Here is a 40960-nt window from a genome sequence, read left to right as displayed (position 1 = left end):
CGGGGCTCGTCTGCGCCTCCGGGGAGGCACCTGCCGCGGCATTCTTCGCGGGCGTCGCTCTCGACCCGGACGCCGCTCTCGCTGCTGCCGGCGCCGGCCGGGACGTGGTCTCCTCCGCCTCCGCAGTGGCCGAGGTCTCTGCGTCATCTTGCGCCGGCGCATCAAGGCGCTCACCGCGCAGCACCACCGTCGCCAGGTCGGGGGTGAAGCGCGTGACACGGCACTCCTGCGCCCAGCGCGCGACGATGTCGTGGGCCGGCGCGTTGAGCCGCCCGGCCTTGAGGGCGAATGTCGCGACCTCCCACACCTCGTCCTCGGGCGTGATGACGTCGGCGTCCGCCTCGAAGGAGACGAGGCGAGCGCGGGACTCCTTCGAACGCGCCACCACCTCGACGCGGCCGAGGTGCTCGGGGGAGAACTGCTCGCCCGGGCCGCTCACCGTGTACGCGACCCCGGCGAGGTGGACGTGCCAGACCGGCGCCGAGCCGGCAGGCGAGGTGATCCACAGCAACCCCGACTTGGCGAGGGCCTCGGTGACAAGACGGTCGGTGGCAGGCTTCGCGGCAGTCATACCCTCATTGTTTCATCACGATTTCGTTGCGAACGACGGGCGCGAATCGCCGTGAGCCGAGGCCCGCAGCTCTTGTGAGACTGCGTCGCACCCCTGCAACGACGCGGAGAACGATCCCCACCCGCCCGTCGGCAGCTGCGCTGCGCGGCGCAGGACGCCGCCGTCGAGCCCGCCCCCATTACCACGACCTCTGGCATGATGAGGAATCGGTGAACCGGTACGGATTCTGCACGACTCACGACGAGCCGGGGGGGAAACCGAGATCGGCCGGCGCGCGTCCCAGACGTACACGGGCCGCGCCAGAGCCCAGATCGCTCACCACGATCTCGATCGAAGGGAAAGTGCCATGCAGCACCACGAAATCAGCCGTCGCGCCATCGTCACCGGCGCCGGCGCCACCGGCACGCTCGCCGTCGTCGGCCTCATCGGCTCGGGCACGGCGTCCGCCGCGAACCCCGTCCTGCAGACCGGCAGCAAGGGCAGCGCCGTCACCACCCTCCAGAAGCGCCTCAACGCCCTCGGCTATTGGTGCGGCAACCCCGACGGCGCCTTCGGCGCCCAGACCAAGCAGGCAGTCCTCGCCGTGCAGAAGGTCGCAGGCCTCGCCCGCGACGGCGTCGTCGGCGCCCGCTCATGGGATGCGCTGAACCGCGGCGTCCGTCCAAGCAGCCGTCGCGGCGGCAACCGCATCGAGGTAGACAAGAGCCGCCAGATCGTCATGGTCGTGCGCGGCGGCTCCGTCAAGTACATCTTCAACACCTCGACCGGCAACGGCCAGACCTTCACCTACTACGGCCGACGCATCAAGGCCGTCACGCCCTCCGGTGAATACAAGACGTACCGCTCCGTCACCTCCGGCTGGGACTACGGCGCCCTCGGTGGCCTCTACCGCCCGTTCTACTTCAACGGCGGCATCGCCCTGCACGGCTCCAACGACATCCCGGCCTACCCCGCCTCCCACGGTTGCTGCCGCATGTCCTGCGCCGCACAGGACTTCCTCATCGGCTCCAAGCTGCTCTACATCGGCGAAGCCGTCAGCGTGTACTGATTCCTCTCACGGGCCGGCTTCCGGCTCACCGTCGGCCGGGGCGCATGCGCCCCGGCCGTCGTGTTCGCTCGGTGCGCCGGCCGTTCGGGCCGAAACGCCCGCACCCGCTTCTCGTTCTCGACCTCGCAGGCTCGGTCGAGAACTCGGCGGATGCGGGCGTTTCGGCGTCCGCGTCGATGGTGTTCACCGGCGGGGCCGGTGCCTCGTGATGTCGCGCTCTGCGGCATCGCGGCCGCACACCGTCGGGCGCCCGGCAGCTCTAGCCGCGCCGCAGGTCGCCTGCCCAGATCAGTTCCTTTTTCGAGCTGGACGCCCGCGCGGTGTCGCACCGAGCGGGCAGATGACGAGGGCGAGCCCGCAAGCCCTCGTCATCTGCCCGCCGGATCAGCGTGAGGACGATTCACCGGCTCCAGACGTCGCGCATCCAGGCCTCGACGTCGTCGGGGTCGCGCGGCAGCGACGCCGACAGGTTCTCGTTGCCGTCCTCCGTGATGAGGATGTCGTCCTCGATACGCACACCGACGCCGCGGAAACGATCCGGCACCAACTCGTCGTCCGCCTTGAAGTACAGGCCCGGCTCGATCGTGATGATCATGCCCGGCTTCAACTCGGCGTCCATGTAGTCCTCCTTGCGCGCAAGGGCGCAGTCGTGGACGTCGAGGCCGAGGTGGTGGCTCGTACCGTGCACCATCCACCGACGGTGGAACTGGCCGTTCTCCGGGTCGAGCGTCGCCTCGACGTCGACGCCGTCAGGCAGCAGACCCCAGCCGTGCAAACGCTCCGCGATGACGCGGATCGTCGCGGCATGCACGTCCGAGAACTTCGCGCCCGGCTTCGCCGCCGCGAGCCCAGCCTCCTGCGCCGCGAGCACCGCCTCGTACACCTCACGCTGCGCAGGGGAGTACGTGCCGTTGACGGGCAGGGTGCGCGTCACGTCAGCGGTGAACAGCGAGTCGACCTCGACGCCCGCGTCGACGAGGATGAGGTCGCCGTCCTTGACGTCGCCCGTGTTCTTGATCCAGTGCAACGTATTCGCGTGATCACCGCTCGCACAGATCGAGTCGTAGCCGACGCCGTTGCCCGCATGGCGTGCATGCAGGCCGAAGACACCCTCGACCCAGCGCTCACCGCGCCCGCGACGCACCGCCTCCGGCAGATCGGCGACGACGGCCTCGAACCCGCGCGCGGTCGCGTCGCACGCCTCGCGCATCTGGCCGACCTCCCACGCATCCTTCGTCAACCGCGCCGTCGACAGCCACCGGCCGAGCTCCAGATCGCGCTCCTGCGCCTTCTCGGCGGTGGCCTCGTCGAGGTGGGCGCGGATCTGCTCGACCTGCGCCGTGACGTCGACGTCAGCGTCACGTACGACGAGCACCTCCGTCGCGCCCGCGTCCTTGGCCGCAGCGTCGGGGAACTCATCGATGTGACGAGCGGTGATGCCGAGCTCGTTCGCCATGTCCTCGAGCGTCGGTCGCGCACCGACCCAGAACTCGCCGTAGCGGCTGTCACCGAAGAACTCCTCGGTGTCGCGCCCGGCGAGCGGGCGGAAGAAGATCTGCGCCTCGTGCCCGCCCTCGGCCAGCGGCTCCAGGACGAAGACGGCGTCCGGCTCGCGGTCCGCGCCGAGACCCGTCAGCCACGCGAACGCGGTGTGCGGGCGGAACACGTAGTCACAATCGTTGCTGCGCACCTTCAACCCGCCGGCGGGCACGACGAGACGGGCCCCCTCGAAGGCCGCCGAGAGGGCCTCGCGTCGCGCGGGCGTCAGGTCGGCGACCTCGGCGCGGGGCGTCGGCTCGGTGCCGCGCGGCGCCCACCCGGAGGCGACGAACTCTCGGAAGGCCGCCCCACCCGGGCGGCTGCGGTGCTCTGCTGTCTGCTGCTTCTCACTCACCCGTCCATTCTGCACCCCGGCCCCCGACATGTGGCGGACGGTGTGCGCCCAGTTCGCCGCATCCCCCACAATGGCTGGGCCGACAGAAGTGACGAGACGAGGTGCAGGCGCGACATGGTGAATCCCGACGGCCCCCAGGCCACCCCGACACCGCCGTCGGCGACCCCGTTGCCGGCGCCGCGTCGTGCCGCGCCGAGCAGCCCCGAGAGCCGCCCTGTGCAGGCCCACCCCACGAAACCCGCCGCGGCCACGACGAGCGCCCCGCGGATGCCACGTACCGGCGCGACGCGGGTGCGCGGTCGGGCGATGTCCGTCATCCGTCCGAGCGGGCCGCCGACGAAGCCGATCTCGGTGCGCGGCACCAACGACCGCGTCTCCGAGTGGCACACGCGCGCCGTCATCGACTTCTGCCTCCGCCTCGGAGAGGCGATGCTCGTCACCGGCGCATCCGTGGCCGACACCACCGCGTCGCTGCTGCGCGTCGGGCGCGCCTACGGGCTCCAGGGCGCGCACGTCGACATCACCTACACGTCCGTCACGATCTCGATGCATCGCGGCGTGCACCGCGACCCGATCACCGTCATGCGCATCATCGCGCACTTCGGCACCGACTACTCGCGGCTCGAGGCGTTGCACGCCCTCGTGCGCGACATCGCCCGCGACCCCGACGACCCGGGCGAGATCGACGACAACCTCTACACCCTCGAACGCATCCTCGAGCAACCGCACGTGTACCGCCGCGGCGTCATCACCATCGCGTGGGCGCTCATGGGAGCAGGCGTCGCGATGCTGCTCGGCGGCAGCACGGCCATGGTCCTCGTCGCCGGGCTGTCCACGGCGGTCGTCGACCGCATCCAGTACGCCGTCGCGCGCGCCGGTGTCTCCGCGTTCTTCGGGCAGATGCTCGGTGCGATGTTCGCGACGGCTATCGCCGTCGGCCTGCTCGTCGTCCACCAACACGCGGAGACGATCATGTGGCTCGGACAGGTGAGACCCTCCCTGGTCGTCGCCTCCAGCGTCGTCGTGCTCCTCGCAGGCATGAGCGTCGTGACGGCTGCGCAGGACACACTCGACGGCTTCTACCTGACCGCCGGCGCGCGCACCTATGAGGTCGTCCTGCTCACCGGCGGCGTCGTCGCGGGCGTGCTGCTCGTCCTGAGCATCGCCCAGCGCTTCGGCGTCGACCTCGTCATCGTCGAACGCTCCAGCAGCTTCGCCGGCTCTGTTCTCACCCAGATCGTGGCAGCCGCACTCATCGCCGGTGCCTTCGCCGTCTCCGCGTACTGCGCTCCGCGCACCGTGCTCGCCGCCGTTCTCACCGGCGGATTCTCGTGGCTGCTGTTCGGGACGCTCATGTGGGGTGTCGGCACCAGCGAGCCCGTCGCCGCAGGAGGTGCGGCCCTCGTCGTCGGGGCGCTGGCACCATTCGTGGGGACACGGGTGCACGTGCCGAGCATCGCACTGATCACCGCGGGCATCGTGCCCTTGCTGCCGGGGCAGGCGGTCTACCGGGGCATCATGATGTTCATCACCGAGGGCGAGAACACCCTGTGGCAGACCACTCTGCTCAACGCCGTCCTCATGGGCCTCACGCTGTCAGTCGGGGTGTCGCTCGGCACGCTGCTCGGCCGTCAGGTCAGCGCGGGCGCCGACTCGCTCACCGCGCGCGTCGTGCGACGAACCGTCAGCGAGACGACGAACGACACCGCCGCCTGAGCGGCGCGGAGTGCGTCAGCGGGCCGTGCTCGAGGCGGTTGCGCTGGGCGGGCGGGCGGTGCCCCAGCTCTGGGCGCGCTTCGATGCTGCGGATGACGAGGCCGGCGCCGAGGACGCACCCGACGACGATGCGCCCGACGACGACGGCGCGACGCTCGTCGTCGGTACCGCCGCCGGAGTCGTGCCACTGGCCGTCGAGCCGGCGTCGCCCTTCTTGGTCCACGACCAGCTGGCGAGCAGCGCCGTCAACGCCGACTCGTCGCGGGCGGCGTCAGCCTTCGCGCCGGTCAGGGTGACGGAGTACAGCACCTTGTCGTGCGCGAGCATCACGTAGCTGCGCTTGAGGTCGACGTTCTTCTCCGTCGAGGTCGCCGTGAAGCCGACGGCCTTCTCACCGCCGACGGTGCGGTCGGGCAGGGCGGCCACCGATGCGCCGCTCTGCTTGGCCTGCAGCGACGCCCGGCGCAGCGTGCCCGCCAGCTCGGGCGCAGGCGTGACGCTAGAACGCGCGACGACGATCGTGGGCGCGACGTCGTGCGCGAGAGTCGACGACGACAGGTAGGCGACCGATTTCGGCTGGGACGTGAGATTCCACCCAGCCGGCACGACGAAGTTGAACGCGCCGTCCGAGCTGACGACGGACCCGGGGCTGGGGGAGGTGATGGCACTCGGGTTGGACGACGCCGTCGTCGCCGAGGAGCTCGCGCTGAACGGGGTCTGGGTCGCCGAGACGTCCTTGGGGTCGGCTCCCGAGCTGCACGCACTCAACGCGACGAAGCCGGTGGCCGTGACGAGCGCTGCGACGCCGCGAGCGGCCCGCCGGAGCGAGCGGCGGCGCGCTCGCGGGGTCATATCGAGGGGGCCCTGCTTCACCATGGTCGAAACCCTAGCGACGCGAGCGGTCTCAGCGTGTGCGGCGCGCGGCGCGGGCAGCGCCCTGTGATGACAACCACGGCGTCACCGGGCGACGCCACAGCAGGTAGACGGTCGCGAGGCCGAGCGTCATCGTCACCGCACCGATGAGGGCGCCGGGGCCGAACGAGCGCACGCCGGACAGCAGGAAGGTGAAGGTGTAGACGATGGCGAGGACGGTCGCGCACGTGCGCCCGGAGGCGCGACCGCGCAGACACAGGCGCGCCACGAGTAACCACAGCACGACGCAGAATGCGCCCGTGACGAGACCGAACCAGCGGGCCTGATCCGTCGCCCGCTCCAACTCACCGGCGGGCAGGGTGCGCCGCTGGAACTCGTGCGCGAGCCGCGCCGTCTGAGCGCGGGTGCCGTCACGATCGAGCCATGCGACGAGCGTCGAGACGGCCTGCACGAGCGCACCGGCCATCATGCAGGCAACGGCCCGCCGCACCGGACGCGGCGCGTGCTCACCCATGCCTGCCCTCACGGGCAGCAACACTAACCTGTCACCCATGCGTATCGACCTGCACACCCACTCGAACCGCAGCGACGGCACGACGAGTCCCGCCGACGTCGTCGCGGAGGCATCGGAGGCGGGGCTCGACGTCGTCGCGCTCACCGACCACGACACGACCCGCGGGTGGGACGACGCCGCCGACGCCGCGCGCCGCGTCGGCATCGACGTCGTACGGGGCATCGAGATCTCCTGCCGCCATCGCGGCATCAGCATCCACCTGCTCGCCTACCTTCCGGCCCCCGAGGGAGAGCTGTTCGACGAGATGGAACGTGCCCGCGAGTCGCGGGTGACGCGCGCCGAGCGCATGGTCGAGCGGCTCGGACGCGACGTGCCGATCACGTACGAGCAGGTGCTCGCGCAGGCGGGGCCGGACGCGACGATCGGGCGCCCCCACATCGCCGATGCGCTCGTCGCGAACGGCGTCGTGCCCGATCGCAGCACCGCCTTCGAGCACCTGTTGAGCAATTCGGGCCCCTACCACGTCGGTCACTACGCCATCGACCCGGTGCGCGCCGTCACCCTCGTGCGCGCGGCCGGCGGGGTGCCCGTCATGGCGCACCCCTTCGCGGACGTCCGTGGACGCGTCGTCGACGACGCCGTCATCGAGGAGATGATCGACGCCGGGTTGCTCGGCCTCGAGGCCCACCACCGCGACCACACGCCCGAGCAGGTGCGCCACGCCCGCGACCTCGCGCGGACGCACGATCTGCTCGTCACCGGCTCGAGCGATTACCACGGCGACGGCAAGCCGAATCACCTGGGGGAGAACATGACCGAGCCCGACCAGTACGAACGCCTCGTCGCGCTCGCGACGAGTGACGTGGGAGTCGTGCGCGGGCGCTGACGCGGTGCTGACGGCGGGTGCCGGGCGTCCGGCGGGCATGACGGCGGCGCCGGAGCGAGCCCTGCTCACCCCGGCGCCGGAGGCGTCGTCGACGGATGCCTGATCGAGGTCGCCCCGGCTCGAACCCGGGCACCCGATCATCTTCCCCTCAGCGTTTGAGGCGCGAACGCAACGCACTCACGACGGCTCCCAGGCCATGCGTGGGCTGCTTCGTGGTCGAGGCGGCGAGAGCGTCGCCGTCGCCGTCCGCGACGGCCTCGCGCGAAGCCTTCTCCTCATCGGTCTCGCGTGCGCCCCATTCGCCGAGGCGGCGGAGGCGCTCGGTGCGCAGCGCCGCGATGCGTCCTCGATCGGTGCGGTACTCGAGGTCGGCGACGGTGACGGTGCCGGAGCGCAGGTCCACCTGTTCACCGATGTAGCGGAACAGCACCGCCAGCGTCGCGACGACGGGGACGGCGAGGAAACCGCCGATGACGCCATGGTCCTCGGAGCCGGCCGCGATGCCGAGCAGCACGAGGACAGGGTGCAACGACATCGAGCGGCTCTGCAGCAGCGGCTGCAGGATGTGCCCCTCGAGCTGCTGCACGAGGATGATGATGACGAGGACGATGATCGCTGTCGTCACCCCCTTCGTCACCAGCGCGACGAGGACGGCGAGTGCGCCGGCGACCGTCGCACCGACGATCGGGATGAACCCGCCGAAGAACGTGATGACGCACAGCGGCAGGGCCAGCGGCACACCGCATGCGATGAGACCGATGCCGATGCAGACCGAGTCGATGGCCGAGACGATCGCCTGGGTGCGGATGAACCCGGACAGGGTCTGCCACGCGCGGGTGAACACCTCGGTGACGTGAGCGCCGGTGCGCTCACCCGTGACGAGCCGCACCCACGGTAGGAAGCGGTCCCCGTCCTTGATGAAGAAGAACGCGAGGATGAGGCTGAGGACGAGGGTGACGAGGATGCTGCCGACCGTCGTCACGCCGCTGAAGACGCCCGAGGCGATGGCATCGCCCGACGTCTTGAGCTTCTCGTTGATCACGTTGACTGCGTTGTCGATCTGGGTCGCCGGGATCTTCAACGGCGGGCCCTGCAACCAGCGTTGGATCTGGGAGACGCCCTCCATCGACTTGCGTGCCAGCTCGGGCGCCTCGGCTGCGACGGTCGGGACGATCGCGGCGATGATGCCACCGACGACGAGCAATCCGCCGAGCACGCTCGAGAGCGCCGCCAGGGCGGGGCGCACGCCGCGGCGACGCAACCAGGCGGCAGGCGGCCACAGGACGGTCGTGATGAAGAGACCGAGGATCAGCGGCAGGATGATGACCCAGAACGGTGTGAGCGCTCGCCACACGAGATAGAACGTGACGATGATGATGCTGATCCGCAACGACCAGCGCGCGAACGAGGCGAAACCGTCCGAGATGATGCGCGAGCGGTCCTCGGACGCCCGTGACTCGGGCTCGTGCGGGTCCTGCTTCTCGACGCGGGCATCGCGGTTGCGTGCGTCGAGCGTCAGCTCGTCGCGCTCTTCGGGCGGGGTGGACGGAGGCGAGGCGGAATCGGCCGGTAGCGGCGTCGAGTCATCGGCCGCGGGCGGCGTCAGGGCCGGGTCCGGAGGTGAGGCAGGCATGGGTGCCCTTTCCGATCAACGGTCATTTGTCGTGAAGCGTACTGAGAGTGATGACACAGGCGCGAATGCGGCGCGAGGCGCCCGGTGCTCGCCCGCGTCACGTCTGAACGAGTGCGGACGGCGCCGGGCGCCTCGCGCCGGGAGGGTGCGTCAGTCGGCGGCAGACGTCTCACCCGCGCCACCGCGGGTGCGACGGCGACGTCGGCGCGGCTGCGACGAACCGCCGGAGCCCTCGGTGCTCGCGGCGTCACGGCGCGGGCGACGCTCGCTCGAGCCACCCGAGGCCTGACGTTCGCCGCCGCGACCACCGGAGCGCCCGCCTCGTCCCCCCGATCGGCCGCGCTCGTCGTCACGGCGCGGACGACGCTCGCCGCGCTGATGCGAGTCGCCTCGCCCCGTCTCTCCAAGATCTTCGACGCGCTCGGCGTCGAGGCCTTGGCGGGTGCGCGCCGACTTGGGCAGGCTGCCGGTCGCGTTCGCGGGGATCTCGAGATCCTCGAACAGGTGCTCGGAGCTGGAGTACGTCTCCTCGGGTTCGGGGATGCCGAGGTCGAGGGCCTTGTTGATGAGCGCCCAGCGGTGCAGGTCGTCCCAGTCGACGAGGGTGACGGCGATGCCCGTCTTGCCCGCGCGGCCGGTGCGGCCGATGCGGTGGACGTACGTCTTCTCGTCCTCCGGGCACTGGTAGTTGATGACGTGCGTGACGTCCTCGACGTCGATGCCGCGCGCGGCGACGTCGGTCGCGACGAGGACGTCGACCTTGCCCGAACGGAACGCACGCAGCGCCTGCTCTCGGGCGCCCTGGCCGAGGTCGCCGTGCAGCGGAGCGGCCGCGAAGCCGCGCGAGATGAGCTCGTCGGAGACCTTGGCGGCCGTGCGCTTGGTGCGGCTGAAGATGATCGTCAGGCCGCGGTCCTTCGCCTGCAGGATGCGGGCGAGCATCTCGACCTTGTCCATCGCGTGCGCGCGGTAGACGAACTGCTCGATGTTGGAGGCCGTCTCGGCCTCGCTCGCGTCGTCCTGCATGGCGCGGATGTGCGTCGGCTGCGTCATGTAACGACGCGCGAGGGTGACGACGGCGCCCGGCATCGTCGCGGAGAACAGCATCGTCTGACGCCCACCCGGCGTCATTGCGAGGATCTTCTCGACGTCGGGCAGAAAGCCCAGGTCGAGCATCTCGTCGGCCTCGTCGAGCACGAGGCAGCCGACGTACGCCAGGTCGAGGTGACCACGCGTCGCGAGGTCGATGATGCGACCCGGCGTGCCGACGATGACCTCGACACCTTTCTCGAGGCGCTCGACCTGCGGCTCGAACGCGCGACCGCCGTAGATCTGCGCGATGCGGATGCCGCGCTTCTTCGCGGCGGCCTCGAGGTCGGAGGCGACCTGGACGGCGAGCTCGCGCGTCGGGACGACGACCATCGCCTGCGGCTTGCCCTCGGGCGCGGGGACGGCGGCCTTCGACGTCTCACCCGGCGCGGTGACGCGGCTGAGCAGCGGCACTCCGAAGCCCAGGGTCTTGCCGGTGCCGGTGCGCGCCTGGCCGATGATGTCGTGCCCCGAGAGCGCGACGGGCAGCGTCATCGCCTGGATGGGGAAGGGATGGACGATCCCCTTCTCTTCGAGGGCGGCGACGATGTCGGGGTGGATGCCGAAGTCGGCGAATGTCTGCTCGGCGATGGGCTCAGGGGCCGCTTCGGCCTCGATGGAGGTGATGCCGGCGGAGTCGAGCTCGGCAGCCGTGGGCTGGTTGTCGTTGATCACGATCGTGCTTCCTGTGTCGCCCCGGGGCCTCGGAGGCCGCGCCGGGGATGATGAGAGCCGATCGGAGGTCTGCGCGCCGCGCGGCCTCGCGTGCGGAGGTGGGCGGCGGGAGTGGGCGTCTGTCGTATGACGCCCGCACGTGCCGGGAGGGGCCGATCGGTCACCCGTGGTCATCTCGAGTCTACCCACGCGCGCCACACCTGTTCGACGCCACGCTACGATCGCTGCATGAGCGAGCCTGTGACGCCTGATCCGAGCCCTTCACGCACGATCGAGGACGAGACGTACCGGGCGGGGGTGATCGACCTGCTGAGCGTCATCGCCTACGGCGAGCTCTCCGGCGCCTTCGCGACGGTGGCGGACGCCGCTCGCGCCCCGCGCCTCGACCACAAGCTGGCGCTCGCGCGCATGGCGCGCGGCGACTTCGACCACTACGAGCAGCTCGCCGGCCGTCTGCGCGACCTCGGCGTCGAGCCCGAGGACTCGATGCAGCCGTTCACGGCCGCCATCGATGAATGGCACCGTCGTACGCCGCCCGCCGATTGGTACGAGGGCCTCATGAAGGCCTACGCCGGCGCCGCGATCGCAACGGATTTCTATTCGGAGATCGCGCGCTACGTCGACCCCGAGACGCGTTCGCTCGTCGAGCGTGCCGTCGACAGCGATGAGCAGGACGCGTTCATCATGAGCGTGCTCAGCGACGCCATCGCGGCCGACCCGCGAGTGGGTTCGCGTCTCGCACTGTGGGGGCGCCGCCTCGTCGGTGAGGCCCTCAGTCAGGCTCAGCGCGTCGCGGCGACCCACGACGGGCTGACGGCCCTGCTCGTCGACGACGGCTCCGGCGTCGGCGCGGACCTCGCCGAGCTGACGCGCATGTTCGAGCGACTGACGTCGAATCACACGCGCCGCATGGAGGCCTTGGGGCTCACGGCGTGAGCGCCTGACCTCTGACCTGATCGCGGAAACGCAGAAGCCCGGCCCCAGGAGGGGCCGGGCTTCTTCACCTGCGCAGCGGAGCTGCGCGAGCGACGGATCAGACGCGGTTCTTTCGACCCACCAGCGTGAGGTAGATGGTGATGAGAACCATCGCGCAGATGATGCCCACGATGAAGGGGATGATCTCGAAGCCGCCGTTGGAGTTCTTGTAGCCGAACTGGGTGGTCAGCCAGGAGCCGAGGGCGGAGCCGACGATGCCGAGGATGATCGTCATGATGATCCCCATGTTCTGGTCGCCCTTGAGGAACAGGCGGGCGAGGGCGCCGATGATGAGGCCGCCGATGATCGAGCTGATGATGCCCATGGTGAGTCTCCTATGAGTTCGGCTGGGCTCCGGTATGTCCCAACGTTTGTCTCCACCTAAGCCAATCGGCGGTCGCATTTCAACCATCGAGACCGGCGAGGTGCTAGATGCGTTATTCCTTCGTTACGCGACGGCGGGCGTTCACCCCTTTGGGGTGAACGCCCGTGACCGCTTCGGGTGAACGTCAGCCGCCGAAGCCGACGCGGCCCTTCTGCTCCGCCGCGATGTCGACGTAGCCGATGGCGGAAGCCGGCACGGTGACGCTGTGGCCGCGCTCGTCACTCAGCGTGAGCGGGGTGCCGCTGTCGAGAGCCGCGCGCACGTGCTCGCGCACCGCGTCGGCGTTCTCGTGCGAGTCGATGACGACCTCGCGGGCGACGTTCTGGACGCCGATTCGAACCTCCATGGTTCTCCTCCTTCTCGTCGCGTGCGGAACGCGATCAGTGGTGGACGTGTGGGTGAGATCAGCGTGCCCCATCGGCGACGCCGGAATCATCCCAGGGGGTGAGAAGCCACGCGACTCACCCGTCGTATGGGTGCAACGCCTCAGCGCTCGATTTCATCCCCGCCGGTCTTCGGGAACCCGCCGAGGCCGCGCCAGCCCAGCAGACCGACGATGCGCGCGGCCTCCTCGCGGGGGATCGGCGAACCCGTCGTGATCCAGTAGCGCGCGACGACCTGCGACATGCCGACGAGGGCGACGGCGACGAGCGTCGCCTGCTCCGTCGGAAGCTCCGTGTCCTCCTGCACGACCTTGGCGACCTCGGCCGCGGTCTCCGTCAGCATGCGTTCGACCTTCTCGCTGACGGCGGGCTCGTTCGTCAGATCCGATTCGAAGACGAGGCGGAAACCCGCGTCCTCGCGCTCGACGAAGGCGAAGAACGCGCCGATCGCCGCGGCGACGCGCTGGCTGTTGTCGGACGTCGACTCGATGGCCTCGCGCACGAGGAGCGGCACCTCACGCGTGTGCTGCTCGAGCAGCGCCAGGTACAGGTCGAGCTTGCCGGGAAAGTGCTGGTAGAGCACCGGCTTGCTGACGTGGGCGCGCTCCGCGATCTCGTCCATCGCCGCACTGTGGTAGCCGGATTCGACGAAGACGGACTGCGCCGCCTCCATGAGTTGGGCTCGCCGCGCCGATCGGGGGAGGCGTCCGCGTTTGGTCGAATCGTCCACGTGGGTCATGGATGAGGCTCCTTGCTCGTCGGTCATAAGCTGGGTGCGACTTTATCGCCCATGGGCCATCTCGGTGGCCCGGTCACGGAATGAGGTGCCTGTGCGAGACGCCCGGCCCGACGATCCCGGCGCCCGACGATACGCGCGCCACCACTCGCTGGCCGGCTTCGGGGTGACCGGGCAGCGACGGTTGGCAGCGGCGCGGGTGCTCGTCGTGGGCGCCGGCGGGCTCGGCTCACCCGTCATCTCCTCGCTCGCCGGCTGCGGCGTCGGGCACCTCGTCGTCATGGATCCGGACGTCGTGGAGATCTCCAACCTGCCGCGTCAGCTCATCCACACCGAAGCCGCGATCGGCACGGCGAAGGTGACGTCGGTGCAGCGCGCCGTCGCGGCGCAGAACAGTGGTGTCGAGGTGAGTGCGCTGCCCGAGCGCCTCAGCGTGACGCGGGCGCTCGAACTCGTCGCCGAGGTCGACGTCGTCGTCGACTGCACCGACAGCATCGAGGCTCGCTACGTGCTCAACGACGCCTGCGTGCTGCTCGGCGTACCGCTCGTGTGGGCGTCGATCGCGCAGTATGCAGGGCAGTTCGGCGTCGTCGAGCCCGCAGTCGGGCCGTGCTATCGGTGCGTCTTCCCCGATCCGCAGGCCGTCGCCGGGCTCGCGACGTGCGAGGAGGCGGGGGTGCTCGGCGTGCTGCCGGGCGTGCTCGGCGCGATGCAGGCCGTCGAGGTGATCAAGCTGTGCTCCGGCATCGGCGCTCCGGCGCGCGATGCGATCCGGTTGTACGACGCCCTCGGCGCGACGATGGCGACGCTGCCCGTCGCGCGCGACCCCGAGTGTGGCGTCTGTGGGCTCGAAGCGGGGTACTTCGAGGGGGTTGCCGGCCTCGAGGGGGTGGATGCGCCTCCAGGGTTCGCTGATTTCGGTGGATCTGGTGGTTTTGGTGGTCTCGGTGCGGCGGGTGGCCCTGGGGCCGACGGGCGCGCGGCGGCGTCAGGCGCGGTGGCCGAGATCGGGCCGCAGGAGTGGCCGGACGCGGGGTTCGTCCTCGTCGACGTGCGCAATCCCGATGAGGTCGAGGCGGCGCCGTTGCCCCCATGGATGACGGTGGGCGCCGACGAGACGTTCGTCGAACCCTGGGCCGGCGGCTGGAACGAGACGACGCGAGCGTCCGTGCACGCGCGGGTGGGGGAGCGCGACGTCGTGCTCGTCTGTGCGCGCGGTGCGCGTTCGCGTGCGGCCGCGGGGGTGCTGGGTGCGAGTGCGAGTGCGATAGAGCATGCTGCTGCGTCGGGCCGGGAGGCGGCCTCTGGTCAGGATGTGACGCCGGGCGATGATGCGGCGGCTGATGGATCGTCGAGGCGCTCGGGTCGCATCCTGAGTGTGCGTGGGGGCCTGGCGGCGGCGTCATGAGGCCGGCATGACGGGCGGGGCGCGCGACGAACTGAGCGAATCGGTCGCCGAGGTCGTCGCCGACGTGCCGCCGGGGCGCGTGACGACGTACGGTGCCGTCGCCGCGGTCGTCGGCACGGGCGCACGTCAGGTGGGGCGCATCCTCGCGGACGGTCGGCCGGGGTGGCCGTGGTGGCGGGTGACGAACGCGCGGGGGCTGTTGCCGGAGGCGCTGAGGGCGCAGGCGTTCGAGCAGTACGAGGCGGAGGGGACGCCGACGCGAGCTGAGGGAGTCGACCTGCGTCGGGCTGGTTGGGTGCCTCCGTTCTGACGGGTGGGTGACGAAAAATTCCGCGGAATCCCGGCGTTGTCGGCGCGCTGTGCTGGGATGACATCATGACGAATCACGAGGGTTTGACGGCGCAGACGCCGGCCGGCGCGCCCGTCCAGGGCGAGGCCGCCCTGCCGATCGCTGCGCTGCCGCCGAGCGTGGTCGAGGGCGTCGTGGCGAGCGTCGATCCGACGCGTCTCACCCCGGCGCTGCGTGGCGCGACGCAGACCGAAGCGGCGGCGCCGCTCGATCTCGATCCTGCGCAACAGGCCGTGCTCGAGGCCGACGATCGGGTGCTCCACGTCGTCGGCGCGCCCGGCACGGGCAAGACGACGCTCGCCGTCGAACTCGTCGCGCAGGCCGTGGAGGGTGGTGCGCGTCCCGATGAGTGCGTCCTGCTCTCACCGACGCGCGTGGCAGCCGGGGCGTTGCGCGCCCGCGTCACGACCCGCGTGGGCGGCACCTCGAGCGAGCCGATCGCGCGCACCCCGCAGGCGCTCGCGTTCGGCATCCTGCGCATGCGCGCCGCGATGGACGACCTGCCGGCGCCGCGCCTGCTCGCCGGTCCGGAGCAGGACGTCGTGCTCAAGGAACTGCTCGAAGGCCACCGCCTCGGCCTCGGCGCGGCGCCTGCCTGGCCCGAGGATCTGGCGGAGGCGCTGACGACGCGCGGGTTCCGCAACGAACTGCGCGACCTCATCATGCGCGCGGTGGAGTGGGACGTCAGCAGCGACCACCTGCGCCGGCTCGGCGCCGAGCACGGGCGCGACGAGTGGATCGCGGCCGCGGACGTCCTCGACGAATACGACGACGTCACCGCCCTGTCACGTCCGGGAGCGTTCGACCCGGCCTGGATCCTCGGTGCGGCGGCGCAGGCGTTGCGCGAGAACGAGACGCTGCGCGAGCGGGTGCGGGCGCAGCTGAGACTCGTCGTCATCGACGACGCGCAGGAACTCACGCGCGCGTCCGTCGGTTTCCTCACCGAACTCGTCGGCCCGGGTCAGCGGCTCGTCCTGCTCGGCAACCCCGACGTCACGGTGCAGGCCTTCCGCGGCGCCGACCCGCGCTACCTCGAGCAGGTCGCGGCACAGCACGGCGCGAGTCGACGGTTCGTGCTCGGCTACGGCCACCGTCAGCCCCGAAGGCTCGCGGAGGTGGTCGAACGCGTCACCGCGCGCATCGGCAGCGTCGACGGCATCGCGCACCGCAGCGTCGTCACGCGCCCCGGTGGGGGCGTCGACGTCGCGCTGCTGCGCAGCGGCGCGCAGGAAGCCGCCCACATCGCGGGGGTGCTGCGTCGAGCACACCTCAAGGACGGGGTGGCGTGGAAGGACATGGCCGTCATCGTGCGAGCCGCTGCCGGAACGTCGGCGCTGCGGCGCGCCCTCAACGCGGCCAAGGTGCCCGTGGCTGTCCCTCCGGCGTCCTTGGCCCTGCGCGACGAACCCGCCGTGCGGCCGTTCCTGCACGCCCTCGAGATCGTGACGAGCCGGACGCGTGGCTCTGAACAGGCCCCGGTGGACGGCGACGCCGATGCCTCGCGGGCGGGCGTCAGTGCCGACCTCGCCCTCGACCTGCTCACCTCGCCGCTCGGCGGAGCCGACCCGGTCGTGCTGCGACGACTGCGACGTTTGCTGCGCCGTGAGGAACTGGCCGCCGGCGGCAACCGCGTCTCCGACGAGCTGCTCGGCGCCTGCCTGCTCGAACCGGCGCTGCTCGTCTCCCTCGGCCCCGAAGCGGCGCCTGCGCGCCGGGTGTCGCGCGTTCTCGCGGCAGGGGCGGCCGCGCTGAGGGCCGCTCCGCCCCACGACGACGCCGAGCACGTGCTGTGGCAGATGTGGCAGGCCAGCGGCCTCGCCGAGGCGTGGGAGGCGAACGCGTTGGCCGGGGGAATCTCCGGAACCCGCGCCGACCGTGACCTCGATGCGCTGCTCGCGCTCTTCGCAGCGGCTGCAGCGTTCGTCGAGCGGCTGCCCGGCGCGGGCGTGGCCGACTTCCTCGACCACGTCCGCAGCCAGGACGTGCCGGGCGACCGCCTCGTCGCCGCAGCCCCCGACGAAGACGCCGTCGCGCTCGTCACCGCAGCCGGCTCGGCGGGCGGCGAGTGGCACACGGTCGTCGTCGCGGGCGTCCAGGAGGGCGTCTGGCCCGACCTGCGATTGCGCGGTTCGGTGCTCGGCTCGGAGGATCTCGTCGACATCCTCAGCGGTCGCGGGCGCTCGCTCCCCGCGCGGCAGGCGGCCGTCCGGCACGACGAGACGCGGCAGTTCGCGATGGCGATGAGCCGGGCGCGCGAGCACGTCGTCGTGACGGCCGTGCGTGACGAGGACGAGCAACCGAGCGTCTACCTCGACATCGTCGACCCGCTCGCGCCGGGCGCTGCGGCCGACGCGATGCGAGAGTTCACCCCTGTCGCCCGGCCGATGACCCTCGCCGGGCTCGTCGCCGAGGCCCGACGCATGCTCGCCGACCAGGACGAGGCCGTCCGTGACGAGGGCGCCCGCCGTCTGGCGCGCCTCGCCGAGCACGACGTGCCGGGCGCCGACCCCGAGCAGTGGTGGGCCCTCGTCAGCCGCAGCGACGACAGGCCGGTCCGCCCGCCGCAGGAGTGGGTGCGGGTCAGCCCGTCGAAGATCGAGGGATTCCACCGCTGCGGTCTCAACTGGCTCCTCACGACCAACGGTGGTTTCGGCCCGTCGGTCGGGGCGAGCACGATCGGCACGCTCGTGCACGAACTCGCCGAGGAGTTCGCCGACGAACCCGCTCTCATGGACGAAGCGCTCGAGAAGCGGTGGCCGCGTCTCGGCCTCGGCGACTCGTGGGTGTCGCGCGGCGAGAAGGCGCGCGCTCAGAGCATGGTGAAGAAGCTGCAGGGCTACCTCGGCGACGCGGCGGCCACGGGATGGGCCGGCGAGGCCGCCGAACGACGGTTCTCCGCGATCGTCGGGCGAGCCAAGATCTCCGGCTCGATCGACCGTCTCGAGCACCACCCCGAGCGCGGGCTGCGCGTCATCGACTACAAGACGGGCAGCTCGAAACCGAAGGACGAGGAAGTCGCAGCGCACCCGCAGCTCGCCGCCTACCAGGCCGCGCTCGAGGCAGACGCGTTCGGCCCGGGGCGTCCCAGCGCCGGGGCTGCTCTCGTGCAGCTCGGCCAGGCCGCCGGCACCGGCGCGAACAGCACCGCTCGCGTCCAGGCCCAGCCGCCCCTCGTCGCCGACGAGGACGCCGCGAGTGACGGCGAGCCCGGGGCGGTCGACGAACCGATCGTCGGCACCCGCGGGTGGGCGTTCGACCTCATGCAACGCACGGCTGACGGCATGGGCGCCGCCACCTTCGTCGCCGCCGCCAACCCGAACTGCACGATGTGCCCCGTCAAGAGCTCCTGCCCCATCCAGCCGGAAGGCCGAACGCTGTGACCGACGACCTCACCCCAGCAACCAGCGACCCGTCGGGGCCACAGGGCTCCGAGGCGAAGGATCGCCCCGCTCGTCTGAGCGCGGACGCCATCGCCGACGCGCTGGAGCGCTATCACCACACACCCGAGCAGGTCGCCGTCATCGAGGCGCCGCTGGAGCCGCTGCTCGTGGTGGCGGGAGCCGGCTCGGGCAAGACGGACACGATGGCTTCGCGCGTCGTGTGGCTCGTGGCGAACGGCTTGGTGCGCCCGCAGGAGATCCTCGGCCTCACCTTCACCCGCAAGGCCGCCGGTGAGCTCGCCGAACGCGTCAACCAGCGCCTGCGCATGCTCGAGGCGAGTGGCCTGTGGAGCCCGCCCGATGATCCGGACGGCACGCCGAGCCTCGGCGAGAGCCCCACGATCTCGACGTACAACGCGTACGCGGGGCGCATTGTCGGTGAGCACGGTCTGCGCCTCGGCATCGAGCCGGATGCGCGGATGCTGTCGGAGGCCGCCGCGTGGCAGTTCGCGCACGAGGTCGCGAGTGGGTGGGACGGCGACATGTCGCAGGTCACCGTCAAGCTGCCGAGCGTGACGGCGGCCGTCCTCGCGACCGCGGGTGAACTGAGCGAGCATCGGCGCAGCGTCGACGAGCTGCGCGCCTACTACGACTCCCTCCTCGGCTCGCTCGACGCGATCCCGTTCGCGCCGCGAAAGCGTTCCCTCGGGGACGCGGGCAAGGCGCTCACGGCGAAGGCGAAGGGCCACCAGCAGATCCTCCCGCTCATCGAGCGGTATCAATCGCTGAAGAAGGACAGGTCGGCGCTCGACTTCTCCGACCAGATCGCGTTCGCCGCCGAACTCGCCGACCGCTTCCCGGCCATCGGCGCGATCGAGCGCGCGCGCTACCGCATGGTGCTGCTCGATGAGTTCCAGGACACGAGCTCAGCGCAGATCGCCTTCCTCGCAGCCGTCTTCGCCGCCGGGGAGACGCAGCAGCGTCCGGGCGTCGTGGCGGTGGGGGACCCGCACCAGTCGATCTTCGGCTGGCGCGGCGCGAGCGTGACGACCCTGTCCGCCTTCCGTCGCTCCTTCGCCCTACCGGGATCCGACCTCACGCCCGTCGCCTCGCTCGCGACGTCGTGGCGCAACGACGCCGCCGTCCTCGACGCGGCCAACGTCACCGCCGCGCCGCTGAACAGGGCCTCGCGCGTGCCCGTGGCGACGTTGCGCCCCCGCCCCGACGCAGGCCCCGGCGCCCTGGCCGCCGCCCGCTACCTGACGGAGGCGGACGAGGCACGCGCCGTCGCGCAGTGGGTGGCCGAACGACGCCGTCCACTGCGTTCGGGCGAGGCGCCCCGAACCGCTGCGGTGCTGTGCCGCAAGCGATCTCAGTTCGTGCCGATGCTGGATGCCCTCCACGACGCGGGCGTCCCCGCGGAGGCCGTCGGGCTCGGTGGCCTGCTGCAGACCCCCGAGATCGTCGACCTCGTCTCGATGCTGTGGGTGGTCGACGACCCGAGCCGCGGCGACCATCTCATGCGCCTGCTCACCTCCCCGGCGATGCGTCTCGGTGCGGCCGACATCGCAGCGCTCGGGTCGTGGGCCAAGGAGTTGCACCAGCGACACCAGGACGACGCCGCGGCAGCCACCGAGGAGCGCGCCGAGGGCGGCAGCGCCGAACCGGCGAGCAGCGAATCCGACGCCGGCGAGGGCGCGCCGTCTGAGCCTGTACCCGGGCCTGATGGGGAGGCGGCCAGGCGCGGTGCGCGGGCGGAGCGCGACCTCGCGCAGGACACGCGGGACGAGGTGAGCCTCGTCGAGGCGATCGGCGAACTGCCCGACGCGTCATGGCGTGGGCGCGACGGCGAGTACCTCTGCGACGTCGCCCGTGAGCGGCTGCGGGGGTTCCACACGTCGGTGCAACGCCTCCGGTTGCTCTCCGGGCTGCCGCTCGCCGACTTCGTCGGGGAGGCCGAACGCGTGCTCGGTCTCGACATCGAGGTGCTTGCCCGCCCGGGGTACGACCCGTCGAGCGCCCGGGCCCACCTCGACGCCTTCGCCGACATCGCGGGGACGTTCTCGGTCCAGGCCCAACGTCCGACGCTCGGGGGGTTCCTCGAGTGGCTCGACGCGGCCCGGCAGGAGGAACGCGGCCTGGAGATGCCCGCCATCGAGGTCAACCCGCATGCGGTTCAGGTGCTCACCGTGCACGCCGCGAAGGGGCTTGAGTGGGACGTCGTCGTCGTGCCCGGCCTCGTCGAAGGGGTCTTTCCGAGCCTCGGCGGTTCGACGCGGGCCGAGGGCGAGCAGTGGCAGTACAAGCCGCACAAGGCGCGCGGCTGGCTCAGTGGTCTTCAGTCGATCCCCTACGATCTGCGCGGTGACAGGGAGGGGCTGCCCGCCCTCGCCGTCACGGGTGCGGAGGATTCCGACGAGCTGGCCGACCGGTTCACCGAGTTCTGCGAGCAGGGCCTTAAGCACGCGGTGACGGAAGAACGCCGCCTTGCGTACGTGGCCTTCACCCGCGCGCGCAGCACCATGTTGCTCACCGCTCCGATCTGGTACGCGAGCGGCACGACCCCGCGCGAGACGTCTCGTTTCCTCACCGAACTGCTCGAGGAACCCGATCTCGGCGCGAGCATCGAGCGTCTGCACTGGGAGCAGATGCCTCCGACGCAGGTCGACGGCGAGCGCCCGAGCAACCCGCTCGACGCCGACGTCCTGACGGCGACGTGGCCGCTCGACGCGATGGCCGACCAACGCGCCCACCTCGTCCCTGCCGCGGACCAGGTGCGCGCGCTGCGCACCCGGCTGCAGAACGGGGAGGCCCTCGAGCCGGCCGGGCAACTGGCGCTCGGGTTGGAGGGGACGATCGAGGACAGGGAGCAGGAGATGGAGCTGCTCCTGGCCGAACGACAGCGCGAACGCACCCGGCTGCGCAGCGACGTCGTGCTGCCCTCGCACCTGTCCGCCTCCCAGCTCGTCGCACTCGCGAGCGACAAGGACCTGTTCGCGCGGCGCCTACGGCGCCCGATGCCGAGTGAACCGGCGGTGGCGGCGCGGCGCGGTACGGCGTTCCACGCCTGGGTGGAGCGGCACTACGGTGCTGCGGCCCTCGTCGACCTCGACGAACTGCCTGGCTTCGGTGACGAGGACGTGGCCGCCGACGAGATGCTGCCCGTGCTGCAGACCAACTTCCTGGCCAGCGAGTGGGCGGATCGGGTGCCGGTCGACGTCGAGGTCGCCCTCGAGACCGTCGTCGCCGGGTACGCGGTGCGCGGCCGCATCGACGCCGTCTTCGCGCGTGACGGCGGCGGGTTCACGGTCGTCGACTGGAAGACCGGAGCCAAGCCGGCGGGGCCGACCCTGCGTCATCGCTCGCTGCAGCTCGCCGCCTACGCCCTCGGTTACGCGCGCCTGCGCGGCCTGGATCCCGAGGACGTCGACGCCGCGTTCTTCTACGCCGCCACGGGGGAGACGTATCGCCCCGACGTTGCGTCGCAGCGCGACCTCGAGGAGCTTCTCGGGTCGGTCGGGGGCTGACGGCGGTGCTTGTCGCGCTCGGGTCGCGGAGGCGGGGCGTCCCGCGGGTGCGGCCCGAGCGGTCAGCGGGATCTCGCGTTCCCGCCGGACGATTCGTCGGCGACGGCGCCTGCCGAGTCGTCGCTCGAGGCCGCGGGCTCCTCGGACGAGCCGTGAGGCAGTCGGGTGCGCGCGGCGTCGCCATCGACGCGCGTGGCGCCCGCGTGCTCGGAGCGGTCCTCTCGCTCCGGGGCCAGGCGCACGGGGATCTCGACGGTGGCGTCCTCCTCGCCGACCTCGGCGTCGACGACCTCGATGTCGGCGGGGTCGAGCGGGGGGACGAGGTCGATCGGCGCCGTGCCCGCACGGCGCGCCGGCGGCAGGAGACTCGAGTCGCCCTCCACCTCGAAGGCGAGTTCCTCGAGCGCCGCGGCGTGACGCTCGACGCGCGCGTCGTCGCCCATCGTGCGGCTTGCGAGCAGCGCGTACGCGAGTTCCATCTCGCCCATGAGGCGGACGCGGCGCTCCAGGTTCGGGTCGGGCCTCTCGGCGCGTTCGGCGGCGTAGGCCTCGAACACGGTGTCGAACGCCTGCTGCGGCGCAGAGTTCCACAGCAGCGCGAAGTCGCGCGCGGGGTCGGCGACGCCGGCATGCTCCCAGCCGCTGATGGCGCTCACCTCACCCTCGTCGACATGGACGTCGGCGCCGCGCAGCGGCCCGTGCGTCACCGTCGTCGAGAAGCGCCACAACGCCGGCGTGTCAAGGGCCTCGCGCCAGCGGGCGATGAGGGCCGACGGCACCCGGGACGTCGCGGCGGCGCGATCGACGTCGGCGCGCAGACGCTGACGGTAGGTGTCGGCGTCGTAGGTGGCGAGGCCGGCCTCCTCGACGACGCGCGGGTCGACGCCGTGCAGGTGCGCGAGCGCCTGGCCGAGGGCACGCGCCGCGGCGGAGCGTCCGGCGAGGTGGCGCCAGTCGAGCGCCCTGCCGCGGGGGCGCGCGTAGACGGCGACGGCCGATCCCTCCTTCGGGCGGGCGGAGCCCTCGACGCGGGGCACGTCGAAGTCGACGCGTCGCGTGAGCAATTGCACGAGGGCGTCGGATGCGGCGAGTTCGGCGCCTGCGGCTCCAGTCAGCGCGGAGCGGACGAGCCAGACCCGGCCGTCGGCGCCCGTGATGTGGGCACTCTGGTAGAGGTCGCCGGCCGGCACGGGCAGGCCTTCGACCTTGATGGGGCGGATTCCGGGCACGGCGGCGTCGGCGAGGGCGGCGAGGAGCAGGGGCGAGCGCATCACCCCCACACCGTATGTCGGAGGTGGCGTCTAGCCTGGGAGGCATGCCCGACGCCACGCGACCTTTGCCCGATCTCGTCCTCGGCGACGCCGTCGTCGACCGTGATGCGCTGCGGCGCTCCGAACCGGATCTCATCGAGCGGCTGCTCGCCGTCGCGACGACGCGGGTCCTCGACGTGCGCGGCGCCTCGGTGCCGCAACGGCGCACCCAGCTGCTCTGGCGCGCACCACAGGCCGAGGATCGGCAGTGGTTCGACACCGGCGGTGTCGTCCTCTACCTCGGTCAGACGTCCCACGGCCCCGCGCTCGCCGTGCTTCGCCCGCAGGACGACGCACCGGTCCCTGCGCCGACGGGGGAGCGCCCTGGCAACGCGGCTACCGCCACGACTTCGGAGGATGACGGCGACGACGCGCCGTCGTGGCGCACCCTGCGCGACATCGGGCTCGAACTGTCGGGCGACGACCTCGCCTGCGTCACCGCGGCCGTCGCGTTGGCCCAGTGGCATGCGACGCACACGCACTGCCCGCGCTGCGGGGCGCCCACCATCGTCGTCGAGGCGGGCTGGGTGCGTCGCTGCGAAGCGGACGGTTCGCATCACTTCCCGCGCACCGACCCGGCCGTCATCATGGCGATCGTCGACGAGTCCGACCCCGACGACTCGCGCCTCCTGCTCGCCCGCGGCCCACGCTGGAAGGGCCCGCACCGTTCGGTGCTCGCGGGTTTCGTCGAGCCAGGGGAGTCGTTCGAGCAGGCCGTGGCGCGCGAGACGTTCGAGGAGTCCGGCGTCGAGGTCACCGACGTGCGCTATCTCGGCAGCCAGCCGTGGCCCTTTCCCGCCTCCCTCATGATCGGCTGCATCGCGCGTGCGGTGACGACACCGCTGCGCGCTCAGGAGGGCGAGATCGAGGAGATCGGGTGGTACTCGCGCGCCGACGTCCGTCAGGGCCTCGCCGACGGTTCCCTCGCGCTGCCGGGGCGCCTGTCGATCGCGCGCGCTCTCATCGAGCATTGGTACGGTGAGCCGCTCCCGTGACGGTGGCGCACGATCCGACCGACCAACCCGCCCACCCGCATCGCGACGAACGACCATTTCGAGGAGTACCTGAGCAGTGAACGAGCATGACGCCGATTCGGTGCTCGCGGGTCTGGACCCGCAGCAGCGGGAGGTCGCGGCGAACCCGCTCGGCCCGATGGTCGTCCTCGCCGGCGCGGGCACGGGCAAGACGCGCGCTATCACGCACCGCATCGCGTACGGCGTGCACTCGGGCGCTCTCGTCGGTCAGCGCACGCTGGCGGTGACGTTCACCGCGCGTGCTGCGGGCGAGATGCGCACGCGCCTTCGCGAGTTGGGCGTCCCGCAGGTCGTGGCACGCACCTTCCACGCCGCGGCGCTGAGCCAACTACGCTACTTCTGGCCGCAGGCGATCGGTGGGGGCGCGCCGGAGGTCGTCGGGACGAAGGGCAGCCTCGTCGGCGAGGCGGCGGGGCGGCTGCGTCTGCAGGTCGATCGCACCGGACTGCGCGACCTCGCCGGTGAGGTCGAGTGGGCCAAGGTCTCGATGCTCACCCCGGAGACCTACCCGGCCGCAGCACGGCGCGCCGGCCGTCAGCCCGCCGATCTCGACGTCACGGCGATGGCGCGACTGCTCGATGCCTACGAGGACGTCAAGTCCGCGCGCGGCGTCATCGACTTCGAAGACGTCCTGCTCCTGGCCGCCGGCATCCTCGCCGAGCGCGAGGACATCGCCCGTCAGGTGCGCGATCAGTACCGCCACTTCGTCGTCGACGAGTACCAGGACGTCAACACCGTCCAGCAGTACCTGCTGTCGCTGTGGGTCGGTGAGCGCAAGGATCTGTGCGTCGTCGGTGACCCGGCGCAGACGATCTACTCGTTCACCGGCGCCTCGCCGCGGCATCTGCGCACCTTCGCCCAGCGCTTCGAGGGTGCCGCGAAGGTCGAGCTCGTGCGCAACTACCGCTCCGACCCGCCCATCGTCCGCCTCGCCAACGACGTGATGAAGCGCGCCGATCAGGCGTTCGGCAGCGTGACGCTCCAGGCGCAGCGCGAGGGGGGCGTCACGCCGAAGCTCGTCACCTACCCCGACGATCCGGCGGAGGCGCGGGGCGTCGCGAAGGAGATCAAGCGGCTCCTCGCCGACGGCGTGAAGGCCAGCGGCATCGCCGTCCTGTATCGCACCAACGCGCAGTCCGAGGCCTTCGAGACGGCGCTCGCCGACGCCGGCGTTCCCTACCAGATACGCGGCGGTGAACGCTTCTTCCACCGCGACGAGGTGCGCAAGGCCGTCCTGCTCATGCGCGGCGCGGCCCGCAGCGACGACGGCTCGAAACCGTTGCCCGACGTCGTCGCCGACGTCCTGAGCGGCGCCGGCTGGTCGCAGCAGGCGCCCGCGGCGGGGGCGAGCCGTGAACGGTGGGAGTCGCTGCAGTCCCTCGCGGAACTGAGCAAGGACGTCGCCCGCACCGTCCCCGGCGCGCGGTTGCGCGACTTCGTCGCCGAGCTCGACCGACGTGCGTCCGAGCAGCACGCGCCGAAGGTCGAGGGCGTGACGCTCGCGTCGCTGCACGCGGCCAAGGGACTCGAGTGGGACGCGGTGTTCTTCGTCGGCGCGAGCGACGGGCTGCTGCCCATCATGATGGCGAGTGCGCCCGAGGCGATCGAGGAGGAGCGGCGTCTCATGTACGTCGGCATCACGCGTGCGCGCCGTTTCCTGCAGCTCAGCTACTCGCGCAGCCGCCACGAAGGTGGCCGGGCGTCGCGCAACCCGTCACGCTTCCTCGACGGGCTGGGCGACTCGCTCGACGGCGCCGTCGTCGCGGCGACGAAGACGAAGCGCGCCGCGCCCGCCCCCAAGCGCTCGACGGCGAAGTGCCGCACCTGCGGCAAGGATCTGTACTCCGCGCCCGAGCGCAAGATCGGCCGCTGCACCGAATGCCCTGCGACCTATGACGAGGCCCAGTTCGAGGCGCTGCGCGAATGGCGCGCCGCGGTCGCGAAGCGAGACAAGGTACCGGCGTTCGTCGTCTTCACCGACGCGACGCTCGTCGCCATCGCCGAGACGCTGCCGGCGAACCCCGCCGGCCTGCGCGCCATCGCGGGGGTCGGCAACACCAAGATCTCCAAGTACGGCGCGTCCGTCCTCGCCGTCCTGGGCGGCGCGAAACCGCTCGACGAGGTCGAGAAGCCGTCGCATTTCGGCGACTTCGACCCGGCCTGAGAAGCCGCCGAAGAACTTTCTCGATAATTCGGTTGCTCCCTTCTCGCGGGCGCCGCTAGCCTGAGACCACTTCGCGCCGCGCCTTGGGTGCGCCGCGAACGATCCGCACGAACGAACCGAGTTCGCCCGACGCGAACCGCCGACCCAGGAGGTGCCTCATGGACATCATCACGACGATGACGACGTACGCCGCCTCCCTGCGTGCTTCCCTGCGCCCGAGCGCTCAGGCGTTCCTCCTCGATCTTTCGGGGGAGACGTCTGCCCAGGCCGTCATCGGCTCAGGGCTGCACGCCGCCGGCATCAATGGCTCTGAAGCCCGCCACATCTTCCACGAGGTGGGCGTGCCGTTCAGCGCCGAGCGTCGCCCCCACACCCCTCGGTTCTTCCCGCTCTCCTGCACGGCGCAGGTGGTCTAGCCACCTGCGAACGTCAGCGAAAGCCGCGAGATCCGAACCCGGGTCCGCGGCTTCTTTCGTGTGACGAACCGATCCAGCATCGAGCGTCTTCGCGAACGAGGCTCAGGGCCCCCACCAGAAACTCCCCGACACCGGGGCCCACATCCTTTCCGGAGCAAGAGCGAGAGACCGACATGACTGCAATGTTCGAAGACCTGATATCCGACGCCCTGATACCCCTGGCGGGCGGTGACGTCGACACGCCGTGCGCCACCGCTGACCCCGAGCTGTGGTTCGCGCAGTCCCCGGCGGACGTCGAGTTCGCCAAGGCGCTCTGCGCCACCTGCCCCGCGGCGCAGCTGTGTCTCGCGGGCGCGAAGGAGCGTCAGGAGCCATGGGGCGTGTGGGGCGGTGAGCTGTTCGAACGCGGCGTCGTCGTGCCGCGCAAGCGCCCGCGTGGGCGTCCGCGCAAGAACGCCGCGTGAGCGCTACCGCCCGCCCCGAAGCGCGCGATGACCCGGGGTACCGATGCACCCGACACGCTGCCCGAGCTGCTGCTCAGGCAGCGTCTCGGCATGTCGGGGTGCACGACCACAGGCGGTGCTCGACGTGCGGCGCGGCCATGTCGAAGGTGAGACTGATCGAGCAGGCCGTGACGTTGCCCGCCGCGAACGCCCGGACGAACAACCCGGCCGCACCCGCGGCGAAGGCGAACAGGGCGGGGCTGAGGGCGGCGTCTGGGCGCCGCGTCCCGCTCGAATAGGCCGGGTTGACGCACCCGGCGCACGCGCCGCCTGCGCCAGCGACGGGGCCGACGGTGACGGTGCGAGCCGTGAACGCGAGCGGCAGGACGGCCGGCGCCGGGCCGGTCAGCGGGCCGGGCAGATCGGGGACGTCACCCAGTTCTTCGTAACGCCACGGCAGCGCCCCGATGAGCAGATCGGGCGCGGATGCACTCGCGCGGCCGTCCCACACCCCGGCCCCGTCGCACAGCGGGGCGACGACGTCGAGGACGGCTCGTTCGAGCGCCGCAGGACCGGTGACGAGGGTGCGCGTCGTGCGTCGCGGGCGGTGGGTGACGGCGGCGACGAGGTCGCGCCAGCCTGCGTCGTGGGCGGGGGCACCGGAACCGGGTTCGGGGTCGGTGAGGGCGTGCAGCGAGGTGTCGTCGAGGTCGTTCAGCACGAGGTGACGCAGGGCGCGGCGCTCGGCGACGTGGGGACGCGGCGTGATGACGGTGTCGGACACGAGAGGCTCCTGTGGGTGGGTGACGCGGATGGGACGGATACCGAGGACGGCGAGTGGGTGGCGAGGGCACGGTCGGGCGCCCACGCGAACGGTTGGCCGGCGCACCAGAGCAGGTGATCCAGCACGACGGGCCGTGCCCGTCATGTCTTCGAGCCTGCCTCGCGCGCGCAGATCGCCGCAGGGCTCGTCCACAGGCGTCACACCTGGGGATGACGCAGGATCCCGGGGTTGTCAGTCGCTGTCGATAGCCTCGGGGCATGCCGAGAACCACCGCCCCCGCGCCCACGCGAATCACCGTCGACGGTCAGGACGTCGAGATCCGGCGTAGCGCGCGCCGCACGCGATCCGTGCAGGCACGCTTCGAGGACGGCGTCGTCGTCGTGCTCGCCCCGGCGACGCTCTCGGCGCGCGAGGAGACACGCATCGTCGAAGATCTCGTGCGCAAGATGCTGCGCAAGAGTCGCTCGCAGCGCAACGACGACACCCTGATGCGGCGAGCCGTGGCGCTCAGCCGACGCTTCGTGCCCGGCGCGCCCGAGCCTGCCTCGGTGCGGTGGGTGTCGAACATGACGACCAGGTGGGCGTCGTGCTCACCGGGGGATGCTTCGATCCGGCTCTCCGACGCGATGGTCGGCATGCCCGACTACGTCGTCGACGCGGTGCTCCTGCACGAGGTCACGCACCTGCTCGAGCGCGGGCACGGGCCGCGCTTCCAGGAGATCGTGCGCCGCTACCCGGAGCACGAACGCGCCCAGGCCTTCCTCGCCGGCGCCTCGTTCGGGGCACGCCGTGCCGCGCCCGCGCCGTCGGCGTCACTCGATGACGACCTCGGCGAAGAGGAAGGAGACGTCGCCGACCCGACGAGGGAGCCGTGACGGCCGCGTCGATCGCGGCCGAGTGGGCTCAGAGCCCGGGGTTGGCGCGGACGCGCTCGCATGCGAGGGCGATGGCCTCGCGCAGCGCCGGTTCGGCATCCTCGGGCAGGGCGTCGACGTCGAACCAACGCACATCGTCGGATTCGTCGCTCACCGTGAGGGATTCGCCGCCTGCCACGGCGACGTACCGCACGTCGAGGTGTTCCGTGCACCATCCGAACGCCCCGTCGAGAGCATGGATGTCGACGGCGAGCAGCCCAGGCAGCAGCCGCAGGTCGGCGAGGCCGGATTCTTCGAGGCCCTCCCGCAGGGCCGCCGCCTCGAGCGTTGCGTCGCCGCACTCGAGGTGCCCGCCGAACTGGAACCACCGCTTCGCCTTCGCGTGCAGCGTCAGCGCCACGCGGCGGGCGTCGGCATCGACGACGACCAGCGACGTCGTGAAGTGGGCTCGGCTGTGATGACGCCACATTGCTGTCGCATCGAGTCGCAGGGTCTCGACCATGCGGGCGCGCATCTGCTCCTGCGGCGGGCTCGGGGCCGTCCAGGTGCTCAGGTCGGCGAGCGCCTGCGAGTGCAGCGCCGTGAACTGTTCGGGCATGGCGGGCTCGGCGCGCGACGACGGGGCCGAACGGGTCTCGACCCGCCCGGCCCCGTGGTCGGATGTCGTGGAGTGGTTCACGCGCCCGGCGTTCCACCCTGCGTCGGATCGTCCTGGCCGTCTCCGTCGCCGGCGCCGCCTTCGTCCTCCGACGTGCCACCCTTCGCGCTGCCCGCCGAGTCGACCTCACCGGGGGCCTCGTCCGCGCGGTCGTCCAGACCGTCATGACGCGGATCGCGCGGGTTCATGGCGGCCTGCTCACCGGACGCGGCACCGGCCGACGCGTCATCCGACGACGAACGGCCCGTCGATGAACCGCCGTAGCCTTCACCGCCGGCCGAACTCGACTCGCCCATCTCGGCGAGCCCCTGGGCCAGCAGCGCGTCGAGGGCGTCGTCCATCTCATCGCGGCCCGTCTCGGGAGTCTCCTCGCCGCTCGCGCGCGCGATGAACGTCGACGGGTCGTCGAGGTCGGTGGCGCTGGGAACGTGGTCGGGGTGCGACCACACGCCGTCGCGGGTGGCGGCGTCCGTCGCGTCGGTCAGCTGCGTCCACAGCGCTGCCGCTTCACGCAGGCGGCGCGGGCGCAGTTCGAGCCCGACGAGCGAGCTGAAGACCTTCTCGGCCGGGCCGGCGGAGGCGCGACGGCGACGCACGACCTCGGCGAGGGCCGCGGCGTTCGGCAGGTGCTGCGCGACCGCGGCGTCGGTGACGACGTCGACCCACCCCTCGACGAGAGCGAGCAGGTTCTCCAGGTGAGCGAGCGTGCGCTTCTGCGCATCCGACGGTTCGGGGGAGAACAGGTTGCCGGCGAGCGCTCCCTGCAGGGCCTCGGCGTCCTGCGGGTCGATGTCGCGCAGCTTCTCCTCGATGGCGTCGGTGTCGATGCGGATGTCACCGGCGTACGTCTGGACGGCGGCGATGAGGGCCGCGTCGAGCCACGGCACGCGCTCGTACAGGCGCACGCGGGCGGCCTCGCGCACCGCGAGGTAGAGGTGCACCTCGCCGGCGTCGAGCTCGAGGCCGTCGGCGAACGACGCGACGTTGTGCGGCAGGATCGTGACGGCGTTGGGGCGCAGTAGCGGCAGGCCGACCTCGGTGCCGGTGACGCTCTCCTTCGCGAGCGCGCCGATGGCCTGGCCGACCTGCACGCCGAACATCTGCGCACTCATCTGCTTGAGCATCGGCGTCATCTGAGCGCTGAGGCTGGAGATGTCGAAGCCTGGCGGCAACATGCCCTCGGGGATGCCGAGCTGCGACAGGTCGCTCGCGTCGAACGAGCCGAGCTGCTTCATCATCGCGTCTGCGACGGCGTTGCCGACGCCGCCCGCGACGGGTTCGACGACCTTGCGCCAGGTCGGCATCGTCGCCTCGACCCATTCGCTGCGCGACAGGGCACGGGCCGGGGCGCCGGGAGCGGCGAAGTCGGTGACCGCGTCGAGCCACAGGTTGGCGACGGCCGCGACCTGCGCGACGTCGCTCTTCGTCGAGGTGGGCACGCTCGGGTCACCCTCCGCGGAGACGACCTGGCGCGCGACGTTCGCCGCGAGCTGTTCGTTGAACGCCGAGCCCGAGTCGCCGCTCATCATCGCCTGCAGCTGCGCCTGCATCATCCCCATCTGCGCCGGGTCCATCGAACCCATGCCCATCTGGCGCAGCGCATCCATCATCTGCGGGTCGGGCGTGCCCCCACCCATGAGGCCGCGCAGCATCTCCTCGAGACCGTCGCCGCCGTTCGCGTCACCGCGCTCGTCGTCGTCCTTGCGGCCGCCGTAGGGGTTCATCGGGTTGTGGTCATCAGCCATGGTGCGCACCTTCCGAGAGGTTCGTGTCCGTCTGGAGCCGACACTACCGGCCGTCGTCGGCGCCGCGCGTGCGGCGGGCAGGCCTGAGCGGGCGCCCGCGCCGCTGTGGGCAGGTGAGAGGATGACGGCTGTTCGACTCCTTCGTGACGTACAACAGCGAGAGGCGCCCATGAGTTCCCGAACCGTCGACGCGGCCGAGCGCCGCCCGTCACGCTGGGCGTCGATGCGCACGCGGACCAAGGTGATGCTGGCGATCTTCGTCGTCGTGCTCCTCGCCGTGGTCGCAGGCTTCGGCATCAAGGTGCCCTACGTCATCCTGCGCCCCGGCCCGGCGCCGAACACCCTCGGCACCTTCGAGGGAAAGAAGGTGTTGACGCTGAGCGGCGCGAAGACCTACCCGACCTCGGGCGGCCTGCACTTCACGACGGTCTCGATGGTCGGCGGCCCCGGCAACCGCCCCAGCCTCATCGAGTACGGGCTCGCGAAACTCGACGATCACGCGCAGATCTACGAAGAGTCGCAGCTGTTCGCGCCGCAGACCACGCGGGAGCAGGTGCAGCAGCAGAACGAGGCGGAGATGACGGGGTCGCAGTCGTCGGCCGAGGTCGTCGCCGCGCGTCAGGCGGGCTACGACGTGCCCGAGATGATCGAGATCGCCGGCATCTCCGACTCGTCGAGCGAGGCGAAGAAGCTGCTGCGCGTCAAGGACGTCATCGTCTCCGTCAACGGGGTGAAGATTGCGGATTCGCTGTCGCTGCAGCGCGAGATGAAGAAGGTCACGCCGGGGCAGAAGGTGCAGCTCGGCATCACGCGCGGCGGCAAGGCGATGACGTTCGCCGTGCCGACGACGAAGGTCGACGACCGCGCCGTCATGGGGCTCACGCTCAATCCGAAGGCGACGATGCCGTTCAAGGTGAACATCTCCGTCGGCGACGTCGGCGGCCCTAGCGCCGGCACGATGTTCGCCCTCGCGATCTACGACGAACTGACGCCCGGTGCGCTCACCGGTGGCAAGCAGATCGCGGGCACGGGCACGATGGACTCAGCCGGTGACGTCGGCGCGATCGGCGGCATCCGTGAGAAGGTCGTCGGCGCGCGCCAGGCCGGTGCGACGGCGTTCCTCGCCCCGGCCGACAACTGCGCCGAACTGAAGGGCCACGTGCCGAACGGGCTCGACGTCTACCGCGTCGCGACGATCAAGGACGCCATCTCGACGGTCGAGCACGTCGCCGACGGTTCGACGCAGGGGCTGCCGCGCTGCGGCTGAGCGCCCCTACGATGGGTCGCATGAGTGCCGTCAAGCCCGTGCTGTCCCCTCTCACCCGCGCTGCTCTCGAGACCGAGGCGCACGTCGCGACAGACGGGTGGGGTCAACCGGCGCGCCTGTTCTCCCTCGCCCGCAACGGTGAGCTGCTGCGTCGTCAGCCGGCCCTCGCGGCGATGCTCGGCGACGTCGACCCCGACGAGTTCTCCGCGATCGAGCAGGAGGGCGTCATCCGCGGTGACGACCTCGAGAAGGCGCTAGGGCACACGGCTTGGCCGGCGGACGTCGACGGGGTGGCGCTCGCAGTCGAGCGCATCATCGTGCCGCCGCAGGCCGAGATCGAGACGTTCGGTCGCGGCGGGACGAATGCGCAGCGGCTGGCGACCCACGAGCAGCGTGAGGACGTGCGCCTGCTCGTCGCGGCGCTGCGCAACGGCGAGATCATCACCCTCGTGCGACGTCGTGCCGAGGACGATGACGACAAGGTCGCGATCGGCACGAACATCGCGCCGGGGCTCGTCGAGGCCCTCAAGGCGACGCTGGCCTGATGACGTGGCCTGGCGGCGACCACCCGGCGACGACCATCTCCACGGCTCCGTGACCACTCGCATCCTCTTGCGCTCAAGTGCCCCCGGGTGCACTTGCACGCAGCGGAGAACGGGGGCAGACGCTCGAGCAGGGCACAGCGCGGAGGCGTCTCGCGAGAGGTGACGGGGCTCACGCGGCACCCGATTTGCATTCTTTGTTCATCTGCTCGTAAAGTTGAGGCATACCGACGCGGGGTGGAGCAGCTCGGTAGCTCGCCGGGCTCATAACCCGGAGGTCGCAGGTTCAAATCCTGTCCCCGCTACCACGTGGCCCGCCGCTTCTGATCTCAGAGGCGGCGGGCTTTTTTTGTCTGAGATCGTCGTGGTGATGACGTCGAGTTCAGTGCGCCGACGGTGGCTCACTGTCGAGCAGGCCGGCCACCCGAGGCGGCTGTATGAGGGAGAGTTCATGGGGCGCCGTTCGTTTCGTCGCGAGGCGTGGCTCGTGTACCTGCTCGCCTGCGCGTTCGTGACCGTCAGCGCCATCCTGCAGCTGCGCTCCTGGAACTGGACGCTGTTCGACACTCGCATCTACCTCGACGCGACGACGAAGACGCTGAACGGCACAGCCGATCTGTACGAGGGCCGGTTCGGTGACGGCTGGCCGTTCACCTATCCGCCGTTCGCCGTCCTGGCCTTCGCGCCGCTCGCCGCATTGGCGCGGTCTGTCGCGACGGCGCTGCTGACGCTCGGCAGCCTCGTCGCACTGTTCCGCATCTGCTGGTTGCTCGCGGATCGCTCGATCGCACAGTGGAGGCTGGGGGAGCGAGCCCCGGCCCCCGGCTTGGCGACGGGAGCCCTCACGCCCCTCGTCGCCGCGGGTGGGGTGCTGCTCGCCGCGCGCTCGGACGCCGTCGGCGGCACGCTCGCCTTCGGCCAGATCAACCTCGTCATGGCCTGGTTCGTCGTCGAGGACTACCTCGGTCTCGGCCGCCGGCGCCTCGCGGGGGCTCGGCTGTCAGGCGTGCTCACCGGCCTGGCTGCGGGCGTCAAGGTGACGCCGGCGCTCGCCGCCGTCCCACGCCTGTTCACCCGCGACCACGCGAGCGCCCTGCGCGCGCTGGGGGCGGGCGTCGTCACCGTTGGCGTCTCGGCGATCGTGCTGCCGCACGAGGTCGTCACGTACTTCACGTCGGCGTTGTGGGACACGAGCCGGCCCGGCGCGCCGGAGAGTGAGTGGAACCAGTCGCTGTCGGGCCTCGTCGCGCGCGTCATGCACGACGTGCCGGGCGCCGGCCTCGTCCGCCTGCTCGTCATCGCGGCGGCGCTCGTCGCGGGGGTGTTCGTCACGGCCGCGCTGCTGCGTCGTGACGACGACGTGGGCGCGGTCCTCGTCATCTTCGTCACGACGGGCGCGGTCAGCCCGATCACCTGGTACCACCACCTCGTCCTCGTTCCGCTGTTCGCCGTGTGGGCGATCCTCGCGACGCGCGGTTGGGCCAAGGGGCTGTACCCGGCGATCGCGGCGCAGGCTTTCCTGCTCGGGCTCTGGGTGCTCACCGGGATGTACCAGAGCGTGCCGCGCGACAACGGAGCCGAACTGCACCACGACCCTCTCGAGACCTTCATCAGCGAGGCCGTCCCGGTGCTCAGCCTGACGATCCTCCTGACGCTCGCCGCCGCGATCGCGCGCAGCAGACGGGCAACACAGCCGCACCCGACGCGCTGACGTCGTCCGGTCGCCGGCCGATTCACCAGCATGCCACCTGCTCGGGGCTCGAACCTGAGCCATCGTGTGAGCTCGCGTCGCGTCGTGGGCACCTGATTCGTCTCGGTTGGGGGCTGATGGGTCGTCTGCGCGACGGGTCGGTCACGGAATCTCGCGTGAGCCGTTCGGCCATGCCCGTGCCCGCGAGCGCGGCCGCGGCGACCTCCGACGACGCGATGCTCGCCTGGGCCATCAAGCACGGGACGGCGGCGGAACGACGCGACATCGCCGGAAGCATCGGTGTCACCTACCCGGCGGCCGCCGCGTTCCTCGGCACGACGTGTGACAGGGGCCACGGCTATGCCGGGGTGGGTCGTCAACTTCGCGAACACGCCGGCGCGGTGGAACGTCACCCTCGACGGGTCGGCTACGCGGGCGCTCAGGTTCGGCCCGCGAGCCATGACTATGGCGCACTCGGGGTGCCGGACGGGCGCCACACACTCGCGTTCGTCGACCCCCGCACCGGCGCGGTCGCTGCGAAGATCGCGACGGACCTGCACTGCGGTACTCCGGCCGGCGGTACACCCACGTCCGGATGGTCACCGACCGGGCCGGTCGAGGACGGTTCGATTCCGGCGACCCACCCGAGCTCGACGCTGCCGCCACCTGCGAGGCGCCCCAGCCAGACGCCTCCGGGCGTCGGCCCGGTCGTCGAGACCGACCACGTATCGAGCGATCGCGGCCCGGGCGTGCTGGTCGTGTCGTTCCTCGGTGCAGCGGGTGCACTGCTGGGCGCGAGGCGCCGCCTGCGCCGCGCCCGATGAGCGACGAGCGCGATCAGCGACGAGCGCGAACCGCACGCCTGAGCACGGGGGCAGGCGCTCAGGGTCGAGACGCCACGACGCGCGCCCGGTCGTAGGACGACGCCGCGGGCGAACCCAACGCAGGATGGCGACGAACTCACAGGGAGGCAGCGTATGACGTGCCTCCCTGTGAGTCAGTCGCCATCCGGCTGGGCGCCGCGAGATCTGCGAGCCGGCCCAGCGTCGGTGCAGGGAGGTGGCTTACCCTGGCGCCCATGAGCATGACGTCGGGGGTGGAGGGCAGCGTCCGCATCGATGCCTGGTTGTGGGCTGTCCGGTTGTACAAGACCCGCTCGGCGGCGACGACCGCGTGTCGCGCCGGGCACGTCCGCATGAACGGTGCGACCGTCAAGCCGTCGACGAGCGTGACGGTGGGCGCCGATCTCCGCGTGCGTCAGCAGGGCTTCGACCGCATCGTGCATGTCACGGGCCTGGTCAAGAAGCGCGTCGGGGCGCCCGTCGCGGCGCAGTGCTACGTCGAGTCGACGCCGCCGCGCCAGCGCGAGACCATCCCGCAGATCCCGGTGCGTGACCGCGGCGCTGGGCGTCCGACGAAGAAAGACCGCCGTGAGATGGAGCGCCTGCGTCACGGGGGAGCGCGGTGAGTGATCAGGGTGCGCAGGCCGACGGTGATCAGTGCGCCGGAGGGCATGCCGGCAACTCACCTGCGTTGACCACGGTGAACGCGGTCGATGATCAAGAGAAGGGCGGCTCGAGCTGGCCAAGGGCACGATTCGGGCGAAGCGCCGTCGAGGATCGGTCGGGAAGCAAGTCGAAACGCTGGGTGACGAGGCCCGCAGGCCGCGTTCGTCGCGTGCTCGGTGTCGTCATCGCGCTCGCGTGCCTGCTCACTGCCGCGCTGTGCGCTCTCATGTGGTGCGACGTGCTCATCGGTAACGTCGTGCCCGTTCTGCAGGCGCTCACGCCGGTCTGGGTGCTGATCGCCGCGGTGATGCTCGTCGCGGCGGTGCTCGTACGCCGGCGCGCGGCGCTCCTCGCGGCGCTTCCCATGCTCGTCGCCGCAACGGCGGCAGGCGTGGCACTCGCGCAGCATCCGAGCCCGCCGTCGTCGGTGCAGCATGCTGCCGGCCAGCGGCACCTGCGTGTCCTCGCGCTCAACCTCGAGTTCGGAGGCGCTGACGCAGGCGCCGTCGCCGCTGAGGTCGCCCGGGTGCGCCCGGACGTCGTCGTCATGCCCGAGACAACGGCCGTGAAGCTGCGCCTGCTCGACGCCGCGGGTCTGGGTGGGCGGCTGCCGTACCGCGCCTCGGGGCTCGTCGACGACGGCTCACGCGGCACGGCCGTCCTGTCGCGCTACCCGCTGCACACGCTTGACGACGGCCGCCACCTCGGCCCCTACGATCTGCAGATGCCGATCGTGACGGTCGCAGCACCCGGCGCCGATGTCACCGTGCACGGCGTGCACACCTACCCGCCGCTGCAGGACGGCGCGAACCACTGGCGCCCGCAGCTCGAGGCGCTGGGACGCTGGCAACGCGGCGAGAACGCGCCGCACCTCGTCATGGCGGGCGATTTCAACGCCTCGACGGCGCACCCGGCGTTCCGGCATCTCGCGGACGGACTCATCGACGCCTTTCCCGCCCAGCATGGCAACTGGCCGCCGACGTGGCCGCAGGACGCCGTCGTGCCGCCGTTCGCCCAGATCGACCACATCCTCACGCGTGGTTTCGTGCCCGTCGATGCGGGCACCTTCACCGTCCCCGGCACTGATCATGCCGGCGTGTGGAGCGACCTGCGCTACTGACGGAACACTCCCTGACGAACATCGCTCGGAAACGCGTCGTGGCTGACGCGTTTCCGGGCGATGTTCGAGGACTCGTGAGCCCGGCGGGCCTCACATGCTCTTGCGGCGGCGCGAGCTCCACCAGGCGATGGTCGTGCCGACCACGAAGATGGCGATCAGCGCGGCCGCGGCGATGAGCCAGTGGTCGGTGTCCCGCACCCAGAACGGATCCCACGAGCGGGAACGGCCGGGGATCGTCATGCTCGTCTTGACGTCGGCGGTCTGGGCACCCATGGCCAGGCCCCAGCGGCTCGGGAAGATGCTGCCGAGGCCGCGCATGAGCTGGCTGTCGAGATCGAACAGCCCACCCGAGAAGACCAGCGCGCCCATGATGACGATGACGAGCATCGGCATGACCTGCTCGTTCGTCTTCGCGAAGCTCGACAACGCGAGGCCGATCGCGACAGCCGCGAGCCCCGTCAGGAAGGCGAGGACGAACGTCTCGAGCGTCGTGTTGGCGAGCGCGACGGGGGCGGTCGGCGCGCCCTTGCCCGCGATGACGAGCAGGACGAGGATGGCGCACTGCACCGCGACGAGCAGCCCGTACGTGACGACCTTGCTGCCGATGTAGGCGAAGGGTGACAGTCCGACGGCCTTCTCCCGCAAGAAGATCGGGCGCTCGGCGACGAGTTCGCGGATGGTGGCGGCCAACCCCATGAAGACCGATCCCATGACGATGAGCGTCATGATCTGGGTTCCTTCAGCCCGCAGCGTCACCTTGCCGGGGTCGCCCCCGTTGGCGATGAGTTCCTGCTCGAAGAAGACCGTCTTCAGCCCGTGCGTGCCCGGTACGAGCATCGCCAGGCCCGCGAGGGCGATGGGGAGCAGCAGCATGAAGGCGACGAAGCCGCGGTCGGCCGCGATGACCCTGAACTGGCGTCGGATGAGCGTCGACAGCTGACGAAAGATCGACTGCTGACGCGGTGGCACGTCCCGCTGCGACGACGCGGACGGGCGCGGCGCGCTCAGGGGAGCGGACACCTGGCTGTCCATCATCGCCGAGGAGCGGAACACGTCCTGCGAGCGCTGCGGGTCGTCGGTGACGGTGTTGAACACATCGGCGTGATCGCTCGCCGAGAAGTAGGGCAGCATCTCGTCGGGCGGGCCGAAGTAGGCGACCCGTCCGCCCGGTGCGAGCATGAGCACCCGGTCGCACACGCCGAGGCTCGCGACGTTGTGCGTGATGACGACGACGGTGCGGCCGCCGTCGGCGAGGCCGCGCAGCGTCAGCATGACGCGCTTGTCGAGGCCCGGGTCGAGGCCGGAGGTCGGTTCGTCGAGGAAGAGCAGCGACGGGCGCGTCAGCAGCTCGAGGGCAACGGATGTGCGTTTGCGTTGGCCACCGGACAGGCGTGAGACCTGGGTGGTGGCGTGCTCCGTCAGCCCCAGTTCGTCGATGACCTCCTCGACGCGGGCCTCGCGCGACTCACGATCGAGGTCGGCGGGGAAGCGCAGCTCGGCCGCGTACCGCAGGGCCTGACGGACCGTCAGCTCGGGGTGGACGACGTCGTCCTGCGGGACGACGCCGATACGGTGGCGCAGATCCTCGTAGTTGTCGTAGAGGTCTCGTCCGTCGTAGTAGACCTCGCCCTCGGTAGCCTTCTGGGCACCGATGAGGGCCTTGAGCAGCGTCGACTTGCCCGCACCCGAGGGGCCGATGACGGCGACGAGGCTCGATCCTTCGAGGCCGAAACTGACGTCGTCGAGCAGCTTCTTGCCGTCGGGCAGCGAGAACGACAGGTGGTTGGCGACGAAGGTGACGTCACCTTCGTCCTCGCTCGCGACGAGACGCCCGTTCTTCAACGTGAATCGGGTGTGGCCGACGGCGAGCAGGTCGTCCTCGCGCAAGGTGCCGCGGGTGATGCGCGCACCGTTGATGTAGGTGCCGTTGCTGCTGCCGAGATCCTCGACGGCGAAGCTGTCGCCCTGCGGCACGAGGCGGGCGTGACGCCGGCTCGCGAGCAGGTCGCGCACGACGATCTCGTTCTCGGTGCCGCGACCGATGGTGATGGTGCCCGACGGCAGGGCCATGGCCTGCGGGACGGCGCCCTGGACGGTCAGGCGGCCGGTGGGTTCGGGCTCGAGCTGCCCGGTCCATCCCTGGAACACGTCGCCGCTCGCACGTCGCTCGGCGGGGGCCTGCGGGGGGCGGGGCAGCCGGATCGGGCCGGTCTTCAGGCTCGAACCGGTCGTGGCGTCGGGCGTGGGCGCAGCGCTCGAAGCGCCGCTGCTGCGACGCGGCATCGGCACGGAGATCGAGGTTGCCTCAGGCGGGGCCTGTGACGGGCTCGCGCCGTTCGGGTCGACACTGCGCGCGACCTGCTCACCTGCTGGGGTGGAACTTCGCGAGAACTGGACTCGCGTCCCACGGGGCCCGCCGAGTCGGACGTCCTCACCACCGCGCAGATCGCGGTAACCGTGCACGCGCTGGCCGTCGACCCAGGTGCCGTTCGAGCTGTCGAGGTCACGCACCTGCCACCCCTCGCCCTGCGCGCTCACCTGAGCGTGGCGTCGTGAGACGTCGACGTCGACGATCGTGATGTCGCAGTCGCGGCCGCGGCCGATCGTCGCGCTCTCACCTGGTTGCAACCGCACGACGTGCCCGTCGACCTGCACCGTCAGTTCTTGTATTCCCACGCTTCCCTCCCGGAGCGTTCCAGCGCCCACGGGCGCTGCTGTGGTCGATGTCCAGGTTGGATCGCGGCCGGTCCGGACGGGTGTTCGCGGCTCAGACCGAGACGAGCCAGCCGTCGCGCACCTCGAAGGTGGAGGCGCCGATGCCGATGCGGTCGCCTTCGTGCAGCAATGTCTGCTCGACGCGGCGCCCGTTGACGAACGTGCCGTTGCGCGACCCGAGATCGCGCAGCAGCAGACCCTCATCCTCCGCCGTGATGACGACGTGTCGGCGCGAGACGAGCATGTCGTCGAGCACGATGCTGTTGCTGCGGCTGCGCCCGATCGTCAGCGAGTCCTCCGGCAGATCGTCGTTCTGGCCGACGACCTGAGGCGGCGCCGACTCGTACCCGCTCGAGGAGTACCCGTTCGACGGGGGAGCCGACGCATAGCCCCCAGACGGAGGTGCGGACGGGTAACCACCCGACGGAGGTGCCGACGGGTAGCCGTTCGACGGGCTCGTCGCCTGCGCGTCGGCTGCCGGCGCGGGCACGGCTCCGACGGGTGAGGCGCCACCGCGGGGTGCCTGGTCGGCGTCGCCGTCGGCCTGGTCGTGGCGCGGCGACTCGGATGCACCGTCAGCGGGGTCGGAGCCCACCGCGTGAGGCGCCGAGGGCGCCGCGTGCTGACCTGCATCGCCGGGCGCAGGC

Annotated in this window: 34 protein-coding genes and 1 tRNA gene; 20 read left to right on the top strand and 15 right to left on the bottom strand. The window is 71.1% G+C overall.

The annotated features are described in order from the left end of the window. On the bottom strand, positions 1–571 hold a 571-nt coding region (locus tag HMPREF0321_RS00705), incomplete at its 3' end, for a hypothetical protein (RefSeq protein WP_006943422.1). Positions 572–917: 346 nt separating this feature from the next. On the opposite strand from HMPREF0321_RS00705, the gene HMPREF0321_RS00700 reads away from it, so the two are divergent. Further along, positions 918–1619, top strand: coding sequence for a L,D-transpeptidase family protein (locus tag HMPREF0321_RS00700; RefSeq protein ID WP_006943417.1), 702 nt, complete (start codon positions 918–920; stop codon positions 1617–1619). Positions 1620–2019: 400 nt separating this feature from the next. Here HMPREF0321_RS00700 and HMPREF0321_RS00695 read toward each other — a convergent pair whose 3' ends face one another. Further along, a complete protein-coding gene (locus tag HMPREF0321_RS00695) occupies positions 2020–3513 on the bottom strand; it encodes an aminopeptidase P family protein (protein WP_040014199.1) in 1494 nt (497 codons plus the stop codon). A gap of 114 nt (positions 3514–3627) precedes the next feature. On the opposite strand from HMPREF0321_RS00695, the gene HMPREF0321_RS00690 reads away from it, so the two are divergent. After that, positions 3628–5229: a threonine/serine exporter family protein gene (locus tag HMPREF0321_RS00690; protein ID WP_006943428.1), complete on the top strand. Its 1602-nt coding sequence runs from the start codon at positions 3628–3630 to the stop codon at positions 5227–5229. 15 nt (positions 5230–5244) lie between these two features. On the opposite strand, the gene HMPREF0321_RS00685 is transcribed toward HMPREF0321_RS00690, so the two are convergent. Next, positions 5245–6105: a DUF1795 domain-containing protein gene (locus HMPREF0321_RS00685; RefSeq protein WP_139023503.1), complete on the bottom strand. Its 861-nt coding sequence runs from the start codon at positions 6103–6105 to the stop codon at positions 5245–5247. Between the two features lie 28 nt (positions 6106–6133). Further along, positions 6134–6655, bottom strand: a complete 522-nt coding sequence (locus tag HMPREF0321_RS00680) for a hypothetical protein (protein WP_143181232.1) — start codon at positions 6653–6655, stop codon at positions 6134–6136. On the opposite strand from HMPREF0321_RS00680, the gene HMPREF0321_RS00675 reads away from it, so the two are divergent. Further along, entirely contained in the window at positions 6654–7502 is an 849-nt protein-coding gene (locus HMPREF0321_RS00675) for a PHP domain-containing protein (RefSeq protein ID WP_006943435.1), read from the top strand. The two genes, HMPREF0321_RS00680 and HMPREF0321_RS00675, sit on opposite strands and share 2 nt — an antisense overlap. A 148-nt stretch (positions 7503–7650) precedes the next feature. On the opposite strand, the gene HMPREF0321_RS00670 is transcribed toward HMPREF0321_RS00675, so the two are convergent. Continuing rightward, on the bottom strand, positions 7651–9135 hold the full coding sequence (locus HMPREF0321_RS00670) for an AI-2E family transporter (protein ID WP_006943440.1): 1485 nt from the start codon (positions 9133–9135) through the stop codon (positions 7651–7653). 150 nt (positions 9136–9285) lie between these two features. Further along, entirely contained in the window at positions 9286–10899 is a 1614-nt protein-coding gene (locus HMPREF0321_RS00665; protein WP_006943420.1) for a DEAD/DEAH box helicase, read from the bottom strand. A 228-nt stretch (positions 10900–11127) separates the two neighbouring features. Here HMPREF0321_RS00665 and HMPREF0321_RS00660 point away from each other — a divergent pair, with 228 nt between their 5' ends. Continuing rightward, positions 11128–11835 carry a ferritin-like fold-containing protein gene (locus HMPREF0321_RS00660; protein ID WP_040014196.1) on the top strand — a complete coding sequence of 236 codons (708 nt, stop codon included), beginning with the start codon at positions 11128–11130 and terminating at the stop codon, positions 11833–11835. Positions 11836–11932: 97 nt separating this feature from the next. On the opposite strand, the gene HMPREF0321_RS00655 is transcribed toward HMPREF0321_RS00660, so the two are convergent. The 3 genes from HMPREF0321_RS00655 to HMPREF0321_RS00645 form a co-directional block, all read right to left on the bottom strand. Beyond that, the gene (locus HMPREF0321_RS00655; RefSeq protein WP_006943429.1) at positions 11933–12199 is read right to left on the bottom strand and encodes a GlsB/YeaQ/YmgE family stress response membrane protein; all 267 of its coding nucleotides are present in this window, start codon (positions 12197–12199) and stop codon (positions 11933–11935) included. A gap of 184 nt (positions 12200–12383) precedes the next feature. Continuing rightward, the gene (locus tag HMPREF0321_RS00650; RefSeq protein ID WP_006943432.1) at positions 12384–12605 is read right to left on the bottom strand and encodes a DUF3107 domain-containing protein; all 222 of its coding nucleotides are present in this window, start codon (positions 12603–12605) and stop codon (positions 12384–12386) included. Positions 12606–12745: 140 nt separating this feature from the next. Further along, a complete protein-coding gene (locus HMPREF0321_RS00645; protein WP_040014195.1) occupies positions 12746–13381 on the bottom strand; it encodes a TetR/AcrR family transcriptional regulator in 636 nt (211 codons plus the stop codon). 91 nt (positions 13382–13472) lie between these two features. Here HMPREF0321_RS00645 and HMPREF0321_RS14515 point away from each other — a divergent pair, with 91 nt between their 5' ends. The 4 genes from HMPREF0321_RS14515 (at position 13473) to HMPREF0321_RS00625 (ending at position 22042) form a co-directional block, all read left to right on the top strand. Beyond that, on the top strand, positions 13473–14786 hold the full coding sequence (locus HMPREF0321_RS14515) for a HesA/MoeB/ThiF family protein (RefSeq protein ID WP_006943444.1): 1314 nt from the start codon (positions 13473–13475) through the stop codon (positions 14784–14786). A 7-nt stretch (positions 14787–14793) separates the two neighbouring features. Continuing rightward, a complete protein-coding gene (locus HMPREF0321_RS00635; RefSeq protein ID WP_006943419.1) occupies positions 14794–15096 on the top strand; it encodes an MGMT family protein in 303 nt (100 codons plus the stop codon). Positions 15097–15161: 65 nt separating this feature from the next. After that, on the top strand, positions 15162–18515 hold the full coding sequence (locus HMPREF0321_RS00630) for an ATP-dependent DNA helicase (protein WP_006943430.1): 3354 nt from the start codon (positions 15162–15164) through the stop codon (positions 18513–18515). Then, entirely contained in the window at positions 18512–22042 is a 3531-nt protein-coding gene (locus tag HMPREF0321_RS00625; protein WP_006943401.1) for an ATP-dependent DNA helicase, read from the top strand. The genes HMPREF0321_RS00630 and HMPREF0321_RS00625 overlap by 4 nt, the downstream gene beginning before the upstream one ends. 62 nt (positions 22043–22104) lie before the next feature. On the opposite strand, the gene HMPREF0321_RS00620 is transcribed toward HMPREF0321_RS00625, so the two are convergent. After that, positions 22105–23313 carry a phosphotransferase gene (locus tag HMPREF0321_RS00620; RefSeq protein ID WP_231729439.1) on the bottom strand — a complete coding sequence of 403 codons (1209 nt, stop codon included), beginning with the start codon at positions 23311–23313 and terminating at the stop codon, positions 22105–22107. A 44-nt stretch (positions 23314–23357) separates the two neighbouring features. Here HMPREF0321_RS00620 and nudC point away from each other — a divergent pair, with 44 nt between their 5' ends. The 4 genes from nudC (at position 23358) to HMPREF0321_RS00600 (ending at position 27430) form a co-directional block, all read left to right on the top strand. Continuing rightward, entirely contained in the window at positions 23358–24347 is a 990-nt protein-coding gene (gene nudC / locus HMPREF0321_RS00615) for an NAD(+) diphosphatase (RefSeq protein WP_006943437.1), read from the top strand. A 76-nt stretch (positions 24348–24423) separates the two neighbouring features. After that, entirely contained in the window at positions 24424–26550 is a 2127-nt protein-coding gene (locus HMPREF0321_RS00610; protein WP_006943415.1) for an ATP-dependent DNA helicase UvrD2, read from the top strand. A gap of 158 nt (positions 26551–26708) precedes the next feature. Next, complete coding sequence (locus HMPREF0321_RS00605) at positions 26709–26966, top strand: hypothetical protein (RefSeq protein ID WP_006943441.1); 258 nt, start codon at positions 26709–26711, stop codon at positions 26964–26966. A gap of 182 nt (positions 26967–27148) precedes the next feature. Beyond that, positions 27149–27430: a WhiB family transcriptional regulator gene (locus HMPREF0321_RS00600; protein WP_006943409.1), complete on the top strand. Its 282-nt coding sequence runs from the start codon at positions 27149–27151 to the stop codon at positions 27428–27430. A 73-nt stretch (positions 27431–27503) separates the two neighbouring features. Here HMPREF0321_RS00600 and HMPREF0321_RS14510 read toward each other — a convergent pair whose 3' ends face one another. Beyond that, positions 27504–28193 (bottom strand): hypothetical protein, encoded by a 690-nt coding sequence (locus tag HMPREF0321_RS14510; protein ID WP_050786405.1) that lies wholly within the window; start codon positions 28191–28193, stop codon positions 27504–27506. A gap of 257 nt (positions 28194–28450) precedes the next feature. Between HMPREF0321_RS14510 and HMPREF0321_RS00590 the strand changes: the two genes are divergently transcribed. Then, the gene (locus tag HMPREF0321_RS00590) at positions 28451–29068 is read left to right on the top strand and encodes a M48 family metallopeptidase (RefSeq protein ID WP_006943442.1); all 618 of its coding nucleotides are present in this window, start codon (positions 28451–28453) and stop codon (positions 29066–29068) included. Positions 29069–29096: 28 nt separating this feature from the next. Here the strand turns inward: HMPREF0321_RS00590 and HMPREF0321_RS00585 are convergent, their stop codons facing one another. Both HMPREF0321_RS00585 and HMPREF0321_RS00580 read right to left on the bottom strand, forming a co-directional pair. After that, positions 29097–29666: an NUDIX hydrolase gene (locus HMPREF0321_RS00585; protein WP_040014202.1), complete on the bottom strand. Its 570-nt coding sequence runs from the start codon at positions 29664–29666 to the stop codon at positions 29097–29099. 77 nt (positions 29667–29743) lie between these two features. Continuing rightward, positions 29744–31471: a zinc-dependent metalloprotease gene (locus HMPREF0321_RS00580; protein ID WP_040014192.1), complete on the bottom strand. Its 1728-nt coding sequence runs from the start codon at positions 31469–31471 to the stop codon at positions 29744–29746. A gap of 169 nt (positions 31472–31640) precedes the next feature. On the opposite strand from HMPREF0321_RS00580, the gene HMPREF0321_RS00575 reads away from it, so the two are divergent. The 7 genes from HMPREF0321_RS00575 to HMPREF0321_RS00545 all read left to right on the top strand — a co-directional run bounded on the left by HMPREF0321_RS00575 (position 31641) and on the right by HMPREF0321_RS00545 (position 37598). Next, positions 31641–32738, top strand: coding sequence for a PDZ domain-containing protein (locus HMPREF0321_RS00575; protein ID WP_006943443.1), 1098 nt, complete (start codon positions 31641–31643; stop codon positions 32736–32738). A gap of 20 nt (positions 32739–32758) precedes the next feature. Next, a complete protein-coding gene (locus tag HMPREF0321_RS00570) occupies positions 32759–33283 on the top strand; it encodes a PPA1309 family protein (protein WP_038567306.1) in 525 nt (174 codons plus the stop codon). Positions 33284–33511: 228 nt separating this feature from the next. Continuing rightward, positions 33512–33588: transfer RNA gene (locus HMPREF0321_RS00565), tRNA-Met, on the top strand. 143 nt (positions 33589–33731) lie between these two features. Then, complete coding sequence (locus HMPREF0321_RS14505) at positions 33732–34991, top strand: glycosyltransferase 87 family protein (protein WP_050786404.1); 1260 nt, start codon at positions 33732–33734, stop codon at positions 34989–34991. Positions 34992–35146: 155 nt separating this feature from the next. Continuing rightward, positions 35147–35794, top strand: a complete 648-nt coding sequence (locus HMPREF0321_RS00555) for a hypothetical protein (protein WP_139023501.1) — start codon at positions 35147–35149, stop codon at positions 35792–35794. 254 nt (positions 35795–36048) lie between these two features. Continuing rightward, a complete protein-coding gene (locus HMPREF0321_RS00550; RefSeq protein WP_131940690.1) occupies positions 36049–36438 on the top strand; it encodes an RNA-binding S4 domain-containing protein in 390 nt (129 codons plus the stop codon). A gap of 179 nt (positions 36439–36617) precedes the next feature. Next, positions 36618–37598 (top strand): endonuclease/exonuclease/phosphatase family protein, encoded by a 981-nt coding sequence (locus HMPREF0321_RS00545; protein WP_131940692.1) that lies wholly within the window; start codon positions 36618–36620, stop codon positions 37596–37598. Between the two features lie 90 nt (positions 37599–37688). Here HMPREF0321_RS00545 and HMPREF0321_RS00540 read toward each other — a convergent pair whose 3' ends face one another. Both HMPREF0321_RS00540 and HMPREF0321_RS00535 read right to left on the bottom strand, forming a co-directional pair. Beyond that, positions 37689–40274 carry an FHA domain-containing protein gene (locus HMPREF0321_RS00540; protein ID WP_160126188.1) on the bottom strand — a complete coding sequence of 862 codons (2586 nt, stop codon included), beginning with the start codon at positions 40272–40274 and terminating at the stop codon, positions 37689–37691. A gap of 91 nt (positions 40275–40365) precedes the next feature. Next, on the bottom strand, positions 40366–40960 hold a 595-nt coding region (locus HMPREF0321_RS00535), incomplete at its 5' end, for an FHA domain-containing protein (protein WP_040014190.1).

The organism is Dermacoccus sp. Ellin185 (genome assembly GCF_000152185.1).
In the GTDB taxonomy this organism is placed as follows: domain Bacteria; phylum Actinomycetota; class Actinomycetes; order Actinomycetales; family Dermatophilaceae; genus Dermacoccus; species Dermacoccus nishinomiyaensis.
The sequence above is the reverse complement of the archived record's forward strand: the minus strand, read 5'-3'. Positions and strand labels throughout refer to the sequence as shown.

Excerpts from the sequence above, each read along its gene's own strand:
- HMPREF0321_RS00685 (WP_139023503.1), bottom strand. The coding sequence starts at position 6,105 with ATGGTGAAGCAGGGCCCCCTCGATATGACCCCGCGAGCGCGCCGCCGC.
- HMPREF0321_RS00605 (WP_006943441.1), top strand. The coding sequence starts at position 26,709 with ATGGACATCATCACGACGATGACGACGTACGCCGCCTCCCTGCGTGCT.
- nudC (WP_006943437.1), top strand. The coding sequence starts at position 23,358 with ATGCCCGACGCCACGCGACCTTTGCCCGATCTCGTCCTCGGCGACGCC.
- HMPREF0321_RS00645 (WP_040014195.1), bottom strand. The coding sequence starts at position 13,381 with ATGACCCACGTGGACGATTCGACCAAACGCGGACGCCTCCCCCGATCG.
- HMPREF0321_RS00630 (WP_006943430.1), top strand. The coding sequence starts at position 15,162 with ATGACGAATCACGAGGGTTTGACGGCGCAGACGCCGGCCGGCGCGCCC.
- HMPREF0321_RS00620 (WP_231729439.1), bottom strand. The coding sequence starts at position 23,313 with ATGCGCTCGCCCCTGCTCCTCGCCGCCCTCGCCGACGCCGCCGTGCCC.
- HMPREF0321_RS00570 (WP_038567306.1), top strand. The coding sequence starts at position 32,759 with ATGAGTGCCGTCAAGCCCGTGCTGTCCCCTCTCACCCGCGCTGCTCTC.
- HMPREF0321_RS00700 (WP_006943417.1), top strand. The coding sequence starts at position 918 with ATGCAGCACCACGAAATCAGCCGTCGCGCCATCGTCACCGGCGCCGGC.
- HMPREF0321_RS00680 (WP_143181232.1), bottom strand. The coding sequence starts at position 6,655 with ATGGGTGACAGGTTAGTGTTGCTGCCCGTGAGGGCAGGCATGGGTGAG.
- HMPREF0321_RS00550 (WP_131940690.1), top strand. The coding sequence starts at position 36,049 with ATGAGCATGACGTCGGGGGTGGAGGGCAGCGTCCGCATCGATGCCTGG.
- HMPREF0321_RS00690 (WP_006943428.1), top strand. The coding sequence starts at position 3,628 with ATGGTGAATCCCGACGGCCCCCAGGCCACCCCGACACCGCCGTCGGCG.
- HMPREF0321_RS00600 (WP_006943409.1), top strand. The coding sequence starts at position 27,149 with ATGTTCGAAGACCTGATATCCGACGCCCTGATACCCCTGGCGGGCGGT.
- HMPREF0321_RS00650 (WP_006943432.1), bottom strand. The coding sequence starts at position 12,605 with ATGGAGGTTCGAATCGGCGTCCAGAACGTCGCCCGCGAGGTCGTCATC.
- HMPREF0321_RS00590 (WP_006943442.1), top strand. The coding sequence starts at position 28,451 with ATGCCGAGAACCACCGCCCCCGCGCCCACGCGAATCACCGTCGACGGT.
- HMPREF0321_RS00655 (WP_006943429.1), bottom strand. The coding sequence starts at position 12,199 with ATGGGCATCATCAGCTCGATCATCGGCGGCCTCATCATCGGCGCCCTC.
- HMPREF0321_RS00585 (WP_040014202.1), bottom strand. The coding sequence starts at position 29,666 with ATGCCCGAACAGTTCACGGCGCTGCACTCGCAGGCGCTCGCCGACCTG.
- HMPREF0321_RS00660 (WP_040014196.1), top strand. The coding sequence starts at position 11,128 with ATGAGCGAGCCTGTGACGCCTGATCCGAGCCCTTCACGCACGATCGAG.
- HMPREF0321_RS00575 (WP_006943443.1), top strand. The coding sequence starts at position 31,641 with ATGAGTTCCCGAACCGTCGACGCGGCCGAGCGCCGCCCGTCACGCTGG.
- HMPREF0321_RS00635 (WP_006943419.1), top strand. The coding sequence starts at position 14,794 with ATGACGGGCGGGGCGCGCGACGAACTGAGCGAATCGGTCGCCGAGGTC.
- HMPREF0321_RS00675 (WP_006943435.1), top strand. The coding sequence starts at position 6,654 with ATGCGTATCGACCTGCACACCCACTCGAACCGCAGCGACGGCACGACG.
- HMPREF0321_RS14505 (WP_050786404.1), top strand. The coding sequence starts at position 33,732 with ATGGGGCGCCGTTCGTTTCGTCGCGAGGCGTGGCTCGTGTACCTGCTC.
- HMPREF0321_RS00670 (WP_006943440.1), bottom strand. The coding sequence starts at position 9,135 with ATGCCTGCCTCACCTCCGGACCCGGCCCTGACGCCGCCCGCGGCCGAT.
- HMPREF0321_RS00580 (WP_040014192.1), bottom strand. The coding sequence starts at position 31,471 with ATGGCTGATGACCACAACCCGATGAACCCCTACGGCGGCCGCAAGGAC.